60 protein-coding genes and 2 tRNA genes (1 of these 62 running past the window's edge) are annotated in these 54,515 nt (G+C 68.2%); 28 read left to right on the plus strand and 34 right to left on the minus strand.

Annotation, left to right across the window (positions count from 1 at the left end; genetic code table 11):
- The 9 genes from ASF45_RS36465 to ASF45_RS15485 all read left to right on the plus strand — a co-directional run.
- On the plus strand, positions 1-723 hold a 723-nt coding region (locus ASF45_RS36465), incomplete at its 5' end, for a calcium-binding protein (protein WP_162244006.1).
- A gap of 73 nt (positions 724-796) precedes the next feature.
- Positions 797-2,323, plus strand: coding sequence for a calcium-binding protein (locus tag ASF45_RS36945; protein ID WP_304440567.1), 1,527 nt, complete (start codon positions 797-799; stop codon positions 2,321-2,323).
- Positions 2,209-2,819, plus strand: a 611-nt coding sequence (locus ASF45_RS36950; protein WP_304440565.1) for a calcium-binding protein, incomplete at its 3' end; no start/stop codon positions are given. The genes ASF45_RS36945 and ASF45_RS36950, both read left to right, overlap by 115 nt.
- A gap of 49 nt (positions 2,820-2,868) precedes the next feature.
- Positions 2,869-4,377 carry a putative Ig domain-containing protein gene (locus tag ASF45_RS37105; RefSeq protein WP_369802140.1) on the plus strand — a complete coding sequence of 503 codons (1,509 nt, stop codon included), beginning with the start codon at positions 2,869-2,871 and terminating at the stop codon, positions 4,375-4,377.
- 62 nt (positions 4,378-4,439) lie between these two features.
- Positions 4,440-5,657: a glycosyltransferase gene (locus ASF45_RS15465; RefSeq protein ID WP_056664098.1), complete on the plus strand. Its 1,218-nt coding sequence runs from the start codon at positions 4,440-4,442 to the stop codon at positions 5,655-5,657.
- A 735-nt stretch (positions 5,658-6,392) separates the two neighbouring features.
- A complete protein-coding gene (locus tag ASF45_RS15470; protein WP_056664101.1) occupies positions 6,393-6,791 on the plus strand; it encodes a VOC family protein in 399 nt (132 codons plus the stop codon).
- A 14-nt stretch (positions 6,792-6,805) separates the two neighbouring features.
- On the plus strand, positions 6,806-7,081 hold the full coding sequence (locus tag ASF45_RS15475) for a DUF2164 domain-containing protein (RefSeq protein WP_056664104.1): 276 nt from the start codon (positions 6,806-6,808) through the stop codon (positions 7,079-7,081).
- 26 nt (positions 7,082-7,107) lie between these two features.
- Positions 7,108-7,518 (plus strand): VOC family protein, encoded by a 411-nt coding sequence (locus tag ASF45_RS15480; protein WP_056664108.1) that lies wholly within the window; start codon positions 7,108-7,110, stop codon positions 7,516-7,518.
- Between the two features lie 36 nt (positions 7,519-7,554).
- Positions 7,555-8,886, plus strand: a complete 1,332-nt coding sequence (locus tag ASF45_RS15485) for a sulfatase (protein WP_056664111.1) — start codon at positions 7,555-7,557, stop codon at positions 8,884-8,886.
- Between the two features lie 4 nt (positions 8,887-8,890).
- Here the strand turns inward: ASF45_RS15485 and ASF45_RS15490 are convergent, their stop codons facing one another.
- Genes ASF45_RS15490 through ASF45_RS15510 form a run of 5 tightly spaced genes read right to left on the minus strand, consistent with a single transcriptional unit; the run spans position 8,891 to position 12,953 of the window.
- Positions 8,891-9,262: a nuclear transport factor 2 family protein gene (locus tag ASF45_RS15490; protein ID WP_056664114.1), complete on the minus strand. Its 372-nt coding sequence runs from the start codon at positions 9,260-9,262 to the stop codon at positions 8,891-8,893.
- Complete coding sequence (locus ASF45_RS15495; RefSeq protein WP_056664118.1) at positions 9,259-10,107, minus strand: fumarylacetoacetate hydrolase family protein; 849 nt, start codon at positions 10,105-10,107, stop codon at positions 9,259-9,261. The genes ASF45_RS15490 and ASF45_RS15495 overlap by 4 nt, the downstream gene beginning before the upstream one ends.
- 34 nt (positions 10,108-10,141) lie before the next feature.
- Positions 10,142-10,894 carry an IclR family transcriptional regulator gene (locus ASF45_RS15500; RefSeq protein WP_235580929.1) on the minus strand — a complete coding sequence of 251 codons (753 nt, stop codon included), beginning with the start codon at positions 10,892-10,894 and terminating at the stop codon, positions 10,142-10,144.
- Between the two features lie 21 nt (positions 10,895-10,915).
- Entirely contained in the window at positions 10,916-12,409 is a 1,494-nt protein-coding gene (locus ASF45_RS15505; protein ID WP_056664125.1) for a bifunctional 3-(3-hydroxy-phenyl)propionate/3-hydroxycinnamic acid hydroxylase, read from the minus strand.
- Positions 12,402-12,953 (minus strand): VOC family protein, encoded by a 552-nt coding sequence (locus ASF45_RS15510; protein ID WP_056664128.1) that lies wholly within the window; start codon positions 12,951-12,953, stop codon positions 12,402-12,404. Before ASF45_RS15510 ends, ASF45_RS15505 begins: the two co-directional genes overlap by 8 nt.
- A gap of 145 nt (positions 12,954-13,098) precedes the next feature.
- Here ASF45_RS15510 and ASF45_RS15515 point away from each other — a divergent pair, with 145 nt between their 5' ends.
- On the plus strand, positions 13,099-14,085 hold the full coding sequence (locus ASF45_RS15515) for a tripartite tricarboxylate transporter substrate binding protein (RefSeq protein WP_056664484.1): 987 nt from the start codon (positions 13,099-13,101) through the stop codon (positions 14,083-14,085).
- Between the two features lie 20 nt (positions 14,086-14,105).
- Here ASF45_RS15515 and ASF45_RS15520 read toward each other — a convergent pair whose 3' ends face one another.
- Genes ASF45_RS15520 through ASF45_RS15540 form a run of 5 tightly spaced genes read right to left on the minus strand, consistent with a single transcriptional unit; the run spans position 14,106 to position 18,394 of the window.
- Entirely contained in the window at positions 14,106-14,921 is an 816-nt protein-coding gene (locus ASF45_RS15520) for an SDR family NAD(P)-dependent oxidoreductase (RefSeq protein ID WP_056664131.1), read from the minus strand.
- A gap of 47 nt (positions 14,922-14,968) precedes the next feature.
- Positions 14,969-15,787, minus strand: a complete 819-nt coding sequence (locus ASF45_RS15525) for an enoyl-CoA hydratase/isomerase family protein (RefSeq protein WP_056664134.1) — start codon at positions 15,785-15,787, stop codon at positions 14,969-14,971.
- Positions 15,788-15,801: 14 nt separating this feature from the next.
- Positions 15,802-16,956 (minus strand): thiolase family protein, encoded by a 1,155-nt coding sequence (locus tag ASF45_RS15530; protein WP_056664137.1) that lies wholly within the window; start codon positions 16,954-16,956, stop codon positions 15,802-15,804.
- Positions 16,953-17,384, minus strand: coding sequence for a Zn-ribbon domain-containing OB-fold protein (locus ASF45_RS15535; RefSeq protein ID WP_056664487.1), 432 nt, complete (start codon positions 17,382-17,384; stop codon positions 16,953-16,955). Before ASF45_RS15535 ends, ASF45_RS15530 begins: the two co-directional genes overlap by 4 nt.
- Before the next feature lie 20 nt (positions 17,385-17,404).
- The gene (locus ASF45_RS15540; protein WP_056664139.1) at positions 17,405-18,394 is read right to left on the minus strand and encodes a tripartite tricarboxylate transporter substrate binding protein; all 990 of its coding nucleotides are present in this window, start codon (positions 18,392-18,394) and stop codon (positions 17,405-17,407) included.
- A gap of 189 nt (positions 18,395-18,583) precedes the next feature.
- Here ASF45_RS15540 and ASF45_RS15545 point away from each other — a divergent pair, with 189 nt between their 5' ends.
- Genes ASF45_RS15545 through ASF45_RS15565 form a run of 5 tightly spaced genes read left to right on the plus strand, consistent with a single transcriptional unit; the run spans position 18,584 to position 24,830 of the window.
- A complete protein-coding gene (locus ASF45_RS15545; RefSeq protein ID WP_056664142.1) occupies positions 18,584-19,396 on the plus strand; it encodes an IclR family transcriptional regulator in 813 nt (270 codons plus the stop codon).
- Between the two features lie 34 nt (positions 19,397-19,430).
- Positions 19,431-20,576 (plus strand): acyl-CoA dehydrogenase family protein, encoded by a 1,146-nt coding sequence (locus ASF45_RS15550; protein ID WP_056664144.1) that lies wholly within the window; start codon positions 19,431-19,433, stop codon positions 20,574-20,576.
- A gap of 16 nt (positions 20,577-20,592) precedes the next feature.
- Positions 20,593-22,728 (plus strand): acetate--CoA ligase family protein, encoded by a 2,136-nt coding sequence (locus ASF45_RS15555; RefSeq protein WP_056664147.1) that lies wholly within the window; start codon positions 20,593-20,595, stop codon positions 22,726-22,728.
- Positions 22,725-23,828 (plus strand): CaiB/BaiF CoA-transferase family protein, encoded by a 1,104-nt coding sequence (locus ASF45_RS15560; RefSeq protein ID WP_056664150.1) that lies wholly within the window; start codon positions 22,725-22,727, stop codon positions 23,826-23,828. Before ASF45_RS15555 ends, ASF45_RS15560 begins: the two co-directional genes overlap by 4 nt.
- Before the next feature lie 33 nt (positions 23,829-23,861).
- Entirely contained in the window at positions 23,862-24,830 is a 969-nt protein-coding gene (locus ASF45_RS15565) for a nitronate monooxygenase family protein (protein ID WP_056664153.1), read from the plus strand.
- 13 nt (positions 24,831-24,843) lie between these two features.
- Here the strand turns inward: ASF45_RS15565 and ASF45_RS15570 are convergent, their stop codons facing one another.
- Complete coding sequence (locus tag ASF45_RS15570; protein WP_056664155.1) at positions 24,844-25,263, minus strand: hypothetical protein; 420 nt, start codon at positions 25,261-25,263, stop codon at positions 24,844-24,846.
- On the opposite strand from ASF45_RS15570, the gene ASF45_RS15575 reads away from it, so the two are divergent.
- A complete protein-coding gene (locus tag ASF45_RS15575) occupies positions 25,236-25,652 on the plus strand; it encodes an AMP-binding protein (protein ID WP_156473024.1) in 417 nt (138 codons plus the stop codon). The genes ASF45_RS15570 and ASF45_RS15575 overlap by 28 nt on opposite strands.
- Positions 25,653-25,939: 287 nt before the next feature.
- On the opposite strand, the gene ASF45_RS15580 is transcribed toward ASF45_RS15575, so the two are convergent.
- Positions 25,940-26,842 (minus strand): LysR family transcriptional regulator, encoded by a 903-nt coding sequence (locus ASF45_RS15580; RefSeq protein ID WP_056664165.1) that lies wholly within the window; start codon positions 26,840-26,842, stop codon positions 25,940-25,942.
- A 101-nt stretch (positions 26,843-26,943) separates the two neighbouring features.
- On the opposite strand from ASF45_RS15580, the gene ASF45_RS15585 reads away from it, so the two are divergent.
- The 4 genes from ASF45_RS15585 (at position 26,944) to ASF45_RS15600 (ending at position 30,728) form a co-directional block, all read left to right on the plus strand.
- On the plus strand, positions 26,944-27,879 hold the full coding sequence (locus tag ASF45_RS15585) for a hydroxymethylglutaryl-CoA lyase (protein ID WP_056664168.1): 936 nt from the start codon (positions 26,944-26,946) through the stop codon (positions 27,877-27,879).
- 18 nt (positions 27,880-27,897) lie between these two features.
- Complete coding sequence (locus ASF45_RS15590) at positions 27,898-29,049, plus strand: CaiB/BaiF CoA-transferase family protein (RefSeq protein WP_056664171.1); 1,152 nt, start codon at positions 27,898-27,900, stop codon at positions 29,047-29,049.
- A 24-nt stretch (positions 29,050-29,073) separates the two neighbouring features.
- Complete coding sequence (locus tag ASF45_RS15595; protein WP_056664174.1) at positions 29,074-30,048, plus strand: tripartite tricarboxylate transporter substrate binding protein; 975 nt, start codon at positions 29,074-29,076, stop codon at positions 30,046-30,048.
- A 146-nt stretch (positions 30,049-30,194) separates the two neighbouring features.
- Complete coding sequence (locus ASF45_RS15600) at positions 30,195-30,728, plus strand: hypothetical protein (RefSeq protein WP_056664177.1); 534 nt, start codon at positions 30,195-30,197, stop codon at positions 30,726-30,728.
- On the opposite strand, the gene ASF45_RS15605 is transcribed toward ASF45_RS15600, so the two are convergent.
- Positions 30,706-32,067, minus strand: coding sequence for a class II 3-deoxy-7-phosphoheptulonate synthase (locus ASF45_RS15605; RefSeq protein ID WP_056664181.1), 1,362 nt, complete (start codon positions 32,065-32,067; stop codon positions 30,706-30,708). The two genes, ASF45_RS15600 and ASF45_RS15605, sit on opposite strands and share 23 nt — an antisense overlap.
- 92 nt (positions 32,068-32,159) lie before the next feature.
- Here ASF45_RS15605 and ASF45_RS15610 point away from each other — a divergent pair, with 92 nt between their 5' ends.
- Together ASF45_RS15610 and hppD are read left to right on the plus strand one after the other, a co-directional pair.
- A complete protein-coding gene (locus ASF45_RS15610; RefSeq protein WP_056664184.1) occupies positions 32,160-32,855 on the plus strand; it encodes an SDR family NAD(P)-dependent oxidoreductase in 696 nt (231 codons plus the stop codon).
- A gap of 125 nt (positions 32,856-32,980) precedes the next feature.
- Positions 32,981-34,066, plus strand: a complete 1,086-nt coding sequence (hppD, locus tag ASF45_RS15615) for a 4-hydroxyphenylpyruvate dioxygenase (RefSeq protein ID WP_056664187.1) — start codon at positions 32,981-32,983, stop codon at positions 34,064-34,066.
- On the opposite strand, the gene ASF45_RS15620 is transcribed toward hppD, so the two are convergent.
- Positions 34,067-35,407 (minus strand): NAD(P)H-dependent oxidoreductase, encoded by a 1,341-nt coding sequence (locus ASF45_RS15620; RefSeq protein ID WP_056664190.1) that lies wholly within the window; start codon positions 35,405-35,407, stop codon positions 34,067-34,069. It abuts the gene before it with no gap.
- 123 nt (positions 35,408-35,530) lie between these two features.
- On the opposite strand from ASF45_RS15620, the gene ASF45_RS15625 reads away from it, so the two are divergent.
- A complete protein-coding gene (locus tag ASF45_RS15625; RefSeq protein WP_082551043.1) occupies positions 35,531-36,454 on the plus strand; it encodes a DMT family transporter in 924 nt (307 codons plus the stop codon).
- Between the two features lie 4 nt (positions 36,455-36,458).
- Here ASF45_RS15625 and ASF45_RS15630 read toward each other — a convergent pair whose 3' ends face one another.
- Complete coding sequence (locus ASF45_RS15630; RefSeq protein ID WP_056664196.1) at positions 36,459-37,097, minus strand: DUF6806 family protein; 639 nt, start codon at positions 37,095-37,097, stop codon at positions 36,459-36,461.
- Positions 37,098-37,450: 353 nt separating this feature from the next.
- Between ASF45_RS15630 and ASF45_RS15635 the strand changes: the two genes are divergently transcribed.
- Positions 37,451-37,696: a hypothetical protein gene (locus ASF45_RS15635; RefSeq protein WP_063887695.1), complete on the plus strand. Its 246-nt coding sequence runs from the start codon at positions 37,451-37,453 to the stop codon at positions 37,694-37,696.
- On the opposite strand, the gene ASF45_RS15640 is transcribed toward ASF45_RS15635, so the two are convergent.
- Positions 37,686-38,747, minus strand: coding sequence for a P1 family peptidase (locus tag ASF45_RS15640; RefSeq protein ID WP_056664200.1), 1,062 nt, complete (start codon positions 38,745-38,747; stop codon positions 37,686-37,688). The genes ASF45_RS15635 and ASF45_RS15640 overlap by 11 nt on opposite strands.
- 223 nt (positions 38,748-38,970) lie before the next feature.
- Between ASF45_RS15640 and ASF45_RS15645 the strand changes: the two genes are divergently transcribed.
- The gene (locus ASF45_RS15645; protein WP_162244008.1) at positions 38,971-41,364 is read left to right on the plus strand and encodes a glycerophosphodiester phosphodiesterase family protein; all 2,394 of its coding nucleotides are present in this window, start codon (positions 38,971-38,973) and stop codon (positions 41,362-41,364) included.
- Positions 41,365-41,367: 3 nt separating this feature from the next.
- Here ASF45_RS15645 and ASF45_RS15650 read toward each other — a convergent pair whose 3' ends face one another.
- Positions 41,368-42,426, minus strand: coding sequence for a patatin-like phospholipase family protein (locus ASF45_RS15650; RefSeq protein ID WP_056664204.1), 1,059 nt, complete (start codon positions 42,424-42,426; stop codon positions 41,368-41,370).
- Between the two features lie 287 nt (positions 42,427-42,713).
- Here ASF45_RS15650 and ASF45_RS15655 point away from each other — a divergent pair.
- A tRNA-Leu gene (locus ASF45_RS15655) sits at positions 42,714-42,794 on the plus strand.
- Positions 42,795-42,808: 14 nt separating this feature from the next.
- Here the strand turns inward: ASF45_RS15655 and ASF45_RS35325 are convergent.
- The 8 genes from ASF45_RS35325 to ASF45_RS15675 all read right to left on the minus strand — a co-directional run bounded on the left by ASF45_RS35325 (position 42,809) and on the right by ASF45_RS15675 (position 47,642).
- Positions 42,809-43,531 carry a phosphatidylserine/phosphatidylglycerophosphate/cardiolipin synthase family protein gene (locus ASF45_RS35325; RefSeq protein ID WP_156473025.1) on the minus strand — a complete coding sequence of 241 codons (723 nt, stop codon included), beginning with the start codon at positions 43,529-43,531 and terminating at the stop codon, positions 42,809-42,811.
- Positions 43,532-43,628: 97 nt separating this feature from the next.
- Positions 43,629-43,766 carry a hypothetical protein gene (locus ASF45_RS35330; protein WP_156473026.1) on the minus strand — a complete coding sequence of 46 codons (138 nt, stop codon included), beginning with the start codon at positions 43,764-43,766 and terminating at the stop codon, positions 43,629-43,631.
- Positions 43,767-44,123: 357 nt separating this feature from the next.
- Positions 44,124-45,029 (minus strand): hypothetical protein, encoded by a 906-nt coding sequence (locus tag ASF45_RS35335; protein WP_156473027.1) that lies wholly within the window; start codon positions 45,027-45,029, stop codon positions 44,124-44,126.
- Between the two features lie 467 nt (positions 45,030-45,496).
- Positions 45,497-45,751 carry a hypothetical protein gene (locus tag ASF45_RS15660; RefSeq protein ID WP_056664207.1) on the minus strand — a complete coding sequence of 85 codons (255 nt, stop codon included), beginning with the start codon at positions 45,749-45,751 and terminating at the stop codon, positions 45,497-45,499.
- A 149-nt stretch (positions 45,752-45,900) separates the two neighbouring features.
- Entirely contained in the window at positions 45,901-46,086 is a 186-nt protein-coding gene (locus ASF45_RS15665) for a hypothetical protein (protein WP_056664209.1), read from the minus strand.
- A 23-nt stretch (positions 46,087-46,109) separates the two neighbouring features.
- Positions 46,110-46,286, minus strand: coding sequence for a hypothetical protein (locus tag ASF45_RS35340; protein ID WP_156473028.1), 177 nt, complete (start codon positions 46,284-46,286; stop codon positions 46,110-46,112).
- A gap of 1 nt (position 46,287) precedes the next feature.
- Complete coding sequence (locus tag ASF45_RS15670; protein ID WP_056664213.1) at positions 46,288-46,677, minus strand: hypothetical protein; 390 nt, start codon at positions 46,675-46,677, stop codon at positions 46,288-46,290.
- A gap of 2 nt (positions 46,678-46,679) precedes the next feature.
- Positions 46,680-47,642: a hypothetical protein gene (locus tag ASF45_RS15675; RefSeq protein WP_056664217.1), complete on the minus strand. Its 963-nt coding sequence runs from the start codon at positions 47,640-47,642 to the stop codon at positions 46,680-46,682.
- A 183-nt stretch (positions 47,643-47,825) separates the two neighbouring features.
- On the opposite strand from ASF45_RS15675, the gene ASF45_RS35345 reads away from it, so the two are divergent.
- A complete protein-coding gene (locus ASF45_RS35345; RefSeq protein ID WP_156473029.1) occupies positions 47,826-48,113 on the plus strand; it encodes a hypothetical protein in 288 nt (95 codons plus the stop codon).
- 63 nt (positions 48,114-48,176) lie between these two features.
- Here the strand turns inward: ASF45_RS35345 and ASF45_RS35350 are convergent, their stop codons facing one another.
- The 9 genes from ASF45_RS35350 to phhA all read right to left on the minus strand — a co-directional run bounded on the left by ASF45_RS35350 (position 48,177) and on the right by phhA (position 53,897).
- Positions 48,177-48,410, minus strand: coding sequence for a hypothetical protein (locus ASF45_RS35350; RefSeq protein WP_156473030.1), 234 nt, complete (start codon positions 48,408-48,410; stop codon positions 48,177-48,179).
- The gene (locus tag ASF45_RS15680; protein WP_056664221.1) at positions 48,407-48,895 is read right to left on the minus strand and encodes a hypothetical protein; all 489 of its coding nucleotides are present in this window, start codon (positions 48,893-48,895) and stop codon (positions 48,407-48,409) included. The genes ASF45_RS35350 and ASF45_RS15680 overlap by 4 nt, the downstream gene beginning before the upstream one ends.
- 330 nt (positions 48,896-49,225) lie before the next feature.
- Positions 49,226-50,725 (minus strand): phage/plasmid primase, P4 family, encoded by a 1,500-nt coding sequence (locus ASF45_RS15685; protein WP_156473031.1) that lies wholly within the window; start codon positions 50,723-50,725, stop codon positions 49,226-49,228.
- On the minus strand, positions 50,712-51,002 hold the full coding sequence (locus ASF45_RS35355; protein ID WP_156473032.1) for a hypothetical protein: 291 nt from the start codon (positions 51,000-51,002) through the stop codon (positions 50,712-50,714). The genes ASF45_RS15685 and ASF45_RS35355 overlap by 14 nt, the downstream gene beginning before the upstream one ends.
- Positions 50,999-51,217, minus strand: a complete 219-nt coding sequence (locus ASF45_RS35360; RefSeq protein ID WP_156473033.1) for a hypothetical protein — start codon at positions 51,215-51,217, stop codon at positions 50,999-51,001. The genes ASF45_RS35355 and ASF45_RS35360 overlap by 4 nt, the downstream gene beginning before the upstream one ends.
- An 11-nt stretch (positions 51,218-51,228) precedes the next feature.
- Positions 51,229-51,450, minus strand: a complete 222-nt coding sequence (locus ASF45_RS15690; RefSeq protein ID WP_056664229.1) for a hypothetical protein — start codon at positions 51,448-51,450, stop codon at positions 51,229-51,231.
- Between the two features lie 133 nt (positions 51,451-51,583).
- Positions 51,584-52,699 (minus strand): site-specific integrase, encoded by a 1,116-nt coding sequence (locus ASF45_RS15695; protein WP_082551045.1) that lies wholly within the window; start codon positions 52,697-52,699, stop codon positions 51,584-51,586.
- Positions 52,700-52,909: 210 nt separating this feature from the next.
- Positions 52,910-52,983 (minus strand) — tRNA-Cys (locus ASF45_RS15700).
- A 14-nt stretch (positions 52,984-52,997) separates the two neighbouring features.
- On the minus strand, positions 52,998-53,897 hold the full coding sequence (gene phhA / locus ASF45_RS15705; protein ID WP_056664232.1) for a phenylalanine 4-monooxygenase: 900 nt from the start codon (positions 53,895-53,897) through the stop codon (positions 52,998-53,000).
- A gap of 173 nt (positions 53,898-54,070) precedes the next feature.
- Between phhA and ASF45_RS15710 the strand changes: the two genes are divergently transcribed.
- Positions 54,071-54,515, plus strand: the 5' portion of a protein-coding gene (locus ASF45_RS15710; RefSeq protein ID WP_056664235.1) for a glutathione S-transferase family protein. The gene runs 224 nt beyond the window's last position; 445 of the gene's 669 nt are visible here — the first part of the coding sequence; the start codon lies at positions 54,071-54,073; its stop codon lies beyond the right edge, outside the window.

Here is a 54,515-nt window from a genome sequence, read left to right on the forward strand (position 1 = left end):
GCGACCAACGGCTGGCAGATCGAGGAGATCCGCTTCACCGACGCGGCCTCCACCGTGTGGACGGTGGCCAACGTGAAGGCCATGGTGCTGACCGGCACCAACGAGAACGACGTGCTGCGAGGATATGCCACCAACGACACCCTCAGTGGCGGCGCGGGTAGCGACACGCTGTATGGGGCCGCGGGTGACGACACGTTGCTTGCAGGTGCGGAGAACGACATGCTCGTGGGCGATGCTGGCAACGACCTTCTGAAGGGCGAAGCTGGCGACGACACGCTGCAAGGCGGAGCGGGCGACGACACGCTGGACGGCGGCACGGGCAACGACATCTTGGCCGGTGGCGTTCACGAACCAGGTTGGTCGAACTTCAACGGTGTGGGCAACGACACGTACTTGTTCGGCCGGGGCGACGGGGTGGACATCATCCGCGACGCGGACACCACGGCGGGCAACGTCGACAAGCTCGTGTTCAAAGCAGGCGTGGCGGTCGGGCAACGACATCTTGGCCGGTGGCGTTCACGAACCAGGTTGGTCGAACTTCAACGGTGTGGGCAACGACACGTACTTGTTCGGCCGGGRCGACGGGGTGGACATCATCCGCGACGCGGACACCACGGCGGGCAACGTCGACAAGCTCGTGTTCAAAGCGGGCGTGGCGGTGGCCGACGTGCTGGCCAGCCGCGATGGCGACACCTTGGTGCTCAAGATCAAGGGCACCACTGACCAGGTGCGCATCGACAGCTACTTCGGCGTGGCGGTGGCCGACGTGCTGGCCAGCCGCGATGGCGACACCTTGGTGCTCAAGATCAAGGGCACCACTGACCAGGTGCGCATCGACAGCTACTTTGGCGATGACGCGACCAACGGCTGGCAGATCGAGGAGATCCGCTTCACCGACGCGGCCTCTACCGTGTGGACGGTGGCCAACGTGAAGGCCATGGTGCTGACCGGCACTAACGAGAACGATGTACTGCAAGGCTACGCGAGCAATGACACCCTCAGCGGTGGTGCTGGAAGCGATGCGTTGTACGGCCGCGCTGGAAACGACACGCTGCTCGGTGGTGCAGAGAACGACACGCTCGTTGGCGAGGCAGGCAACGACCTCTTGAATGGCGAGTCGGGCGATGACACGTTGCAAGGCGGTGCCGGTGATGACACGCTGGACGGGGGGGCGGGCAACGACATCTTGGCCGGTGGCGTTCACGAACCAGGTTGGTCGAACTTCAACGGTGTGGGCAACGACACGTACTTGTTCGGCCGGGGCGACGGGGTGGACATCATCCGCGACGCGGACACCACGGCGGGCAACGTCGACAAGCTCGTGTTCAAAGCGGGCGTGGCGGTGGCCGACGTGCTGGCCAGCCGCGATGGCGACACCYTGGTGCTCAAGATCAAGGGCACCACTGACCAGGTGCGCATCGACAGCTACTTCGTGCTGGCCAGCCGCGATGGCGACACCCTGGTGCTCAAGATCAGGAACACCAGCGACCAGGTGCGCATCGACAGCTACTTCGGCAACGACGCGACCAACGGCTGGCAGGTCGAGGAGATCCGCTTCACCGACGCGACCTCCACCGTGTGGACGGTGGCCAACGTCAAGGCCATGGTCCTGACCGGAGGGGCGGAGAGAGATGTTGTGCAGGGCTACGACTCAAATGACACGCTCAGCGGYGGTGCGGGCAGCGACTCGCTGTATGGGCATGCCGGCAATGACGCGTTGCTGGGCGGTGCGGACAACGACCTGCTTGCTGGAGAGGGCGGCAACGACAGCCTGCAAGGCGAGTCGGGCGACGACACGCTGTTTGGCGGCAGCGGTGATGACACTCTGGACGGCGGTGCTGGCAACGACCTGCTGGGCGGCGGTGGCTTCTCAGGAAACTACTGGGAATACGTGGAGAACACCGCTGGCAACGACACGTACCTGTTCGGCCGGGGTGACGGGCAGGACACGATCCGTGATGTTGACAGCACAGTGGGCAACGTCGACAAGCTCGTGTTCAAAGCGGGCGTGGCGGTGGCCGAYGTGCTGGCCAGCCGCGAWGGCGACACCCTGGTGCTCAAGATCAGGAACACCAGCGACCAGGTGCGCATCGACAGCTACTTCGGCAACGACGCGACCAACGGCTGGCGGGCGTGGCGGTGGCCGACGTGCTGGCCAGCCGCGAAGGCGACACCCTGGTGCTCAAGATCAGGAACACCAGCGACCAGGTGCGCATCGACAGCTACTTCGGCAACGACGCGACCAACGGCTGGCAGATCGAGGAGATCCGCTTTACCGACGCGACCTCCACCGTGTGGACGGTGGCTAACGTCAAGGCCATGATGCTGGCTGGAAGCGCCGACAATGATGTGGTGCTGGGCTACGCCACCAACGACACGCTCAGTGGTGGAGCAGGCCGCGATTCGCTGTATGGCCGTGATGGCAACGACACCCTGCTCGGCAGTGCCGAGAACGACCTTCTTGTCGGCGACGCCGGCGGCGACAGCCTGAAGGGAGAGGACGGTGATGACACGTTGTACGGTGGCGCAGGCGACGACACACTGGATGGCGGTGCTGGCAATGACCTGCTGGGCGGAGGCAACTTTTCTGCCAACATCTGGGACTACGTGGAGAACACTGCAGGCAACGATACCTACCTGTTCGGCCGGGGCGACGGGCAGGACACGATCCGTGATGTTGACAGCACAGTGGGCAACGTCGACAAGCTCGTGTTCAAAGCGGGCGTGGCGGTGGCCGACGTGCTGGCCAGCCGCGAAGGCGACACCCTGGTGCTCAAGATCAGGAACACCAGCGACCAGGTGCGCATCGACAGCTACTTNGGCGTGGCGGTGGCCGACGTGCTGGCCAGCCGCGAAGGCGACACCCTGGTGCTCAAGATCAGGAACACCAGCGACCAGGTGCGCATCGACAGCTACTTTGGAGCAAATGGCACAAACGGCTGGCAGATCGAAGAGATTCGCTTCGAGGACGCGCCGGGAGTTGTCTGGGACTACGCGCACACTTCGGCTGTAATCGCCAACAATGCTCCTACGCTGTCATCCCTACTCGCGGATCAGAGCGTCATTGCAGGTTCACCCTTCACGTGGTCGGTTCCGGCAAACTCGTTCACTGACGCAGATGCGAGTGACCAATTGACCTACGCGGCACGGCTGAAGAATGGCGACTCTCTGCCGTCCTGGTTGACCTTCAACGCTGCCACTCTCCAGTTTGTCGGAGCGCCCGGAGCCGCCGATGTAGGGCTGATGCAGATTCAGATCATCGCCACCGACCAGCTAGGAAGTTCCGTTAGCGACGTTTTCGCGCTGCACGTCCGACCGAGCCAAACCGCAGTTCTGCGCGGAACCAGCAGTGCGGACACGCTCACGGGCTCAAACGGAGACGAGGTGATTCTGGGCCTGGCCGGAAACGATGTGTTGAGCGGCGGCGCTGGCAACGACACGCTCGACGGCGGCATCGGCGCCGACGCCATGTCGGGCGGCTCGGGCGATGACGTGTACATCGTGGACAACACGTCCGACACGGTTGCTGAAAACGCAAGCGAGGGCATCGACACGGTAGAGTCCAGCGTGAGCTTCACGCTTGGAGCGAACGTCGAAAATCTCACCCTCACAGGGTCTGCCGCCATCAATGGCGCCGGCAACTCACTGGCCAACACATTGCTAGGCAACGACGCCGCGAACACCCTCAACGGAGGCACGGGTGCCGACACGATGTCGGGCGGGTTGGGAGACGACATCTACATCGTCGACAACGCCAGCGATTCGGTGATCGAAGGCGTGGACGGCGGCGTCGATCTGATCCGCTCGAGCGTCACGCGAACACTTGGTGCAAACATCGAGAACCTGACGTTGACGGGCAACACCGCCATCAGTGGAACCGGAAACGGACTCGCGAACGTGCTCACCGGGAATACCTCGGCCAACACGCTAACAGGGTACGGAGGAAACGACACGCTAATCGGAGGTAAGGGTTGGGACGTCCTCGTGGGCGGCGAAGGGCACGATGTTTATCTGCTTTCGCGCGGCGACAGCACCGATGCGATCGTCGAAACAGGAAGTTCGTCCACCAACCAAGACACCGCACGGTTCGGCGCAGACATTGCCGCCGATCAATTGTGGTTCCGGCAGGTCAACAACAACCTTGAAGTCAGTGTCATTGGGACCAGCGACAAGTTCAGCGTGGTCAACTGGTATGTGGGAACTCAGTACCGGGTGGAGCGCTTCGAGAGCGGCAACGATCTTGCGCTGACCAGCGGCCAAGTACAGAACCTGGTCAATGCAATGGCGTCGTTCGCACCGCCGGCTGCGGGACAAACCACGTTGCCTGCGGACTACGCTGCCACTTTGAACCCCGTCATCGCCGCCAACTGGCAGTGAGCGTGTGAGGACCGTCGGTGTCGTAGGGCACCGATGGTCCTTTTCTCGATCCGATATTCCCGATGAAGGTCCTGTTCGTTCACCAGAACTTTCCTGGCCAGTTCAAGCACTTGGCGCCACGCCTCGTTCAACTGGGGCATGAGGTCGTTGCACTTGGCGTCAACAAGTCGCCGCCGCTTGCCGGCGTGCGACACATTTACCACGCGCCGATTCCTCCGCCCGTCGGCGCCGACGGGCGCACGGCGTTGGACGACTACGCGGCCAAATTCGCGCGTGGCGAATCGGCAGCCAAGGCCATGCGCGATCTGTCTCGAAATGGCTTCCAGCCCGACGTCGTCTTCGCGCATCCGGGATGGGGTGAGTCCATCTTCGCTCGCGACGTGTTCCCGCGTGCCAGACACCTCATGTACGCGGAGTATTACTACGGCGGGCCAACCGGTGATGCTGTCTTTGACCCCGAGTTCGCTTCACCGGACGAGGAGTCGACGCGCATGCGAACGCGCCTCAAGAACATGCACCTCCTGCAGGCGATGGAGGCCAGCGATGGGGGCTTGTCACCGACAAAGTTTCAGCGTGACCAACATCCAGACTGGTTCCGAGATCGAATCTCCGTCATCCACGACGGAATCGATACAGACCGCTTTCGGCCCAATCCGGCTGCGGTGGTGGGCTTGCGGTCTGCGGGAGTCGAGTTGCGGTCCGGCGATGAGGTGGTCACGTTCGTCGCACGTGAGTTGGAGCCTTACCGCGGTTACCACACGTTCATGAGGTCGTTGCCGTCGTTGCTCGCTGCGCGTCCGAACGCTCGCGTGGTGATCGTCGGCGGGGATGGGGTCAGCTACGGAGCTGCGGCGCCTGCCGGAAAGACTTGGAAGCAGATCTTTTTGGATGAGGTGCGCGGCGCCATTGATCAAACGCGTGTCCATTTCGTGGGCCGCATACCGCACGAGGTTTTGACCCAGCTGATGCAAGTGTCGGCGGTGCATGTCTACCTCACCTATCCGTTCGTGCTCTCGTGGTCCCTGCTTGAAGCCATGAGCATCGGCTGTCTGGTGGTGGGTTCGCGCACGGCACCTCTTGAAGAGGTGATCCAGCACGGTCGCAACGGTTTGCTGGTGGACTTCTTCGATCCGAAGGCGCTCGCTGATACCGTGGCTGAGGCACTCGAAAACCGTAGTGGGCTGCATCATCTGCGTGCGTCGGCGCGCGAAAGTGTTGTGGCTGATTTCGACCTTAAGAGGAAGTGCTTGCCGACGCTCGTCGACTTTGTTGGGGCATGACCCTTGCGGTGACGTCAATCTTGGTTGCCAGAGTTCCTCAAACCTGGAGGATTTCGCGCCCTGTGCAGCACCAACCCTCACGAAATCGCTCAGATCCGCTGCCGTGCGACCGTTCGCAGGGTCGCGGAAGGGCCGCCGGTAAGCCCCCGAAGGCGAAAGACGTGCGCGGGAGAGGGCGGCCACGGAAGCACTATCCGACCAGCCTTGCAATTTCAGCTTGCGGCGCGAGTCTCGTGAGCCACTTAGGGGTCCGCCTTGCAAGTGCCATCCAATGAAATCAACGGGTTACGCGTTGCGGTCAGCATGGCGGCGTTGCCGTTCCCGAATGCGGAGGTTGGCTGGGATGTCGTTCACGTGGGGTGCGGCCGGGGCCTAGAATCTGGTTAACGTTGACGGTCGTTCTGCTTCACTTTGGGGCAGGAAGTGCCCCATTTGACAAGGACCACAAGTCCTGACCCGTTTTTCGTTGGGTCTGACAAATTCCGGCCAGTTCTGACAAACCCGTGCTCTCAGAGTTCGTGAATCATGAGTTTTGGGCAATCTTGTTCAGCGAAGACATGGCCGTCGATTGCGGGCGCTTCAAGATGGTCCACGCCCGGCTGGAGGGGCGGCCCAGCGGCGTGCGTGCTCCGCGCGCCGGCGCACAGGCCGGAGCAACGTAGCCGTCCCGCGCGGCTCAGGATTGCGCCGCCGATCGCCGTACCATCGCCACCCCCTCAACCTTCTCCGTTGCCCATGCTCAACCACGTGATGCTCGGTTCCAATGACATCGACCGCTCCAAGCGCTTCTACGACGCCGTGCTCGGGGTGCTGGGCGCCGGCGAGGCCATCCGCAATGTCGCGGCTTCGGGCCATGTGCGGCTGTTCTACCGCCATGACGGCAGCAGCTTCGGCCTGAGCCAACCCATCAACGGCGAGCAGGCCACTTGCGCCAACGGCGGCACCATCGGCTTCAAGTGCAGCTCGCCCGAACAGGTGAAGCAGTTCCATGATGTCGCCGTGGCGCATGGCGGCCGCTCCATCGAAGACCCGCCGGGCCTGCGCGAGAGCGGCATGGGCGCCATGCATCTGGCCTATGTGCGCGACCCGGACGGCAACAAGCTCTGCGCGGTGTACCGCGTCAAGCCGGCCTGAGGGCAGCCAGGTCCATGGCCATCGAACTGTCCAAGGATGTGCGCAAGGAGGCCATCGCCTCCATCGAGCGCTACTTCCGCGAGAACATGGACGAGCCCATCGGCAACATCGCGGCGGGCGGCCTGCTGGGCTTCTTCCTCGAGGAGATCGGCCCCGCCATCTACAACCAGGCCGTGGCCGACGTGCAGGAGCGGCTGCAGGCCCGCGTGGCCGAGCTGGACCTCGAAGTGCACGAGGACCCGTTCACCTACTGGCACAAGTACGATCGCCAAGCCAAGCCGCGCAGGTGAGCGCGGCGGGACAGCGGAGGGCGCCCATGCAACTGCTCGTGAACATCGACGTGGACGACCTGGCCCGCGCCACCGATTTCTACTGCACGGCCTTCGGACTGCACACCGGCCGGCGCTTCGGCGCGGACGGTGTGGAACTGCTGGGCGGCACGGCGCCGCTCTACCTGCTGGTCAAGCCGGCCGGCAGCCCGGCCTTCCCGGGCGCGGCGCAACGGCGCGACTACGCGCGGCACTGGACGCCCGTGCACTTCGACATCGTGGTCGACGATGTCGATGCCGCCGTGGCCCGCGCGGTGGCGGCCGGTGCCCGGCTCGAGCAGCCGGCCCGCAGTGCCAACTGGGGCCGCATCGCGCTGCTGGCCGATCCCTTCGGCAACGGCTTTTGCTTGCTGCAGTTCCTGGGCCGGGGCTACGACGAGATCGCCACGCCGTCCTGAGGGGACGGGCGACGCGCTTGGCGTAGAGTTCCGCGCATGCCAGATCCCCGCCCCAACCTGATCTTCATCCTCGCCGACGACCTGGGCTATGCCGACCTGGGCTGCACCGGCGCGCGCGATGCGGCCAACCGGCCCATCGACGTCTCGCCTCGGCTGGACCGCATGGCCGCCGAGGGCCTGCGCTTCACGCGCGGCTACGCCAACTCGGCGGTCTGCTCGCCCACGCGCTTCGCGTTGGTCACGGGCCGCTACCAGTACCGCCTGCGCGGCGCGGCCGAGGAGCCGCTGGCCGCGGCCCATGGCGACAAGGTGCTGGGCCTGCCGCCCGCGCATCCGACGCTGCCCTCGCTGTTGAGGGGGGCCGGCTATGCCACGGCCCTGGTCGGCAAGTGGCACCTGGGCTACCCGCCGCACTTCGGCCCGCGCCTGTCTGGCTACGAGGAGTTCTGGGGCTTCCACGCTGGCGGGGCCGACTACTTCTCGCACCTGGACCCGCGCGGCAACCACGACCTGTGGGAGAACGAGACCGAGATCCACCGCGAGGGCTACCTCACGGACCTGCTCAGCGCGCGTGCCGTCGATTACATCGAGCGCCAGAGCGCGGAGCAGCCCTTCCTGCTGAGCCTGCACTACAGCGCGCCGCACTGGCCCTGGCTCACGCGCGAGGACGCGGCCGAGTCCGCACGCATCGGCGCCGGCCTCAAGCACCTGGACGGCGGCAGTCTGGCCACCTACCAGAAGATGGTCACGCAGATGGACGAGGGCATCGGTGCCGTGCTGGATGCGCTGGCGCGGCGCGGCCTGGCGGACAACACGCTGGTGGTGTTCACGAGCGACAACGGCGGCGAGCGCTTCTCCAACAACTGGCCCTTCGTGGGCGGCAAGATGGACCTGCTCGAAGGCGGCCTGCGCGTGCCGTTGCTGGCGCGCTGGCCCGCGCGCATCGCGGCCGGCGGCGTGAGCGAGCGGCCTAACATGACCATGGACTGGACCGCCACCTTCCTCGATGCGGCGGGCGTGGCGCCGCATCCGGACTACCCGCTGGACGGCCAGAGCCTGCTGCCGCACTTCGCCGACCCGGCCGCGCCGGCGCCCGAACGCGACCTGTTCTGGCGCATGAAGCACCGCGGCCAGCGCGCGCTGCTGCGCGGCGACTGGAAGTACCTGCGCCAGGATGGCAACGAGTTCCTGTTCGACGTGGTGGCCGACCCGCGCGAGCGCGCCAACCAGGCAGGGCGTCAGCCCGAGCGCCTGGCCGAATTGCTTGCGGCCTGGGAGGCGCTGGACGCACAGATGCCGCCGATCCCGGACGAGGCCCGCGTGTCGCTGGTGTTCGGCCCCAAAGACCTGCCGCAGGCGACGTTCTGAGCGGTCAGTGCGGCGGCAGCGCGGTGCCCTGGAAGGCCGCCAGCTGCCACGTCCCCATGCGCTGCAACCACACGGCGAGGTAGCGGGCCGCGATGCTGCGCGGCTGGCCATCGCGCAGCACCTCGGCGTGCATCTCGCCGCCGACGATGCCGGCGTCCGCCGTGCACTGCGCCGCCAGCAGCGTGAAGGCCAGCTGCCGGTAGGCGATCTGTCCGCCCGCCAGCTTGGCCAGCAGGCTGTCGCGCCCATCGCAGATGCCCGTGGAATGCGTGTAGCGCAGGTCCGGCGCCAGCAGCGCCTGTAGCGCGGCGATGTCGCCGGCCAGCATCGCCGCGCGGCGCCGTTCTTCCAGCGCAAGGACCGCCGCTTCGCTCATTCGTCGCGGATGCCGTTGCGCAGCACGCCGATGGCGTCCACCTCGATCTCCACCACGTCGCCGGGCCGCATGAACACCGGCGGTGTGCGCTTGTTGCCCACGCCGCCCGGCGTGCCGGTGACGATCACGTCGCCCGGCTCCAGCGGGATGAAGGCCGAGATGTAAGCGATCTGGCGCGGGATGCTGTGGATCATCATGTCGGTGGTGGCGCGCTGCATCTCCTGGCCGTTCAGCCGCGTCACCAGCGTCATCTGCTGGTCGGGCGCGATCTCGTCGGCCGTCACCAGCCAGGGGCCGAAGCCGCCCGTGCGCCAGAAGTTCTTGCCCGGCGCCCATTGCGAGGTGTGGAGCTGCCAGTCGCGCACGCTGCCGTCGTTGTAGCAGCTGTAGCCGGCGATGTGCCGCCAGGCATCGGCCTCGGCGATGTGGCGCCCGCCCTGGCCGATCACGATGGCGATCTCGCCCTCGTAGTCCAGCCGCTCCGACACGCGCGGGCGCACGATGTCCTCGCCATGGGCCAGCTGCGAATCGGCCACGCGCAGGAAGATCACGGGCTTGTCGGTCACCTGCTTGCCGGTCTCGCGCACATGCTCGCCATAGTTCAGGCCAATGCAGAAGATCTTGCCGGGGTTGGGCACCACGGGCAGCAGCTTCACCTCGCTGAGCGGCAGCGCGGCCTTGGCGCTGGCCAGCGCCGCGCGCGCCTCGTCGACGAGCCCGGCGGCGATCAGCGCCTTGAGGTCGGGTGCGCGCGTACCGAACACGGCGCGCAGGTCGACCACGCGGTCGCCGACGACGGCGCCGTAGCTGTCCTGGCCGTTGGTCTGGTAGCTGATGAGTTTCACGGGAGTTCCTTATCAAGGGGAGGGGAGGGAGGTTTCAGCCCAACCGACCTCCGATGCGCGTGGCGGCGTCGGTGACCAGTCGGACCAGCTTGTCAAGGTCGACGATCGCCAGGCGCGAGGACGCGAACACCAGCGAGATGGCGGCCCAGGCACCGCCATCGGGTTTGGGGATGGGCGCCGCCACGGCCACCAGCTGCGGCTCCAGCTCGCCGCGCGAGACGTAGTGGCCGGCCTTGCGGATGGCCGCGAAGTAGCGCCTGAAGTCGCTCCAGTCCGCTGGCAGGCCGGCACGCACGGCTTCGGCATGGTGCGACTCGAACACCTTCTTGAGCGCCACCGGCCCGAAGCTGGCCAGCAGCACCTTGGGCGCCGCGCCCAGGAACAGCGGCCGCGGCCGGCCGCGCCCATAGGCCAGCGCGGCGGGCGCGCCGCCCATCTCGCGGTGCGTGTCCAGCACCTGGGTGCCGAACAGCCCCGTCACCACGCAGTCGAAGCCGGTGGCGGCCACGAGTTCGCGCAGTATGGGCAGGCCCGTCTTGAGCACCGGGTCGGCGCCGCGGATGTAGTGGTCCAAGAGGATGATGCGCGGCCCCAGCGCGTACTGCGAGTCCTCCACGCGCTGCAGCAGCCCGGCCTGCAGCAGCAGGCGCACGTAGCGGTAGCTGGTGGGCAGGGAGACCTCCAGCAGCGTGGCGATGTCCTCCGCCGTGCGTGTGAGGTGGATGTCGTCGAACAGGTCGAGCACGCCCAGCATGCGCTCCAGGCTGGACGAAGAGGATTCCGACAAGGCAGGTTCCCGTTGAATGGTTCATGGCGCGGCGGGAAGGTATTGCGAGATGCGATCCAGTTCAGGGCCCGTGCGCGCGACGCCGACGATATACCGGTCGGGACGCAGGATCACGGCCTGGGCGCCGTGGGCGTCCAGCCAGGCGTCGATGCCGGGCTCGGGCTGGTCGATGACGATGGCGCCGCTGCGGTGCCAGCGCTCGGCCGTGGCCGGCGCCGCGGCCTGCAGCGCTTCGCGCCGGCCGATCACGGCGCTGCGCCGGCCCAGCAGCTCGTCGAGCAGGCGGCCGTCGCGCAGCCGCGGCTGCGGGAAGGGCCGGCCGGCGACGGCCTCGGCCTGCGGATCGAAGGCACCCGCGCCCAGCAGCTGCGGTGGCAGCTCGAAGACCTCGGGCCGGCCGGCGGCGAAGCGTGCATCGCGCGCGGCGGCCTCGGCGGCGTCGGTGGTCTGGATGATGCCGCCCAGGCGCACGGCCAGTTCGATCAGCGCGCGCACATGCGGCTTGCGCTCGGACTCGTAGGTGTCCAGCAGCGCGTCGGGCGCGCGGCCGGCCAGCACGGCGTCCAGCTTCCAGGCCAGGTTGGCCGCGTCGCGGATGCCGGCGCACATGCCCTGGCCCAGGAAGGGCGGGGTCTGGTGGCAGGCGTCGCCGGCCAGGAACAGCCGTCCGCTGCGCCAGCCCTCGGCGATCACGGAGTGGAAGGTGTAGATGGCCGCGCGCTCCAGCCGCGCCTGCTCGGGGCGGACCCAGGGCGCGACCAGGCGCCACAGCGTCTCGGGCTGCACCAGCGCGGCGCGGTCGTCGTCGGGCAGCACCATGATCTCCCAGCGCCGGCGCGCGCCCACCACGTTGCAGTAGGTCATGGGGCGGCGCGGGTCGCAGTGCTGCACCGTGTGGTCGGGCAGGTCCACGGGCTGCTGCAGGATGATGTCGAACACCAGCCAGGGCTGGCGCAGGCCGAGGTCGATGAGCGGGCTGCCCATGTGCTGGCGCACGGGCGAGCGTGTGCCGTCGCAGCCGACCAGGTAGCGGGCGCGCAGGCTTTCGGTGCCGCCGGCATGGCGCACCTTCAGCGCGACGCCGTCGTCCTGCGTGGCGATGCCCACGAGTTCATGGCCCAGGCGCACGTCCACCTGCGGATAGCGGGCCAGGCCTGCGCGCAGCACGGCCTCCAGCTCGGGCTGGTGGAAGTAGTAGTTGTTGGCGCCGCCGTGCGGCCCCAGTGCCGCCGTGCCGCCGCGGACCAGCAGGGTCTGCCCGGCGCCGTTGACGAAGTGCATGCCCTGGGTGCCGGGCCGCGCGATGGCCAGTGCCTGCTCGCGCAGGCCGACCGCCTGCAGCACGCGCAGCACCTCGCCGTCGAAGTGGATGGCGCGCGGCAGCGGGAAGACACCGGTCTCCTTCTCGAGCACCAGCACCGAGCGGCCGGCGGCGCCGAGCAGGTTGGCCAGCATGGCACCCGTGGGCCCCAGGCCCACGATGGCCACGTCGTAGAGCGGCGCCGGTTCAGCCACGCTGGTCTTCCTGCATGCGGCGCGCCACCTCGGCCTGCCATTGCGCGCGCGGCATGAACCTGGGGTAGCGGCGCGCGATGGCCTCGGCCTGGGCCAGGATCTCGGCGTCGGGCCGGGCCAGGTCGATGGCCTCGCGCAGCGGCTGGTCGCAGTACCAGGGCGTGTCCATGAACAGCTCGAGCCGGTTGCCTTCCGGGTCGCGGCAGTAGAGCGAGACCGCGTTGCCGTGCGTGACGGGGTGCATGTCGCTGGCGCCCCCGGCCAGCAGCCGGTCGTGGAAGCCGCGCAGCGCCGCCAGGTCGGGCACGCGGAACGAGATCTGGTTGACCACGTTGAACGCCATGTCGGCCGGCCGGCCCGTGGCCAGCACCAGTTGGTGGTGCTCGTTCGGGTCGCGGCTCAGGAACACCAGTTGCACGGCGCCCAGGTCGCCCGCGTCCGTCTGCGTGAAGCGCAGGGCCCCCTTGTAGAAGCGCGCCATGCGCCCGAGGTCGGTCACGTACAGGCCGATGTGGCTGAACTGAAGCTGTGAAGGTGTACCCATCGAATTGTCTCCTCCCGATAAAGGGTGTGCTTGATGATCGTTTCGATGAATAAATAGTATTTGAATTATCTTATTTTGACAATACATTGGTTTTTTGTAAGATCCACGCCGTGCAATGGGCACGGATTCGCAATCGGAGACAAAGATGGCTTTTTTCAAAGGGCTGGCGAGGAGCGGGGCGGGGATGGCGCTGGCGGTGCTGGCCGCCATGCCGCAGGGCGCGGCAGCGCAGGCCGACTACCCGGCCAAGGCGGTGCGCATCATTGCGCCCTTCCCTGCGGGCAGCGGGCCCGACGCCAATGCGCGCGAACTGGCGGCCGGGCTCACGGCCGTGCTGGGCCAGAGCTTCTTCGTCGAGAACCGGCCGGGGGCCTCGAACATCATCGGCACCGAGGCTGCGGCCCGTGCGCCGGCCGACGGCTACACGCTGTACATCGGCACCACGAGTTCGCTCTCGGTGGTGCCGCACCTGTACAGCAAGCTGCCCTTCAACGCCGCGCGCGACTTCGCGCCCATCAGCCTGTTGGGCGTGCTCAACACCGGCCTGATCGCCACGCCGGGCCTGGCAGCGAAGGACGCACGCGAGCTCGTGGCCCAGCTCAAGGCCCAGCCCGAGTCCGTTGCGGTGGCCACGCAGGGGCCGGGCAGCTACTCGCACCTGTCAGCCGTGTGGTTCAACAACGCGGCCGGCGTGCGCAGCAACCTCGTGCCCTACAACAGCAACAGCCCCTACACCGACCTGCTCGCGGGACAGGTGCAGCTCATGTACGACGGGCTGCCGGCCGCGGCCGGCCCCATCCGCGCCGGCAAGCTCAGGCTGCTGGGCATCACGGGCCAGGCCCGCCATCCGAGCTTTCCGGATGTGCCCACCTTCGCCGAGCAGGGCCTGCCCGACTTCACGCCCATCGCCTGGCAGGGCGTGCTGGCGCCGGCCGGCACGCCGCCGGCCATCCTGGCCCAACTCAGCGCCGCCATGGGCAAGATCTGCCAGTCGCCCGATCTGCAGAAGAAGTGGCGCGACTACGGCGGTGAGCTGCGCTGCAACACGCCGGCCGAGTTCGCGGCCTTCATCGAGGTCGACCGCGCGATGTGGGGCCGGGTGGTGCGCGCGGCCGGCGTCAAGCTGGACTGAGTGCGTGCAGGCCTGCCGCCTCAGACCATCGCGAAGCCGCCCGACGCACCGATGGTCTGGCCCGTGATGAACAGCGCCCGGTCCGACGCCAGGAAGGCCACGATGCCGGCGACATCGGTGGGCCTGGCCAGGCGGCCCACGCCCTTGGAGATCGGGTAGACATTGACCATCTTGGCCAGCAGCTCGTTGTTCTGCACGGTGGCATCCACGTGCAGGGGGCCGTCCTTGATGCCCTCGTGCGAGACCGCGCCCAGCGCGACGGAGTTCACGGTGATGGCGTGGCGGCCGTGCTCGCGCGCCAGCGCCTTGCCGAAGCCGGCGATGGCGGCCTTGGCGCCGGAGTAGACGGCCATGTTCGCCTCGCCGATGCGGCCGGCCTCCGAGATGATGTTGACGATGCGGCCGCCCTTGCGCTCGGCCATGCCGCGCAGTACGGCGTGGCAGCAGTGCATGGTGCCGTAGACGTTCAGGTCCACGATCTTGGCCCAGTCGGCGACGGGCATGTCCACGAAGGCCGGCGTGCGCCCCCCTTTCTCGCGGCGCTCGGGGATGATGCCGGCGTTGTTGACGAGGATCTGCACGGGCGCGCCGAAGTGCTGCGTGGCGGCCTGCACCATGGCGTCCACCTGCGCTGCCTGGGTGATGTCGGCCGGCGCGGCGAGCGCCTGGCCGCCCTGCGCGCGGATCTCGCTGGCCACGGCCTCGGCGCGCTCGGCGAACAGGTCGTTGACGACCACGCGCGCGCCCTCGCGCGCCAGTTCGATGCAGATCTGCCGGCCCACGCCCTGGCCGCCGCCCGTCACCAGTGCAACCTGCGAATTCAGTCCGAGTTCCATGTGTCCTGTCCTTGAAGTGGTGTGAAGAATCGAGGTGCATGGGCCGCTCAGCGGCCCGTGAAGACGGGCTTGCGCTTCTCGACGAAGGCGCGCATGCCTTCCTTGCGGTCGTCGGTGTCCACCAGCATGGCGGCGGCGTAGCGCTCGTACTCCAGGCCGCTGTCCAGGTCGGTCTGCATGCCGCGGTTGACGGCGCGCTTGGCAAAGCGCACGGCCAGCGGCGGCATCTCGGCGATGCGCTGTGCCACGTCCAGCGCCGCCGCGTGCAGCTGGTCGGCCGGCAGCACCTGCGTGACCAGGCCGTACTGCAGGGCCTGGGCCGCATCGATCTGCTCGGCCGTGAACATCAGGGCCTTGGCGCGCGCCTCGCCGATCAGGCGTGGCAGGCGCTGGGTGCCGCCGGCGGCCGGGATCACGCCCAGCCGCACCTCGGGCAGGCCCAGCCGCGCGTGCGCGGCGGCCAGCCGCATGTCGCAGCACAGCGCCAGCTCCAGGCCGCCGCCCAGCGCCACGCCGTTGATCGCCGCGACGACCGGCTTCTCGAACTCCTCGATGGCACGGAACAGGTCGTGCGTGGACTTCTGGGCGACGAAGAAATCCGTCGCGCAGATCTGGTGGTCGGCGCGCTCCTTGATGTCGGCGCCGGCGCAGAAGGCGCGCTCGCCCGCGCCCGTGAGCAGCACGGCGCGCACGCGGTCGTCCGCGCGTGCCAGCTCGAAGAAGGCCCGGGTGAGGTCGGGCTTCATCGTGCCGCCCAGCGTGTTCATGCGCTCGGGCCGGTTCAGCGTGACGATGGCGACATGGCCCTGCACTTCGTAGCGCAGCGTGGGCAGTTCGACCCGGTCGGGAAAGGGGGTGTCGTTCATGCGTGTGGTCTCCGTCAGGCGCCAGGCGCCGAAAGCACATGGGCGATGGCCACGGCCCCCAGGCCGATCATGTGGGCCATGCCCCACTGGGCGCCGGCGTGCTGGCGGCCGCTGGCCTCGCCGCGCAGCTGGCGCGTGATCTCGGCGATCTGGCCGATGCCGGTGGGCCCCAGCGGATGGCCCATGCCGATCAGGCCGCCGGAGGCGTTGATCGCGCAGCGCCCGCCGATGCGCGAGTCGCCGCGCTCCAGGTAGGCCGCGCCTTCGCCGGGCTGGCACACGCCGATGGCCTCGCTGTAGAGCAGCTCCTCGACCGAGAACGCGTCGTGCAGTTCCAGCAGGTCCAGCCGCGCGGCCGGGATGGCCGCCTGCTCCAGCGCCGCGCGGGCGCTGGCGCCCACCAGGTCGATGGCCGATGCGCCGTAGCTGTGCTCGGCGGTCTCGCTGCAGGCGCTGGAGGCGCGCACCCGCACGCAGCGCGCCGGGTCCAGCCCCAGGCGCCGCAGCGCACGGCCGGACACCACGATGACGGCCGCCGCGCCCTCGCCGCGCGGGCAGCACTGCTGCACCGTCAGGTCGCCGGCCACGGGCGGCGAGCCCAGCACCTGCTCCAGCGTGCGCGGCTTGCGGAACTGCGCGAACGGGTTCAGTGCGGCGTTGCCATGGTTCTTCACGGCCACGCGCGCCATCGAGGCGGCGTCCGCGCCGCGCTCGCGCAGGTAGGTGCGGGCCATCATCGCGAACTTCACGGCCGGCACGTTGGCGGTCTCGCTCAGGCGCGGCAGGCCTTCCCTGTCCGACGCGCGCCGGCCGTCGCCGTGCTTGTCGACGCCGATGGCCAGCGCCACGTCGCTGATGCCGTGCGACACCTCCATGCAGGCCTGGCGGAACGCGAAGGAGCCCGAGGCCGAGGCGTTCTCCACCTGGGTCACGGCCAGGCCCGTGGCGCCCAGGTGGCGCAGCATCACGCGGCCGGCCGCCATGCCGATGGCGGCCGTGCCCACGTAGGCGGACTGCACCTGCGGCCAGGCCAGGCCGGCGTCGGCCAGCGCTGCGCGCACGGCCGTCAGGCCCAGGTGGGTGTAGGGCGTGTCGCTGGGGAACTGGTAGGGGTGCAGGCCGATGCCTGCGACGTACACGCCGTCGTTGCCGGCTATCCACTGGCTCATGCTGCAGCTCCTGCGTCGGCCGGCACGAACCGGCAGGTGAACACTTCGCCCGCCGGCAGCGGCACGCCGACGGCCTGCAAGTCCATGCCCACGCGCAGGGCCGACTCGTCCGGCACGGCGATGACGCCTTCCTCGATCACGCCCTCGGCGATGCGGATGTCGGCCGCGATGCGCGGCGTGTCCATGCCGGGCAGCAGCGGCACGTGCAGCGTGACGAACTCCAGCAGCGTGCCGCCGCCGGCGTGTGCCACCGGCTGCACGTCCTGCAGCGATGCGCCGCAGTGCGCGCAGCCCGGCACCATGGCCGGAAAGCTGAGCTTGCCGCAGGCGGGGCAGGGGGCGTAGAAGAACTCCAGCGAGCGGCCGTCAGCGGCGAGCCGGTAGAGCTGGGGGTGCTGCGGCGTGTAGCCGCGCAGGTCAATTGTCATCTTGGTGTCCACGGAAAAAGTCAATCGAGCTTGGCGCCGGAGCGCTCCACCACCTCGCGCCAGCGGACCACTTCGCTCTTGACGAAAGTCCCCAGCTTGGCGCTGTCCATGCCGCGCAGCGGCGTGCCGCCGTTCTTCTCGGTGGCGGCCAGCACCTCGGGGTCGACGATGGCCTCGCCGACGGCCTTGGACAGGCGCTGCACGATGGCCTGGGGTGTCTTGGCGGCCACGAAGACCGCGCCCCAGCTTGCCGACTGGGCAGCGGGGTAGCCGAGCTCGGCCATGGTGCTCAGCTGGGGGGCCGAAGCCAGCCTGGTGTTGCTGGTCACCGCCAGCGCCTTGAGCTTGCCGGACTGCACGAAGGGCATGACCACGGCGGCGTAGTCGAAGGCCATGTCCAGGTTGCCGGCGATCAGGTCGGTCAGCACGGGGCTGCTGCCTTTGTAGGGCACGTGGGTCATCCGGATGCCGGCGCTGCTCTGGAACAGCTCGGCCGTGAGGTGGGTGCCCGTGCCCTGGCCGGCGGAGCCGAAGTTGATCTTGCCGGGGTTGGCCTTGGCGTAGGTCACCAGCTCGGCCACCGTGTTGAACGGGCGGGCGGGGTTCACCACCAGGATCAGCGGCGACTCCGACATGCCGTGCACGGGCGCGAAGTCCTTGACCGGGTCGTAGCGCACGTTCTTGTACAGCGCCAGGTTGGCCGCGTGCGTGCCCTGCGTGCCGTAGACCAGCGTGTAGCCATCGGCCGGCTGGCGCAGGCCGTAGTCCACGCCGATGGAGCCGCCCGCGCCGGGCCGGTTGTCCACGACGACCTGCTGGCCCAGCTTCTCGCCCAGCTTTTGCGCCAGCAGGCGCGAGGTGCTGTCGGTGATGCCACCAGGGGGAAAGGGCACCACGAAGGTCAGCGGCCGGTTGGGCCAGCCGGCCGTGTCGTCGGCAGCGCCGGCGGTGCCTGCAGTGAGGGCTGCTGCGGCCAGTACGGCCGCCAGGGCGCGCGGGGGAATCGGCATGGTCGTGTCTCCTGTTTCGGCCGCGGGCTGCGACCGTTTTTCTACGATGTATCGAAGAATACTTCAAAATCTCGTACACTGACAACATGCAGAATGATCCGGTTCAGAGAAAAATGGCGGACTTTCCTGGGCAAGATGCCTGAAGTCGAGCGATAAGATCGAAGACTTCTACGAAATACCGGAGAGATCATGCCCACCCTCGTTCCCGCCGCAGCCCGCACCATGACCCTGCTGGAGGTGTTCGCCCGCGAGAAGCGCGAGCTGTCCAATTCGGACCTGGCGCGCCTCATGGACCTGCCCGAGAGCAGCTGCTCCGACCTGCTGCACACGCTGCACGACATGGGCTACCTGCTGCGCACGGCGCGCAGCCGGCGCTTCTATCCCACCGCGCGGCTGCTCGCGATCGCCACCGAGATCTCCGCCAGCGACCCCGTGTACGCCGTGGGCTCCGAGGCCTGCGAGCTGCTGCGCGACAAGACCGGCGAGACCGGGCTGTGCGGCCGCCTGGAGGGCGGGGTGGTCAAGGTGCTGGCCTTCATGGAAGGCCACCACCCGCTGCGCTACATGCAGCACGTGGGCGACAAGCTGGCGCTGCACGTGTCCGCGCTCGGCAAGGCCATCCTGTCGCTGGGCACGCCCGAGGAAGCGGCGCGCCAGCTGCGGCAAAAGCCCCTGCGCACGCTGGCCTCCGGCACGGTCACCGACCTGGCTGCCCTCGAAGCCCAGGTGGCCCAGGCCCGCGCGCAGGGCTGGATCTGGGTCGAGAACGAGGGCAGCGAGGGCCTGACGGCGGTCGCGGTCGCCGGCATGGTGGGCGACGAGCCGCTCGGCATCTCCATCGCCGGCCCGACCGACCGCATGCGCGCGCAGCGCGAGCGCTGCCTGCAGGCCCTGCTGGAGGTGCAGGCCCTGGTCTTTCGCCAACGCAACCCATCCGATGCCCCCGTGCCCGCCCGCCCCAGTGCGGCGCGGCGCGGCGGCAGGTCATCCGCCCCCACCTGAGGGGGCTCTTCCTTCCCCAACCAGGAGACAAGCCATGTTCACCGAAACCGCCGAGCAAGCCCTGCTGCGCGACAGCATCCGCCGCTTCATGAAGAGCGAGGTCGCGCCCATCGTGGCGCGCCACGACCAGGAACGCAGCTTTCCGTTCGAGCTGCTCAAGCCGCTGTCGGAGTTCGGTTACCTGGGCGGGCGCCTGCCGGAGGAAGAGGGCGGCATGGGCATGGACCAGCTCACCTGGGCCATGCTGATGGAGGAGGCCGGCTACGCCTGGCTGTCGCTGCGCACCATGCTCAACATCACCAACGCCGCCATCCACAAGCTGGCCGCCGAAGCCACGCCGGAGCAGAAGAAGCGCTTCCTCGCACCGCTGCTGGCCAACGAGCGCAAGTGCTTCAGCGCCATCAGCGAACCGGGCACGGGCTCCAACATCGCCCAGGTGCAGACGCGCGCCGACCTGCAGGGCGACCACTACGTGCTGAACGGCCGCAAGCTGTGGATCACCAACGGTGCCTTCGGCGACTTCGGCATCGTCGTGGCGCGCACCTTCAGCCCCAACTGCCAGGGCCAGCTCTCCACCTTCCTGGTCGAGCGCGACGTGTCGCCCTTCGAGGTGCGGCGCGTGGACACCATGGTCCTGCGCAGCACGGGCACGGCCGAGCTCGGCTTCGACAACGTCAAGGTGCCGCGCGAGAACCTGCTGGGCGAGGAGGGCGCCGCGCTCAAGAAGATGCTGATCGGCCTGGACGGCGCGCGCGTCAACATCGCAATGGGCGCCGTGGGTGCGGCGCAGTCCGCACTGGACCTGTCGATCGACTACGCCCGCACGCGCACGCAGTTCGGCAAGCCGATCGGCAGCTTCCAGCTGGTGCAAAAGCTCATCGTCGACATGACGATCCGCGTGGAGGCGGCGCGCGCGCTGGGCCTGCGCGCCGCGGCCGCGCTGGATTCGGGCAAGGATGCGCGCACCGCCGCGTCCATCGCCAAGCTCTACGCCACCGAGGCCGCGCACGAGGTGGCCAGCATGGCGCTGCAGGTGCACGGCGGGCTGGGCTACGCGACCGACTACCCGATCGAGCGCATCTTCCGCGACACGCGTGGCGGCACCATCCCCGAGGGCACGACCGAGGTGCAGACGCTGATCGTCGGCCGCGAGATCCTCGGCATCTCCGCCATCGCCTGAGCCGGAGGCCGCACGCATGAGCACGCACTCCTCCCCGCAGGCCGACCTTTCGCGCCTCATCAACCCCCGCTCCATCGCCCTGGTGGGCGCATCGGACCGGCCCCAGAGCATCGGCGGCCGCACGCTGTCCAACCTGCTCGACCACTCGAGCGTCAACGGCGAGCTGTACCTCGTCAACCCGACCAAGACCGAACTGCGCGGCCGGCGCTGCTGGCCCAGCGTGGCCGCGCTGCCCGAGACGCCGGACGTGGCCGTCATCGCCGTACCCGCCAGCGGCGTGCTGGAGGTGATGGAGGAATGCGCCGCGCGCCGCGTGCCCTTCGCCATCATCCTGACCTCGGGCTTCGGCGAGGCCGGCCCCGAGGGCGAGCGCGCCCAGGCCCGGCTCAAGGAGATCGCCGACGGCGCGGGCATGCGCATCTACGGCCCCAACTGCCCGGGGCTGACCAACGTGAACCAGCGGCTGGGCATGACCTTCTCGCCCTCGTACCCGCACGACCTCGTGAAGGGCCCGATCGGCCTGGCCACGCAGGGCGGCGGCCTGGGCCGCAACGTCATGCAGGCGATGGAGCGCGGCATCGGCATCGGGCTGTGGGCCTCCACCGGCAACGAGGTCGACCTGCAGGTGGCGGACTTCATCCAGTACATGGCCACCGCGCCGGACATCTTGGTCATCGTCACGCTGCTCGAAGGCATCAAGGACGGCCCGCGCTTCCTGGCCGCGCTGCAGGCCGCGGCACGCAACGGCAAGCCGGTGGTGGCGCTCAAGGTCGGCAAGTCCGAGTACGGCCAGCGCGCGGCGCAGTCGCACACCGCCTCGCTGACGGGTTCGGCCGAGGTCAACAGCGCGGTGTTCCGCCAGTACGGCGTGATCGAGGTCGACGACATCGACGAGCTGGTCGACACCGCCTGGCTGCTGGCCCGCGGCCTGCCCGGCGAACGCGACGCCATCGGCATCTACTGCTCCTCGGGCGGCACGGCCGCGCTGACGGCCGACGCGGTGGGCACGGCCGGCCTGGTGCTGGCGGAGTTCGCGCCCGAGACCATCGAGGCGCTGCGCACGCGGCTGCCGGACTACGCCGCCATCGGCAACCCGGTGGATACCACGGCCGCCATCCTCAGCGACGCCAGCATGATCGAGCAGACGCTGGGCGCCGTGGCCGCCGACCCGCACCTGGGCTGCGTGATCGCGCCGATCGCGCTGGACTACGGCGAGACCACGATCCGCATGGCCGAGACCCTGATCGCCGCGCAGAAGCAGAGCCCCAGCCTGATCGTGCCGATCTGGATGAGCGACCGGCTCGGCGAGGGCTACCGCATGCTGGTGGCCGGCGGCTTCGCACCGCCGCGCTCGGTCGGCAAGGGCATCGCCGCCGTGCGCCGCTGGGCCGCGTGGGGCCGCTGGCGCCGCAGCGCCGCAGCCGCCGCCGCGCTGGAGCGCCCGCTGCCGCCACCCGTGCCGGCCGAGGCGCCGGCCGCGCTGCGCAGCGTGTCCGAACGCGATGCCAAGGCCCGGCTGGGCCGCGCCGGCATCGCGCTGCTGCCCGCGGCCGTGGCTCGCACGCGAGCCGAGGCGCGGCAGCTGGCCGATGGCATGGGCTACCCGGTGGTGGCCAAGATTGCCAGCCCCGACATCCTGCACAAGTCGGACATCGGCGGCGTGCAGGTGGGCCTGGCCGACGGCCCGCGCGTGGAGGCCGCCTGGGACGACATCATGGCCTCGGCCACCTGGCACCAACCCGATGCGCGCATCGAGGGCCTGCTGGTGGAGAAGATGGCGCCGCGCGGCGGCACCGAGCTGATGGTCGGCGTGACCCGCGACCCAGTGTTCGGCCATGTGATGACCTTCGGCCTGGGCGGCATCTACGTGGAAATCCTGCGCGACGTGACGCGCCGCCTGCTGCCCATCGGTCCCGCCGACGCGGCGGCCATGGTCCGCGAGATGCGCTGCTTTCCGCTGCTGGCCGGCGCGCGCGGGCGGCCGGCGGCCGACGTGGCGGCGCTGGAGCGGCTGCTCGTGGCCGTCTCCGACTTCGTCACCACGAACGCCTCGACCATCGAGGAGATGGACCTGAACCCGGTCTGGATCGGTGCCGAAGGCGAGGGCGTGCTGCCGCTGGACGCAGTGATCGTGGAACGGAGCGCGGCATGAAGGGCGCGGCTCCCCTGTCCGGCGTCACCGTCGTCGACTTCAGCGAACTGCTGCCCGGGCCGTTCTTCACGCAGAGCCTGGCCGAGATGGGTGCGCGCGTGGTCAAGGTCGAGCGCCCGCCGGGCGGCGACAACGCGCGCCGCATGGGCCCGGGCGCCTTCGAGGCCGTCAACCGCGGCAAGCAGAGCCTGCTGGCCGACCTCAAGGACGAAGCGCAGCGCGCCGAGATCCGCGCGCTGGTGGCGCAGGCCGACGTGGTGGTGGAGTCCTACCGGCCCGGCGTCATGGCCCGCCTGGGGCTGGACTACGACAGCCTGCGCGAGAGCTGCCCGCGCCTGGTCTATGTCTCGCTGAGCGGCTACGGGCAGGACGGCCCCTGGGCCAAGCTGCCGGGCCACGACATCAACTACCTGGCCGCGGCCGGCGCGCTGGCCATCTCGGGCGAGCCCGGCGGGCCGCCCGCGCACAACTTCGCGCTGCCGGTGGCCGACCTGTGCGGGGCGATGTACGCGCTGTCGGCCACGCTCGCGGCGCTGATGCAGCGCCAGCACACCGGACGTGGCCAGCACCTGGACGTGGCGCTGGCCGACTGCGTGCTGCACTGGATGAACCCGCGTCTGGGCGCCTATGGCGCGGATGGCACCACGGACCTGCAGGCGCAGCGCGCCGCCACGCTCGCCAAGCCGGCCTATGGCAGCTTCACCTGCCGCGACGGCCGCGCGCTGTCGGTGGCCGCGCTGGAAGACCACTTCTGGGCGCGCCTGTGCGAGGCGCTGGACATGGGGCCCTTCGCCGACCCGGCCTACCGCACGCTGGGCGCGCGCAAGAAGGAGGCGCAGGCGATCAATGCGCGCATCGCCGCGCAGCTGGCGGGCCGCGATGCGGCGCAGGCGTTCGAGGAACTGGCCCGGCACGACCTGCCGGTGGCGCCGGTGGTGGCGCCGGGCGACCTGGCCGGCCTGGCGCAGTTCGCGCAGCGCGGGCGCCTGGCCGGCACGGCGCCGCTCTCGCTGGCGCGCTTTCCGGTGCCGCTGGACGGCGTCGACGCCGCGGCGCTCGGCCCCGCCCCCGTGCTCGACGATGCCCGCCGCGCACGCTGACGGCGGCATGTCCATCCCCACTGGAAATCCGACATGAGCCCTGACCTGTCCTTCCTCGACCGCCTGGCCCTGCCGGTGATCGCCGCGCCCATGCTGCGCATCTCGGGCATCGAGCTGGTGTCCGCGGCCTGCGCGGCCGGCGTCATCGGCGCGTTCCCTACCGCCAATTGCGACACGCTGGACGAGTTCGATGCCTGGATGGCGCGGCTGGACGCCGAGGCCGCGGCCGCGCCGGACCGCACCGCGCCGTATTGCCCCAACCTCATCATGCGGCGCGACCCGGCCCGGGTGATGGCCGAGGTCGAGCTGATCGCCCGCCACCGCGCCCGGCTGGTCATCACCAGCGTGGGCTCGCCGGCGGCGGTGGTGCCGCGGCTGCACGCGGGCGGCTGCCTGGTGTTCGCCGACGTGGCCTCGCTGCACCACGCGGTGCGCGCTGTCGAATCCGGCGTGGACGGCCTGGTGCTGCTCACGGCCGGCGCCGGCGGGCACACCGGCTGGGCCAATCCCTTCGCCTTCGTGCGGGCCGTGCGCAAGGTGTTCGACGGCCCCATCGTGCTGGCCGGCGGCCTGGCCGATGGCGTGGCGCTGCGCGCCGCGCAGGCGCTGGGCTGCACGCTGGGCATCATGGGCACGCGTTTCATCGCCACGCGCGAGAGCCTGGCCAGCGACGAGTACCGTCAGATGCTGCTGGACAGCTCGATCGACGACGTGCTGCTCACGCGCGGCTTCACCGGCCTGCCGGCCAGCTTCTTGGCGCCATCGGCGCGGCGGCTGGGCATCGACCCGGCGACGCTGGACGAGGGCATCTCGGTGGAGGAGGCGCGGCGCCGCTACGGCGGCGGCGCCAACGCCGCATCGAACCAGCGCTGGACCGACATCTGGAGCGCGGGCCATTCGGTCTCGGGCGTGCACGCGGTGCCCACGGTGGCCGCGCTGGTGGACGAACTGCGCCGCGAATACCAGGGCAGCGAGCGCGTGGAAGAAGAAGCCGTGGCGTAGCGGGTGGACCAGCTCAGGCTGGCGGCGGGCGCAGGATGGACGAGGCGACGATGCGCCGCGTCACGTCCAGCGCACCGGCCACGTCGGCATCGGCACGCACGCGCCGCTGCAGCCCGTGCACCAGCATCAGCCCGCGCACGCAGCACAAGATGAAATCCGCCGTGGCCTGCAGGTCGCCGTGCACGAAGCTGGCGCCGCGCGCCTCTTCGTCGCGCAGGCAGGCGCGGATGAAGTCCAGCGAGTAGGCGTTGATGCGGTCGATCTCCAGCGCAAAGGCGTGGCGTTCGAACAGCGCCGAGGCCAGCACCGCCGTGGACAGGTCGACATGGCGCGTCGGCGTGGCGAACTCCTGCGCGAAGGTGCCGAGGAAGGCCAGCAGGGCCTGCAGGCCGCTGGCTTCGCATCGTGCGCACGGTCTGCATCGACCGGCCATCGGCGCACGGCGTGTTCCTGGACAACTGGTGCGCCAACAGCCGCCGGCCCTACATCTCCGTGATGGAAGACCCGCTGGCCGCCGCGCAGATCCAGCCCACGGGCGGGACCACCGACGACACGCGCAGCCTGGACCTGCACGGCTGGCGCCACACGGGCGACGTGGGCGTGAAGAACGAGCGGGGCTTCATCACCATCGTCGACCGCATCAAGGACATCATCGTGACCGGCGGCTTCAACGGCTTCCCGGCACCGATCGAGAAGGTGATCCTGGAACACGAGGCCGTGCAGGAATGCGCGGTCGTCGACGTGCCGGACGCCAAGTGGGGCGAGGCGGTCAAGGCCTTGGTGGAGCCAAGCCGGGCCGCCGGCTCGGCGCGGACGAGGTGATCGCGCTGTGCCGGGACAGGCTCGGTGGCGTGCATGCGCCCAAGAGCGTGGAGTTCTGGCCCGAGCTGCCGCGTGGTGCGGTGGGCAAGACGCTGCGGCGGCAGGTGCGCGAGCGCTTTTTTAAGGACAGCTGGCGCGCGGTGTGACGCGGACGCCCGGCCGTCCATTGGCGCACTCCAGCTGGCGACCGTGCCCGGCAGCACGAAGGCGCGGGCCACGCCGATGGCGCCCGTCGTCGTGTGCGTGGCATGGCAGCGATGGGCCAGCGGGCCGAGCTGTCCCGGGCGTCAGCCCGCCGCCCGAGCGTGCAGGTGCGCGAGCAGCAGCGCTGCCGAGGGCGACAGCAGCGCCTCGTCGCGAAAGCAGATCGCGAAGTGTCGCGTGGCCCAGGCGTCGGTCAGTTCCACCATGCGCACGCCCCCGTCCAAGGCCGACAGCTGCACCACCTCGCGCGGTACCACCGCGATGCCCAGGCCGGCGCGCACGCAGCGCAGGCTGGCCTCGAAGGTGGAGACCACGGTGCGGTAGTGCAGCGGCCGCCCCGCGATGGCGGCCGCGCGCGCCAGCATGCCGTAGACCGCGGTGGAGGCGGGCAGGCCCACATGCTCGTGCGCCAGGCTGTCGGCGAAGCTGCTGCGCGCCTGCCGCGCCACGGGGTGGTCGGGGTGGGCCACCAGCACCAGCCGGTCGCTGCGGTAGCGGCGCACCCGCAGGCCTTCCATGTCGGCCGCGTCCCAGCAGATGCCCAGCGGCGCCAGGCCTTCGCGCACGGCGCCCACGATCGCGCTGGAGACCTGCTCCTCCAGGTCCACGCGGATTTCGGCATGGGCCGCATCGTTGAGAAAGCTCGCGATGTCGTCGGGCAGCTGCTCGGCGATGGACGACATCGAGGCCAGCACGCGCACCTGGCCCTTGATGCCGTGCCGGTAGGCCGCCATGTCGCGCGCCACGCGGTCGGCGCTGGCCAGCATGGCGCGCGCATGCTCCAGCAGGATCTCGCCGGCCGCCGTAGGCACCACGCCGCGGCGGCCGCGTTCGAGCAGTGGCGCGTTGACGGTCTGTTCCAGCTGCGCCAGCCGCTTGCTGATGGCCGAGGCGCCGATGTGCTGCTGCTCGCCCGCGCGTGCGATGTTGCGCAGCGTGCAGGTGGCGACGAACAGGCGCAGCGTGGTGAGGTCGAGGTCATGCATGGAGACTTTCCAAAACGGCATGTCAGGCGCGAAAGAATAGCGCTTCTTGAACTTGCTTGGCATGTCTAAAGTGCGGACCAACCCCACTCGGAGACAAGCCCGTGACCCAACCCCGCCGCGCCGTGGTGCGCGAAGTCGGCCTGCGCGACGGCCTGCAGAGCGTCCAGACCGTGCTGCCCACGGAACGCAAGAAGGAATGGATCCGCGACGCGCACGCGGCCGGCCAGCGCGAGATCGAGGTCGGCTCCTTCGTGCCGGCGCGGCTGCTGCCGCAGTTGGCCGACACGGCCGAATTGGTGGCGTATGCGAAGACGCTGCCCGGCCTCGTGGTCTCGGTGCTGGTGCCCAACCTGCGTGGCGCCGAGAGCGCCATCGCGGCCGGGGCCGACGTGATGCTGGTGCCGCTGTCGGCCAGCCACGCGCACAGCCTGGCCAATCTGCGCAAGACGCCCGACGCCGTGGTGGCGGAGGTGGCGAAGATGCGCGCCGCGCGCGATGCCGCGGGCTCCAGGACACTGATCGAGGGCGGCATCGGCACGGCCTTCGGCTGCACGCTGCAGGGCCACGTGGCACCGGCCGAGGTGCTGCGCTGCATGCAGGCGCTGCTGGATGCCGGCGCCGACCGCGTCAGCATCGCCGACACCGTGGGCTACGCCAACCCCGGCGCCGTGGCCACGCTGTTCGGCCAGGCCCGCGCCATCGCCGGCGAGCGCCTGTGCTGCGGCCACTTCCACGACACGCGCGGCCTGGCGCTGGCCAATGTCTACGCCGCGCTGCAGACCGGCGTGGACCGCTTCGACGCCACGCTGGCCGGCATTGGCGGCTGTCCGCATGCGCCCGGCGCCAGCGGCAATGCCGCCAGCGAGGACCTGGCCTTCATGCTGGAGGACATGGGCATCGCCACCGGCATCGACCTGCACAGGCTGCTCGCGCTGCGCCACCAGGTCGCGGCCTGGCTGGAGGGCGAGGTGCTGCACGGCACGCTGTGGCGCGCCGGCCTGCCCAAGACCTTCGGCGACACCCGCAGCGCCGCCTGACACCCACGGAGCCACCACATGGAACACACAGCGCAACTGCCCCTGGCGGGCATCCGCGTGCTCGAATTCACCCACATGGTCATGGGGCCGACCTGCGGCATGGTCCTCGCGGACCTGGGCGCCGAGGTCATCAAGGTGGAGCCGCCCGGTGGCGACAAGACGCGCAAGCTGCCGGGCCTGGGCATCGGTTTCTTCCGCAGCTTCAACCGCAACAAGAAGAGCATCGTGCTGGACATCACGAGCGAGGAGGGCCGCGCCACGGCCACCGAACTCGCGGGCCAGTGCGACGTGGTGCTGGAGAACTTCCGCCCCGGCCTCATGGCGCAGCTGGGCCTGGACTACGCCACGCTGTCTGCGCGCTTTCCCCAGCTCATCTACGTCACGCACAAGGGCTTCCTGCCCGGCCCCTACGAGAACCGTCTCGCGCTCGACGAAGTGGTGCAGATGATGGGCGGCCTGTCGTACATGACCGGGCCGGTGGGCCGGCCGCTGCGCGCGGGCACCTCGGTCAACGACATCATGGGTGGCATGTTCGGCGCCATCGGCGTGCTGGCCGCGCTGCGCGAGCGCGAGCGCACGGGCCGGGGCCAGGAGGTGCAGAGCGCACTGTTCGAGAACTGCGTGTTCCTCTCGTCGCAGCACATGCAGCAGTACCTCATGACGGGCGAGCCGCCGCCGCCCATGCCGTCGCGCGTGTCGGCCTGGAGCGTGTACGACGTGTTCACGCTGGCGGGCGGCGCGCAGCTGTTCATCGGCGCCGTCAGCGACAAGCAGTTCGCCACGCTGTGCCATGTGCTGGGCCGCGCGGACCTGCTGCAGCACCCGGGCTTTCACGACAACGCCGCGCGCGTGGCCGTGCGGCCGCAGCTGCTGACGGTGCTGGGCGAGATCCTGGTGCACCACCGCGTGGAGGAACTCGCGCCACGGCTGGAGGCCGCCGGCATCCCCTACGCGCCCATCGTGCGGCCCGAGCAGCTTTGCGAAGACCCGCACCTCAAGGCCAGCGGCGGTCTGGTGCCCATGGCCACCGACGACGGCGGCACCACCGAGGTGGTGCTGCTGCCGCTGACCCTGGGCGGGCGCCGCCCCGGCGTGCGCATGCCGCTGGCCAGGGTGGGCGAGCACACCGACGAGATCCTGGGCCGTCTGCAGCCCGTGGCCGCACACTGACGAACAAGCACCGGAGACAAGACGATGAACACCCCGACCCAGACCCCGATCCGCCGACGCGGCCTGCTGGCCGCCTGCGCCGCGCTGGCCTTGCCGGCCTTTGCCCAGAGCGATAAGCCCGTGCGGCTGATCCTGCCCATCAGCGCCGGTTCCGGCGTGGACGTGATCGCGCGCGCGTCCTCGGTCGCGGTCGGCAAGGCGCTGGGCCAGCCGCTCGTAGTGGAGAACCTGCCGGGCGCGGGCGGCATCACGGGCGCGTCCGCAGTGGCCAAGGCGGCGCCCGACGGGCTGACGTTGGGCCTGTTCTCCAACAACCACGTGATCAACCCGGCGGTTTACAAGAAGATGCCCTTCGACGCGATCGCCGACTTCACGCCCGTCACCGTGCTCGGCGCCACGCCGCTGGTGCTGGTGGCCGGCAAGGGCGTGGCGGCCAGCAACGTCAGGGAGCTCGTGGCCCTGGTCAGGACGCGGCCGGACGACTTCAACTACGCCTCGTCCGGCAACGGCACCATCATCCACCTGGCCGGCGAGATGTTCCTGGAGCAGGCCGGCATCCGGGTGCGGCACATCCCCTACAAGGGCACGGGGCCGATGGTCAACGACCTGCTGGGCGGGCAGGTGCAGTTCGGCGTGGTGGCGCTGCCGGCGATCCAGGCCCACATCAAGAGCGGTGCAGTGAAGGCCATCGGCCTGTGCGGCGCGCAGCGCTCGCCGGCCGCACCCGAGATCCCGACCATCGCCGAGCAGGGCTTGCCGGACTACGACGTGGCCGGCTGGTTCGCCGTCGTCGGCCCCGCGAAGCTGCCGGCGGCCGAGGTGCGGCGCGTCCACGATGCGTTCGTCAAGGGCTTCGAGAGCCCGGAGGTCGTCGAGGCCATGGCCCGCCAGGGCAACGTGGTCAAGCCGACTTCGCCTGAGGAGGCCGCGAAGTTCTTCCGCAGCGAGGCCGCGCGCTACGCGGCACTGGCGAAGAAGGCCAACGTGTCGCTGGACTGAAGGGGCGGTGATGCCACGCACGAGCCCCGCGCGTTCCCACTTCGTCGCATGCGCCAACGTGCCCGATCAATATTTCCGTCCAGTCCCTGCCGTGCGGACGCTTGCCATTTGCGTGCGTTCTCGTCAGGTCTGCGATCCCGTATTCGATGCGTCTGGCGCTGGTGCTCGTGCTGGGCGGGTGCGCCATCAGCCAGCCCGTGCAGCCGCCTGTGCAAGGTGGCATCTTCGTTCCCGAGACCGACCCTGCCGCGCAAGGCGCTGCGTCTGCGGCGGCGCGCAGCGGTTGCGCGCCGGACGGGTGTTATGTCGGTGGGCTTGGCGAGGCGATCTGCGATGTCGATCAGCGGCGGCTGCAGTTGCTTGCCATGGCGGCAGGGCTCACCAACACCAAGGCCAGCTACAACGCCTGGTGGTGGCCGCTGGGAGCGGTGGCGCTGTACGAAAAGCTGCGCGGCGCGCCCAGCAGCAGTCTGCTGCCCCCGGCGGCATTGGCGACGGGCGTCTTCGGCTACATCAACTCCGGCCATCCCAGGCAGGCCGACCGGTACCTCGGTGTTCAGACGGGCAGGCTTGCGTTGGTACTGCGCGGCAGCGCCCCAGCCTCGCGACGCGGCGGTGGCGAAGAATGCCAGCGTGACGATGGACGGATCGAACCGATCAGCCCGCCCGCGCCGCCTTGAGCACGTCGGCGATCTGGAAGGCCAGCTCCAGGCTCTGCGAGCCGTTCAACCGCGGATCGCAGGCGCTGCGGTAGCGACTGGCCAGGCCTTCGTCGCTGAGCGCCTGGGCGCCGCCGCGACACTCGGTCACGTCCTGGCCTGTCATCTCGAAGTGCAGGCCGCCGGCATAGGTGCCTTCCTGCGCGTGTGCGGCGAAGAAGCCGCGCATCTCCGCAAGGATGCGTGCGAAGTCGCGCGTCTTGTAGCCGTTGGAGGCCGTCACGGTGTTGCCGTGCATGGGGTCGCAGCACCACACCGGGGTGCGGCCGGCGCGGCGCACGGCGCGCAGCAGCGCCGGCAGGCGTTCGGCCACCTTGTCGCTGCCCATGCGGGAGATCAGCATCGTGCGGCCGGGCTGGTGGTCGGGATCCAGCCGGTCGAGCAGGCGCAGCACGTCGTCGGCCGCGGCGTTGGGGCCGAGCTTGACGCCGACCGGGTTGTCCACGCCGCGCAGGTACTCGATGTGCGCACCCTCGAGCTGGCGCGTGCGCTCGCCCAGCCACAGCATGTGGGCCGAGCCGCCGTACCAGCGGCCGCTGCGCGCATCGTGCCGCGTGAGGGCTTGTTCGTAGTGCAGGTGCAGCGCCTCGTGCGAGGTGTAGAACTCCACCGCGTGCAGCTGCGGCGTGCGCGCCGCGTCGAAACCGCAGGCCTCCATGAAGGCCAGCGATTCGGTGATGCGGTCGGCCAGTTCGGCGAAGCGCTCGCCCTGCGGGCTGGTGCGCACGAAGTCGGCCGTCCAGCGGTGCACCTCGTGCAGGTCGGCAAAGCCGCCCTGGGCCAGCGCGCGCAGCTGGTTCAGCGTGGTGGTGGAATGGGCGTAGGCCGTCAGCAGCCGAGCCGGGTCGGGCGCGCGCGCGGCGGCGCTGAAGGCGCTGCCGTTGACGATGTCACCGCGGTACGAGGGCAGGGTGGTGCCGTCCACGGTCTCGGTGTCCGAGGAGCGTGGCTTGGCGAACTGCCCGGCGATGCGGCCCAGCTTGACCACCGGGCAGGCCGCGGCATAGGTGAGCACCACGGCCATCTGCAGGATCACGCGGAAGGTGGACTCCACGGCGTCCTGGCCGAATTCGTCGAAGCTCTCGGCGCAGTCGCCGCCCTGCAGCAGGAAGGCCTCGCCGCGCGCCACCGCGGCCAGCCGCGTGCGCAGTTGCGCGATCTCGCCCGGAAAGATCAGCGCGGGCAACGTGGCCAGGCGCTGCTCGGCGGCGCGCAGGGCGCCGTCGTCGGCATAGGCCGGCAGTTGCAGGGCCGGGCGCGCGCGCCAGGAGGAAGGGGTCCAGTTGCCGAGGTCTTGCATGGTGCGAGCTTATGCGTTTTGCTGGCGACAGCGCCGGGGCGAGCGACACTGCGGACCCACGCGGCCTGCGCCGCACGACCAGGAGCATTGCCATGACGAACACCGCCCGCACCATCCTCATCACCGGCGCCGCCGGCCACCTGGGTCGCGCCGTGGCCGCCCGCGCGCACGCGCAGGGCGCGCGGCTGCTGTTGCTGGACCGCGATGCCGGCGCGCTGCAGCGCGCGTATGGCGACGCCGAGGGCCAGGTGGCGGCCGACCTGCTGGACCGTGCGGCGCTGGCCGCTGCGCTGGCGCCGCAGATGGAGCGGGCAGGCCGGGTGGACACGCTGCTGCACATCGCCGGCGGTTTCCGCATGGGCGAGGCTGTGCACGAGACCTCGGCCGGCAACTGGGACTTCCTGATGGACCTGAACGCGCGCAGCTTCGTCAACGTGGCGGCGGTGCTGGTGCCGCATCTGCTGGCGCACGGCGGTGGCCGCATCGTCACCGTGGGCGCGGGCGCTGCACTCAAGGGCGGCGCGCAGATGGGGGCCTATGCCGCGTCCAAGAGCGCGCTGATCCGGCTCACCGAATCCATGTCGGCCGAACTCAAGGGGCAGGGCGTGAACGTCAACTGCGTGCTGCCCTCCATCATCGACACGCCGGACAACCGCGCCGCCATGCCCGGCGCCGACGCGGCGCAATGGGTGCACCCCGACGCGCTGGCCGACGTGATGCTGTTCCTGGCCTCGGACGCCGCGCGGGCCGTGCACGGCGCGGCGGTACCCGTCAGCGGGCTGGTCTGAAGGCAGTGGCCGCGCGATTCCTGCAGCCGGCGGCGTGGTATCTGGAAAGAACGCAGGAATCGTGCGTGAGATTCGCCTAGCATTGATGATTCTGGAGCCAACCCCCACTTCACCGGAGAAAAGACATGGCCGACCTGTTTGACAACCCCATGGGCCTGTGCGGCTTCGAGTTCGTGGAATTCGCCTCGCCCACGCCCGGCGTGCTGGAGCCGCTGTTCGAGAAGATGGGCTTCACGCTGGTGGCGCGCCACCGCTCCAAGAACGTGCTGCTGTACCGGCAGAACGAGATCAACTTCATCGTCAACAACGAGCCGCGCAGCGAGGCCGGCTACTTCGCGGCCGAGCACGGTCCCTCGGCCTGCGGCCTGGCCTTCCGTGTGAAGGATTCGCACAAGGCCTACAACCGCGCGCTGGAGCTGGGTGCCCAGCCAATCGAGATCGGCACCGGCCCCATGGAACTGCGCCTGCCGGCCATCAAGGGCATCGGCGGCGCGCCGCTGTACCTGATCGACCGCTTCGAGGACGGCAAGAGCATCTACGACATCGACTTCGAGTTCCTGCCCGGCGTGGACCGCCGGCCCAAGGGCCATGGTTTCCAGGTGGTGGACCATCTGACGCATAACGTCTACCGCGGCCGCATGGCGCACTGGGCAGATTTTTACAACAGGCTGTTCAACTTCCAGGAAATCCGCTACTTCGACATCAAGGGCGAGTACACGGGCCTGACCAGCAAGGCCATGACCGCGCCCGACGGCCTGATCCGCATCCCGCTCAACGAGGAAGCCAAGAAGGGCGGCGGGCAGATCGAGGAGTTCCTGATGCAGTTCAACGGCGAGGGCATCCAGCACATCGCCTTGCTGACGGACAACCTGCTGGAGGCCATCGACAGCCTGCAGCTGGCCGGCATCCCGGTGCTGACGGCGCCCAACGAGGTCTACTACCAGAACCTGGAGACCCGCCTGCCTGGCCATGGCGAGCCGGTGCCCGAGTTGCAGGCGCGCGGCATCCTCTTGGACGGCACGACCGAGGGCGGCCGGCCGCGCCTGTTGCTGCAGATCTTCTCCGAGCCGCTGCTGGGCCCGGTGTTCTTCGAGTTCATCCAGCGCAAGGGCGACTACCGCGAAGGCTTCGGCGAAGGCAACTTCAAGGCGCTGTTCGAGTCGCTGGAGCGCGATCAGATCAACCGCGGCGTGCTCGAAACCGAAGGCTGATCAGCGGGCGAAGAGGGCCTCCAGCTCGCGCCGCAACCGGAAGGCCGGCGTGGTCTGGTCCAGCACCACGTCGTCCCAGCCGAGGCTCTGGCCCTGCTTCACGGGGCGCACCAGCTTCACGTCGTGCGCCAGGCCCAGCGGCAACCCGCCGAAGGCCAGCGAGCGCTGCACGGGCAGCAGCTTGCCCCAGACGGTGTAGCCGCCTTCGCCGTCCAGCGTCTCGCCCACGGCGAGGTCGCGCTTGGCGGTGGCCACCACGTCGGCGTTCCACGCCACGGCCGCGCCCGTGGGCTCCTTGCGCAGCGCCACGCTGGCGACGGACATGCCCACCTCCAGCCCGATCAGGTGCCAGCGCTTGTACAGCGTGAAGTAGCGGCCGCTGTCGTCGGTCTGGGCGTTGTACTCCTCGAAGCAGTTGCGGATGTACTCGGTCTCGCCCTCGACCGTGACCCACACGCCCATGCGGATGTCGTAGGGGATGGGCGTGCCGTCGGTCTGCAACGAGGACACCACCTCGACCATGCCCTTGTGCTCCAGCACGCCGCCTTCGCTGCGCGGGCGCGTGACGTTGGGGATCTGGTCCACGGCCGCGGGCGGGTAGAGCAGGCCGTCGGAGGGCACGGCCAGGCCGGTGGCATTGGCCACGGCCGCGCTTTCGATGGAGGGCTTGGAGCCGTCCAGGAAGCTGTTGAACATCTTGGGGTTGAGGCCGCCGCGCTGCGCCTGCTCGGGCGTGAGGCCGTAGTGGCCCCAGACCGTCTCGGGCGTGGACGCGCTGAAGTGCGGCAGCCACTTGTGGCCGCGCCCGGCCGCCACCACCGGAAAGCCGCAGCTGCGCGCCCAGTCCACCAGGTCGCAGATCAGCGCGGGCTGGTCGCCGAAGGCCAGCGAATAGACCACGCCCGCCTCCTGCGCGCGGCGCGCCAGCAGCGGGCCGCAGAAGGCGTCGGCCTCCACCGTCACGTTGACCACGTGCTTGCCGTGCGCGAAAACATCCAGGCAGTGCGCAACGGCCGCCACGGGGTGGCCGGTGCACTCGACCACCACGTCGATCTGCGGGTGCCGCGTGACGGCCTGCCAGTCCTCGGTGATCCAGGTTGTGCCTTCGCGCAGCGCTTCCTCGGCCGAGCGGGCGGCACTGCGGCTGGCGTCCCAGCCTACGCGGGCGAGGTTGGTGCGGGCGGCCGCGGGCGAGAGGTCGGCAATCGCCACCAGGTGCACGCCCGGCGTGCGCGGCACCTGGGCCAGGTACATGGAGCCGAACTTGCCGGCGCCGATCAGGCCGATGCGGATGGGGCGGCCCTCGGCCGCGCGCTGCTGCAGTTGACGGTGCAGGCTCATGGGTCTTGTCTCCTGTCGTAGGTGTTGGGTCTGCGACCATAGCGCACACCCCCTGGCGGTACAGTGGCAGCCCTACAACCAGGAGACGAACCGGCAGCGCCGCAAGACGCGCCGGTGCCTTGCATGTCCAGCATTCCCTTGCCGCCTGCCGCCGTTCCCGTTCCCGTTCCCGTGCTGGACCAGGCCCGGCGCGCTGCACCGTGGATGGCGGGCTGGCTGTCGCTGATGCTGGTCGTCGCCGTGGCGGGCCGCCAGGCCACGCGCGAGATGGACGTGTTCCAGATCATGGAGATGCGCTCGCTGATGGGCCTGGTGTTGCTTTATCCACTGGTGCGCATGGCCGGCGGGTGGTCGGCGCTGCGCACGCACCAGCTACCGCGCCACGTGGGCCGCAACATCGTGCACTACGCCGCGCAGTACGGCTGGTTCCTTGCGCTGACACTGATCCCGCTCGGACAGGTGGTGGCCATCGAGTTCACGATGCCGATCTGGACCGTCCTGCTGGCTGCGCTGTTCCTGGGCGAGCGGCTGCACCGCTGGAAGTTGGCCGCCGTCGTGCTCGGCGCCATCGGCGTGGCCATGATCGCGCGCCCGGCCGGCGGCGCCGGCATCGGTGCCGGGCAGGCCATCGCGCTGGTGGCGGCGCTGGGCTTCGCGGTGTCGGTGATCCTCGTGAAGTCGATGGCCCGCACCGAGCAGGCCGTGACCATCATGTTCTGGATGCTGGCGGTGCAATCGGTGCTGGGCCTGCTGCCCGCGTTGGCCGTGTGGCGCTGGCCCACGGCCGCCGGATGGGGCTGGGTCACGCTGGTGGCCATCGCGGGCACCTACGCGCACTACTGCATGGCCAGCGCCATGCGCCATGCCGATGCGACCGTGGTGGTGCCGATGGACTTCCTGCGCGTGCCGCTCTCGGCCCTGGCCGGCTGGCTGGTCTATGCCGAGCGCATCGACCTGTGGATGGCACTGGGCACGGCGCTGATCCTGGTGGGCAACCTGCTCAACCTGGGGCGCGCGCCGACGCCCACCGGCACCGGGCGCTCCTGACCGGTCAATGCAGGTGGCGCGGGCGGCGGCCGCCGCCGCCGCCGTGGCTGCCGCCGCCGGAGCCGGGGCCGCGCGAGGGCTTGCCCAGGTCCAGCGAGTTCGTCAGGGCGTCGAAGCGCTGCGTGAACAGCTTGTCGATTTCGGCCACCACGCCCGACAGCTCGCTTGCGTCGAAGTGGCGCTCCATGGTGTGGATCACGTCCTGCACCAGCAGGTCGCGCTGCACCTGCATGATGGCGGCCGGGTTGGGGCCGACGAACAGCATGACGAAGTCGTCGCGCGACTCCTCGTCCTCGGGGGGCTCCTCGTCGTCCTCGTCGAATTCGGCGTCGTAGAAGCTGACCTCGATGGCCGCGCCGCGCTCGGACAGCTCGTTCAGGCTCATGCACATCTCGTCCAGCGCCTGCTTGAAGTCCTCGTCGCCGGGCACGGTCCAGCACATGTCGAGCAGGTGGTCGGCGGTCTCGAAGCGGATGCCGGGCTCTTCCTCGTAGGCGCTGGCCGCGGCGGCCGCCAGCGAGCGTGCACCGGCGTATTTCCACAGGGGTTTGAGCGCCTCCTGGATCTGCTCGTAGTTCACGTCCGCGCGCAGCGGCACCTGGCCGTGGACGTGGATCTCGAAGGGGGCGTTGTAGCGTGACATAGGGGGATGGTAGCGGGTGCGTGGGGCCATGCCAACGCGGTGTGCGGCGGGGCCCGCAAGCGGGGTCGGGCAGCGCGGACGCACTGTGGCGCGCGCTGATTTCGCCGGCGCCAGGCCGTGTGGGGGCCCGGCGTGGGGAATCCGGCGGACGTTGGCAAGGCGGGTATTTTGCAACATGCCGGACGGGCCAGGCTTGGCACCGCATGCCGGCACATATACTGTAATTAAATACAGCTACCCATTGCGCGATGGATCCCGTCCAGCTCTGCTTGGATCTTCAACCCCCGGCGCCTCCAGCACCACCTCCGCCACCGCCACCGCCGTATGCCGCGGTGCTGCGCGAGGATGCGGGCATGACGGAGCAGCAACGCGCTGCGGCGGAGTGTCGCTTCCGGGCGGTCCTGGAAGATCGGCTGGGTTCGCCCGAACAGGTGGCGGCCCTGGTGCGCCAGCTCGTGCAGGCGGAGCGCGATGGCGAAGCGCCGGCGCCAGACCTGGTCCGCCGCTGGGAGCGTGCCAATGCCGCTGCGCGCTACACCGGCCTGCAGAGCCTGGCCGACGTGACGGACGCCTGGTTCGAGGTGTCCGTCACGTCCTGAGGTCGGCGGCGCTCGGGTAGCCCTCGATGCCGTTGGCGGCCCGGACGGCGCGCACCACCGCGCGCGCCATGGCCTCGGCGGCGAGCATGCCCAGCAGGTTGGGGTTGCCTGTCTTGCCGGACTTTCCCGTGCCCAGCGCGAAGAGGGTGTCGCCGTCGTTCATGGTGTGGACGGGATTGATGCTGCGCGCCAGGCCGTCGTGCGCCATCTGGGCGATCTTCTGCGCCTGGGCCTTGGTCAGCACGGCGTCGGTGGCGACGAGGCCGATGGTGGTGTTGGTGCCGGCCAGCAGGCGCTGCGGCACCTCGCCGGCCGCGATGGCGCGGCGTGCGTCCAGCAGGCGGCGGCCGTCCTCGGTGCGCGCGCCGGCGATGGGCTGCGCCGTGTCGGGGTCGATCACGTCGCCCACGGCATTGGCCACGACGATGGCGCCGACCGTGAGGCCGGCCACCTTGAGCGAGGCCATGCCGAGGCCGCCCTTCATGGCGCGCCTGGCGCCGAACAGCTTGCCGACCGTGGCGCCCGCGCCGGCGCCGACGTTGCCTTCGGCCGGCCGCTGCGTGCTGGCGGCTTCGCAGGCGCGGTAGCCGGCCTGGGCGTCTGGACGGATGCGGCCGTCGCCGACACCGAGGTCGAAAATGATGGCCGCGGGCACGATGGGCACGTGCGTGACGCCCACGTCGAAGCCGATCTTGCGCTCCTCCAGGTAGCGCATGACCCCCGTGGCCGCGTCGAGCCCGAACGCGCTGCCGCCGGACAACATGACCGCGTGCACCTTCTCGACGAGGTTGGTCGGTTGCAGCAGATCGGTCTCGCGCGTGCCCGGTGCCGAGCCGCGCACATCGACGCCGCCGACCGCGCCTTCCTCGGTGATGACGACCGTGCAGCCCGTGGGCCGGCGGCTGTCGGTGAAGTGGCCGACCCGCAGGCCGGGCACGTCGGTGATGCTGCCGGCGTCGTCCTGCCAGGCGGCGCGCGGCTGCGCGAATGCGCCGCGCCCGGGCAGGGCGGTGAGGGCGCTGGCGCCGGCGATGAAGAGTCGTCGATCCATGGTGCTTTCTTGGGGGGATGGGTCGGGGTGCCGCCGGGCGGCGTGGCCGCTAGTGTCCACAAGTTCTGCGCTGCGCATGTCGCCTTGAAGGCATCGCGCGCGTGATACGCCATGCCGGCGCGGCCTCACATTCCCGCATGCCGCGTGCTGGAAGACATGCGGATGTCATCCGCGCTTCCTAGAGTCCGGCCCTTTTTCACGAGGGAGATCTCAGAGGATGGCGATGGACAAAATGAAGTGGGTCGGCGTTCTGGCCCTGGCGACGGCACTGGCCGCATGCGGCGGTGGCGACGACGACCAGGCCGCCCCTTCACCCGGGCCTGGGACCGACCCCACCGTGCCCGCACCCACACCGACGCCGCAGCCAGAGGTTCAGCCCCAGGTCCTGCTCGAGCAGAGCTTCGCCGGACTCAGCGCGCTGCCCGCGGGCTGGAGCCTGCCGGTCAACAACCGCGGCACGGTCTCGGTGGCCGACGGTGAGCTGGTCATCGACGGCCGGGCCCACAGTTCGCTGATGACGGCGGTGATGCTGCCGGCGCGCTTCGAGGCCTTGTCGAACTACCGCATCGACGTGGTGTTCACCTTCGCCCAGCCCAACAACAGCAGCCGCTGGGGCAGCGTGATGTACCGGACCGGACCGGCGAACGCCGCCATCCCGCACGAGCCCTACTACCAGTTCGCGATCCGCCAGGCCGCCACGGCGGCCAACGGCACCGAGTTCGCCCTGCGCCGCAACAACGGCTGGAACGTGCAGGGCACCAAGGCGTTCAGCGAGAACATCGACCCGGACAAGACCTACACGGCCACTGTGGTGGTGCACGGCAGGCGCGTGCGCCAGTACCTCAACAACGTGCTCACACACGACATGACGCTGGACGAGGCCATGGCCGCGGGCGGCATCGGCTTGCAGACCACGGGCCTGGTGATGCGCGTGCGCAGCGTGAAGGTGACCGAGCAGCTCCAGCCGCTGCCCGAGATCGGCAAACTCGTCGCGGTGCAGGATACGGGCACGCGCGCCGCCATGGCGCCCACGCTGGTGCAGGCCATGGCCGCCAACACCGACCTGGCGGCCAGCGGCGCCAGCAATGCGCTCTACACGGTCGACGCGAGCCTGAACCTGCACGCCGCGAACGGCGAGGGTCTGGGTACGCTGGCCCAGTACCTCGCCAGCGCAGGCCGCGCGACGATCCCGGTGCTGCGCATCGCCGACGCGGCGACCGTGGGCGCGCTGGCCGCCGCGCAGGACCGGCTAGACCTGGGCGACGTGACGCTGCTGTCCACCGACGTGGAATTGCTTGCCAGCGCGCGCCGCGCACTGCCGGCCGTCCGCACCGCGGTCGACTTCTCGCAACGCACCGCCCTGGGCAACACGTCGCAGGACATCCTGGACGTGGTCGGTGCGACAAACCGGGCCAAGGCCAAGATCGCCGTGCTGCCTGCAGCCATGACCCACCGGGCCACGGTCGCGCACCTGCAGCGCCTGTTGATCACGGTCTGGGCGCAGGCCGACGCGGCGACGCCGGCCGAGGCCGCCACCGTGCTGACCACCGGCGTCAACGGCGTGCTGGCCGCCGACACCCGCGCCTTCGCCCAGGTACTGCGCGCGCTGCCAGCCGGCACGCTGCTGCGCAAGCCGCTGGTGACCGGCCACCGCGGCATGCCCTCCACCGAGGACGAGAACACGATGGAGGGCGCAAGGGCCGCGGCAGCGGCCGGCGCCGATGCCATCGAGAACGACATCTACCGGACCACCGACGGCCACCTGGTCGTGATGCACGACGCGACGGTGGACCGCACGACCAACGGCAGCGGCAGCATCGAGACCATGACGCTGGCCCAGGTGCAGGCCCTGCAGACCAAGACGCGCGGCCGCCAGGTGCCGACGCTGCGCGCCTTCTTCCAGGAGTTCAAGGGCCGCCCCATCACGCATTTCGTGGAGCTCAAGAGCGCCAACGCCGACATCGTGCCCCTGCTGCAGCAGGAACTCGATGCGCTGGGCGTGCGCGACCAGGTGGTGGCGATCTCCTTCGATGGCAACCAGCTCACGCGCATGGGCGCGACGCTGCCCGAGGTGACGGTGGGCTACCTGAACAGCGCGGCCGGCGGCAGCGACCCGCTCGGGGACCTGCGCAACATCCTGGGCGTCACGCAGCAGTATTCGGCGACCTTCAACCCGTCCTACGCCAACCTGAGCGCGGCGGCGATGGAGGCGGGCAAGCACCGCGGCATCACCTTCTGGCCCTGGACGATCAACGACCAGGCCGCCTTCTACCGGTTCTACAGCCAGGGCACGCATGGCTTGACCACGGACTACGCGTGGTGGGCGCAGGACTTCCCGGTCGCGATCGCCAGCGCCGCGACCGCCAGCGCGTCCGTGGGCCAGGCCTTCGGCATGGCCGTCACGCTGACCACGCAGGCCGGCGCGTCCCTCGCCGCCACGAGCAACGTGGCGGCCGTCATCGATGGCACCGCACCGCACACCACCACGGCTGACGGCACGCTGAGCTTCACGGGGCCCGGCACTGCCGTGGTCATGCCGGGCTACCGCCACGCCATGGGCGACGGCACCTACCGCTACGTGGTCGTGGCCCCGCCCGTCAACGTGACGGTGCAGTGAGGCTCACGGCGCGGGGCAGCCGCCCTCCAGCCCCGCCATGCCGGCCAGCTTCTGCAGGCGCGAGCGTTGCTCCAGGCAGGCCTGGTGCTGGGCCTCGGCCGCCTGGCGCTGGGCCAGCCGGGTGGCCTCCTCGCGTGCCGCCTGCAACTGCGCGACGCGTGCGCGGATCAGCGGCATGGCGGCCAGCGCCGCCTTCTCGCCCTCCAGGATGGCACTGGCGCGCTGGGTGAAGTCGGCCGCGCCGATGTCCAGCACCTGCGGGCGCACCACGACGTCGGCACGCGCCAGCTCGGCCTGACCCGCTTTCTGTCCCATGATGGCGATGGACTGGCCCAGCGTGCCCAGCATGCCGGCGGGCGCTTGACCGCGCGCCTTGTTGGAAATGTCCACCGCGACCACGAGGTCGGCGCCGAGCTGGCGCGCCGCGTCGACCGGCACGGGGCTGACCACGCCGCCGTCGACGTAGTGGAACTTGCCGATGGTGACGGGCTGGAACACGCCCGGCACGCTGCTGGAGGCCCGCACCGCCTGGCCCGTGTTGCCGCGCGAGAACACCGTGCGCTCGCCGTCCTCCAGGCGCGTGGCCACGGCCGCGAAAGGCTTGGCCAGCCGGTCCAGCGGCAGGCGGCGCACCTGCTCGTTCACGTAGTCCTCCAGCTTCTGGCCCAGCAGCAGACCGCCGGAGGACAGCTGCAGGTCGCGGATCTTCGCCTCGTCGAGCGCGACCGCCTTTTCCTGCAGCTCGAACGCGTTCATGCCGCTGGCGTACAGGGCGCCCACCACGCTGCCGGCGCTGGTGCCGGCCACGACGGCGGGCGCCAGGCCGTTGGCCTCGAGCATCTTGATGACACCGATGTGCGCGAAGCCCTTGGCGGCGCCGCCGCCGAGCGCGATGCCGATCCTGAGCGTGGGCTGCGCGGCAGACGGTTGCGCGGCCGGCGGGGCGGTGGTGCTGGCGGGCGGCGACGTGCCGCAGGCGGCCAGCGCGGCCGCCAGCAGCAGTGCGAGCGGGCGAGCGCAGGTCGTCAGGAACGAGGAAGTGCGCAGGGCGGTGGAGCGCATGCCGGAAATGGGTGTGGGGAGGTGGCGTCCGTCCGATGCGTTCAGGCGGTCGGTCCGCAAGAGGTGTGGTGCCCCGAACCGGGATCGAACCGGTACGCCCCCTCGCGGGTAAGCGGCGGATTTTAAGTCAAGGGCTATCACACCGTCGGACAACGATGCGCGACATAACGCATTGATTTCATTGGGGTTGGATGCGTCCGCGCGCTGCCGGTGCTGCTTCGTTGTGATAGGTTGCGGTGCCGGTTACGCACGCTTTACGCACGGCGCCGGTACACTCGCAGCGCGTCGCCGGGGTGGTGAAATGGTAGACACAGGGCACTTAAAATGCCCCGGCTTCGGCCGTGCGGGTTCGATTCCCGCCCCCGGCATTTGGCGTCGGTAGTCACAGCGGCTGTGCTGATGACCATATCGACTCGTAAGCCTGAATTTTCATCGCAGACAGTTCAGGGTCTGATCGTTCTATCGATGTGTGCGACTTCTGTGCCATGCCATTGAACGATTGGCCGGCAGACCATGCCTCGGTCGCGTCGATCAGTATTAGGCGGTCGTGCAAAACGGCTTGCGGCGCCACTCGAACTTCAAGAGGCCGACCAGCTCCGAACTGCTGCACCCAGTTTGTGGCCGCTGAACGAAGTGTGGCTTTCCGTGCCTCTCTATCGGCTCCCAGTATTCGGACGGTCACGCCAGCCGGCGCTGTCACAGCAAACTCAGTGATGATGTGGAAATCGGCGTAGGCATCCACCATCAGCACGTCGCGTTTTGTTCGCTCGAGCACCTTGGCAACGGCTGCAAACGCGTTGAGAGAATCACCTGCTTCAATGAAGGCCCCCTGCTGCTCAACCGGCGCCTTCAGTTCGGCGCGAGCAAGCACACGGGCGATCACGATTCTGATATTGCGCGCGTATGTATGCCGGGCATGTAGGCTATCCAAGAGCTTCACAGCTGCGCCAATTTCAATGGCATCACGTGCGTTGCCTGATACTTCAACTAGCGCAGTTGCCCGCGCGAGCCACTCATCCACTTCATGCGTGATGGGACCATTGTCGAGGTCTGGCATCGAAGCAACCAGCCTACGCATCTGGAGATAGAAAGTCTCAGGGTTCATGGCCCAAGCCTAGCATTCAGAAAATGAAAAGCCGCGCAAGGCGGCCTCGCAAAATTGGACAGGCTCGATGCCCGTCACCGCCGTACATCTGTGAACGCTACTTCACACCATGGCGGTGCTCTAGCTCCCGCGCCACTTCGTCCGTCAGCCTGCGCGCATCTTGCCCCGGCTGCTGCACGATGGTGATGCCGCCCACGTTGGCGGCGGCGGTGTTGTTCGTGATGGCCCCGCACATGGTCGCCTCGGTCGTAAAAACACCAGCGATGCAATTCCGTATTTTGAGATGGGAGGGCCGACAGTGACACGATGCCGGCGGTTGCTTGTGGCGGTGTGCCGGACAGATGCTGCATACTTGGCGCGGGCGCCTCCAACGCCCAGGCGGTCCGGAAAACCGCTGAAGGTGATAGCGCCGAAACGCGAAGTGGCAAGGTTGCTCGCTACCCGTGCGTTTGAGCCGAAGCCGGGTGCCCATCCTAGGCAAGCGCCAGGCCGCGTGCCTTCGGGCTATTGCAGTCATCCTCTCCATGATGCTGTGACCTGCGGAGCAGGCCGGGTGAAGCCGGCCTGCTCTCCGCTGATGTTGCCGCCAAGCTCAGCGTTGAACATCTTCTCCAGGTGATCGCAGACTAGTAGCCGGCGCGGCGCGTAAAGAGTCCATTGCTGAGTTGTTTCTACGAACTGCATCAGAGATTCGGCGTGAGGCAATTTCCGTCCAGCGGTGTTGTTTGAATCGGATACGGGTGACTACTCGGTGCCACTCTTCCTGCTCGAACCGCCCACCGACAGCCGAAATGACACTGGAAGGAACTGCATCAAGTGCATCAAGTCCAAAGTTGACGTAGCAGTACCGTCCATATTTGTACTCTGCAATTTCTGCAACACGTCGGCAGGCCTTCCCTATCTGATCTTTGTCAGCACTTGTGGCCACCATGTTTGTCAGAAATGCCTGAACAATGGCTATTGCCCACCTAGCTTGCATGGGGCCATTTCCCTCCCGCTTCGATGGGATCACTTCCAAATTTGCAAACCGACTTTCCAAGCACAGCAATGGATGCATGACCATGATGGTCGCTCCACCTGAAAGTTCGACTTTTACCGCCAACTTTCTTACATCCTCAGATGAGGGGCCGACAATTGCCCTCATGAAGTCCATCAATAAAATTCGATTCTGAGGACGCCGGATGAACGCAAGGGCCGAGCTAAGGGTCGGGTCGGCATCGTTCGCAAGCTGTAGTTCGACGGTATCTGGTCCGCCTAATCGGTCGCACAGCCACTTCGCGTCACGTTTGCCGCCAAGCCAGTCGGCGTCCTCGGTCAGCGGCTGGCCGTCTCCTGTAGGAGCGGCAACATCGAGAAGCACCCCCCAGACCTCTATGGCTTGCCCGCCTACCAATACTAGGCGAGCGGGGTCTTGGGTCAGCTTGGAGCTAACGAACTGGAAGTCTTCAGCGTTGAAAGCAGCAAGGCCGTACTTGCTGATGAGCGGCCTCAGCCGCATAGACTAGGATGACGCAACTACAGGCTAGGCCAGCAAATCGCCTTAGCTACGGCGTCGCGCGGCAAAAAGCCAAACGCCGCACGCGCGTCTTCCACTGGCTGCATCCTGCTCGAAGGCGAAGCGCGACGAGCGGCATGCTTCATCGCAACCAGCTTCGACTTGTCATGCCTGTGCGCAGGCAGCGAACTGGCGACGGGTCGGTCGAATAATTTGATGGACATGCCGGAAGCGGAGGTAGAACCCAATGGGTAAGGATTGTCGCTCACCTGATGACACTGGTCACCACTTCTTGCATAAAAACCCCAAAATAGTCGCTGGCCGTCCGGCACGCGCTACGAACGTCCGCTACAACGTTCCCAGGGGATGAGAAATCCCCCTGGGCTTGTGGGTGTTCTTCGTGGCACGGTAGGCGGGACAGGCTATGCTCGCAAATCATATCGCTCGCAACCGAGCATAGCCTGTCCCGCCTACCGTGCCACCATGTACGGTGTTTTTTCCAGGCTTACCACGGCGCGGAACGAGGCAGCTTCAAGCCGCTGGGCTCGCTGCAAGCTCACAGCGGTGTCCGCCAAGGCATTGGATATGCGTCGCACCTCATGCGCGGCTTGTACGGCATCGGGATGCAGCAGGTCTGAGCCACGCACACGGCTGCGGATGTCCAACAGCGTGCCGATGTGCTTTTCAAGGTCGGCGCGAAGCTCGGCGATGTGGTCAGTTTTCATACAGTCGAAAAGAACGGGGCGTTTTCGGCCTGCCCCGTCATGGCACTACCTGGTTGAATCGACGCCAAGCCGTCGCCACATTTGCCAAACAGCGGAAGTGGGCCGCCGTCCAGGGCCGTAGAGCCCCCTGGCCGGCTCTTCGAAAGTGACTAGCTTCTGACGATCACGGCCCGGCCGCGCTCTTGCATCGCGAGTGCGTCGATCAAGGGAACGCCCTCGACAACATCGCCAGCCTTGCGGCACTGGCCCAGCACCATCAGGCCGACGTTTTGCGCCACGGTTTCGGTGATTCGGATGGTGGCTTTTGCGGTCGGGTCAATCAGTTGTGCGGACATGGTTTCCTTTCGGTGGTTTGAAATTAGTTAAGGGGTTCGCGCAGGCCGCGCATCAGAGCAGTGGTTGCGACCTTGGACAGCGATACGCGGATGCCGCGCTGTTCCAGCGCGTGGCGGGCAGCTTCGATCTGCCGGCGCTGGTCGCTCGAAAGCACCAGGGTCAGCTTCTCCGCGCGCGGCTTGGTCTGTGTGATGTGCATGTCAGCCCCAGGGGTCGCGGTTTTGCCAATCGTTGACCCAGTTGGTCCGGCTGCGGCTCTGTGCCTTCCGGCGCGCGCGCAGCACCTGTCGCAGCAACCTGACGCCCACTTCGGTCTGGCTTGGCGTCAACGCAGGGAACGCGGCCTGCAGTTCCTTCGCGGGCTCGGCCGAGCCGTCGAACCAGGTGCGGCCTGCAACCGTGATGAGGACGCGCGGATCGTCCTCGGGGTCGCTGTGGCGCTCGGTGGCCCGGGCATGCTCGATGGCGCGTGCCGCGAAAGCCGGCAGGTCCGTATCGGCCTGGATGAGTTCTGCAACCTGCTCGGGCTCGGGCTGGACATCGCGCCGGAAGAATCGCCGGCTCAACTCGATCAGCACATTGGCGTTCACGATCAGGCCCCCAGCCAGAACGCGCCAGCGTCGGGGACCAGCGGCTGTGCGTTGACGTACACCACGATTTCGAGCGCCCCCTGAATGTTGGTGCGCTTGCTCACAACCCGAATCTCGTCCTCGACCGCCACGCCTGCGCGCGGGAATGCGCCGATGATGGTCTGCGTGATTTCGCTGGTCAGTTCGCCAACGATGCCACCAGCGCGCAGCATGCCATCGGCCTCGACTGCGGCGCCCGTGGCGCTGGTGCCAACCAGGGCGCGCAGTTGATCGAAGCCGACGTTCTTCGCGGCTGCCTTCGCGAGTGTGAAGGACGTGAGCGACGCAGCCGCCAGGGCTTTCAGCAGCACTTCGTCGGCGATGCGCGCAATGCCCAGCGCGATGGAGCGGGACAGTTCGAACGCCTGCAAGTCGGCATCACGCTCGCGGAAATCAGCGCGCGAAATCTTGAAGTGCAGCGCGTGCGAGGCCGCTTCGGGTAAATCGATATCCGTGCGAAAGATGCTTTCCGGCGTCAGCGGGGCATCCGCGCCATCAGCCACCACCGTGGCTTTCGGCGCGTCGATTACGGTGAAAACGTTTTTGTTCTTGGAGTAGCCGATGGCATCGCCCGCGCCGTTGCCACTGGTGTACGGCTGGCGCTCATCTGTCACCGGCACTAGCACTGCGCCAGCGCGGCATACGCGGCTGGCTGCCATGATCCGACCCCGCAGGGTGTCAATCTCACCGGCTGGGCGCATCGTGGCGGAGCGGTCGTACGCATGGCCGTTCACAGCCGCCGCCGCGCCGTCCGACATGCGCATGATGAGGATGTCAGCCGGCGCCATGGCAGTCGCCGGATTGGCCGCCTGATGGGGCGCGAAGCCCACGGCGCGGGTGGCGCGCTCCAGGCTGACAGCGAGAGGATGGCGCTGCGGCTGCAGGTCTCGGGCCAGGGCGTCGATGTTGTTGAAGGGCGAGGGCATGTAAGGGGCTCCGAAGTTCTGAACTGATGGAGCCAGTCTCCGCCTTTGATCCCTCGCGGTCCTCTTGAGGTTTGGCCACGCCGCTACCGCTTTCGATCCGCCGGATGTGCGGGTCGGGCCGGCTATCGGCCTGGCCAGCGCGTGTCATGATTGCCCACATCCTCACCTCTCAAATTCAACAGCATGAAAAGTCTGGCTATTGCCCTGGCCCTGCTCGCAGGAGCATCAAGCGCTTTCGCAAGCCCCGGCAAGTCGGGTTGCGAATGGCGAGGCAAGCTGGTTGAGGCAATCGCCAAAAGTCGAGATCTGGGGGCTCCTCGCGAGACCCTAGTCGCCGAGACGGTGAAGCAGTTGAAGGGCCGCGTCCCGGTTTCGAATGTGCGGACATGGGTTGACGTGGCATACGACCACCGCGACTTCACCCCAAGCCAGCTGCGGCAGGTCACCGAACTCAGCTGCCTTCGCGAGTAGCGCTCGGCCAACACCACCAGGCCAGACCAGCCCGGCGAAGGGATAGAAATCAGATGCAGGCGGTCATGGGGCGGCCCCTAGGTCATCGGCGCGTTGCTGGGTATCGTCGGCCAAGTCGGTTTCGCCTGCAAAGCGCAAGGCTGCCACGGCCAGCCTCAGTGCCTGAACACGCTTAGCGTCGGTGCGGTGGCGGCGCACGGCCATGCCAGCGTTGCCGAGCAGTACGCCAGCAGCGCAACGCGCCCAGGACACGGCGGTTTCCTCGGGCGTCAAGGGGGACAGGTCGCGTCGCGTCATGCCTCCACCTCGGCTTCGTCGGCGGCGTCCAGCTGCAGCGGCTGTTCTGCGGCGGACTGCAAGGCCAGAGTGATTTCCGCGCGCAGCTTCTGTTTAAACACACGCTCGTCCGTCTCGGCGACCAGTTGAAGCGCAGCCCGTTGCACGACGTTGAGCATGTTGATCCGGATGACGGCATTGCGGGCAGTGGTCACTCGCTGGAAATCATCAATGCTGGCCACCTGGCCGCGCGCCTTGGCCAGTTCCAGTTCGCGCATGTCAGCTTGCGCACGGACAGCGCGGGTTCGTTCTCGCTGTAGCTCCGACCCGCTGCCGGCCGCCAAGTCAATCAGCTGGCGCATCGACGGGCCAAGCGCCAGGCGACCGGGGGCGACGCGCTCCAGGTCGCCCGCCTCGATCAACTGTCTGATGCGGCGTGCGGACACACCAGCGAGGGCGGCCAGGGCCGATTCGGTCACGATCGTTTCATGGGTGATGGTGGTCATGTTGGAAGTCTGGAAGTCGAAAAAGTTGGGTTCGGACGGGTGCGATTACGAGGGTGCCTGCCCCCGCATGCCTCCACCCATCTCGGAAGGACCCATGGCCGCATAGGGGGGAGGGGCACGCCCGTGCCGCGTGCCACCAGCCCCATGGCGCCACGATCACGGCTAGGTCACGGCCAGGGGTGCGGGCCATGAGTGCATTGCCTCCACGGCCTTTTGTGCGGAGCGCGCGCAGCGGATGGAAGGGTTGGAAGGCGGCTTCCATTTGGGACGTATACACATGCGCGCGCATACGTGCCAAATGGGGAGTGACTTCCAACCCTTCCAAGGTCATCAGCGGGTGTCCCATACGATGCGTTTAAACACTTCGTCCTTCAGCTGGATTCCGCTGTAGCGGACGCCGTTGGACATGCGCTTTGTGACGCCACGGAGGGTTGTAACGCGACCGCCCCACGCGGTTTGGCTGGAGGGGTGTTCCCCGCGCGCCTTCTTCCAGGCAGTGAAGCTCGCGTACAGGTGGCTGGCCTTCGCTTCGCCGCTCATGTCGCAGCACTCAGCGGCCCATTGGCCCAGGTCGTCGTGGTCGCGCATGTAGTCCTGCGATGCGTCGCTGACGACCTGGGGAACCGCCAAGCCGCTGGCGTGCCATTTCTTCGCACCTTCCACAGCCCATGCCAGGATGGCGGGTGCTTCGGCCTTCAGTTTTTCCAGGATGTGCGGGTCACGGTTAGCCCCGCGAAAACTGGCGTTGAACGGGACCAGCAGCATGCGTCGCGCAATGGCGGGATCGCCGCCACGTAGTCGGGGCCTGAAGTTGCCGACGATGACGTGCTTCTGCGTCATGTCGAATTCAAAGAAGTCGCCCCGCATGAAACGCGCCGTCAGCGTTGCATCGCCGGTCAGTTCTTTGATGAGGGATTCATTGAAGAAACTGTTTTCGTCAAGCTCCGACGACACAGCCAGCCGCTTGCCGCGCAGCTGTGCAAGCTCGGTCGGATGCCGTTCGCCCTTGGACTGCATCAGCGCGCTGGCGGGCAATTTGATTGCGTAGGTTCCGGCCAGCCACTGAACAAAGTCAATGAACACCGATTTGCCATTTCCGCCGAGGCCGTACAGGAAGTGCACTACTTGTTCGCGGCGGTCGCCGGTCAGCCAGTAGCCGATGGACCGCTGCATGAATTCCACCAGGGCCGTATCGCCGCAGAACACCTGCGCCATGAAACGGTGCCAGGTAGGGCATGCCTCAGCGCCATCAGGCGCAACCCTGGTGGCCTGCGTGACGTACTCGATGCCGCGCGAGCGTTGCAGGCCGGTGCGAAGGTCCACCATGCCAGTGGGCGTGTTCAGCGCCAGGCGGTCGCTGTCCCACACACCTGGTGGCACCACCATGTGCGCGTCGCTCTGCGCCAAGATCAGCACGGCATTCACTGTTCGCGCCGAGGTCAGGGCTCGCGCGACGGCATCGTTCTTCATGGCCGCTTCCGCTGCAGCGATGCGGCACACACGGCGCGACACGTCGTAGCGCCGAAGGTCGTTATCCCGATCCCACGTCACGCCGTCGTCAACCATCCAGCCCATTCCGTGACTCCAGCGGAAATTCGCCGCCAGCTTCACGAAGTCGAGGGCCAGGGCGTCGTCGCTATGTTCTGGTGGCAGCAGCGGCGGCATCTGGTCCACGACCGCGACAGCGCCTGCAGTTGCTGGCGGACTAACGTCCACCACAACCGGCGTCGGCTTCTGCGGAGCCTTGATGGCCGGCTTCGGCCGGGCCTTCGGCTTGGGCACTGGCGTGGCCAGTTGATCGTCATCCAAGAATTCATCAATTGGAATCACGCTTACCCTCCACGGCCTGCGGGGCGTACCAGCCGATGGATTGGAGGGTGTCGGTCACCACGTCACGCGCATCGCCAGGCTGGCGGCGGAACATGTTCCAAACCACATCGCACGCGCCCTGCAGGCCGTGTGCCGAAAGTTTTCGTTGTACTTGGCGTAGCACTCCGTCAACGATCTGTGCGTGCCGCATGGCCTCCAGGCGCTGGAGTTCCGCGTCGTTCGCTTTCAGCCACCGATTGAAACTCGCGGGGGTCAGCAGTTTTGCTGGCTTGGTCATCGCGCACCCCCTGCATTGCGGCGGTTCGCTCGCTCCAGCGCGGACACGGTGTGTCGCATGCCTGTGTGAATCGAGCGCGTCAGGTCCAGCAGTTCGCCGCTGCGGTCTTGATACACCACGCTTACGCGGCCATAATCACCGGTAACGAAAGTGCTCTGCTGGTTGCGGAGATTTTCCAGAAGGCCGCCGGCTCCTACCCCGGTGGCCTTCGTCATTTGGGGCATCCTCATGCGACCGCCTGTTCTTGCGCCTTGGCCAGCCATTGCTGATACCGGGTGTCCGAAATAAGGAGCCGCTTGCCGATGCGCACACAGGCCGCGCCCAGCCCGTTTTCATCGCGGTTGCGCAGCTGATAGCGCAGCATGTGCTGCGACAGAATGCGCGGATAGCGTTCGGCGTAATCTGCGACGCTGTACAGGTCGTTGAGGTCGATGGTTTGGGTGGTCATCTAAGCCCTTTCGTTGTGTCGATGGGCTCGATTCTTCGGTTTCGTTGTCCTGCCGTCCTCTTGAGGTTTGTCCAGGCCATCGCAAACAAAAAAAACCCGGCTATTGGCCGGGTTGGTCGGATGTTTATACGGCCTAGGTGCCGCCCAGCGCTCGCTCTGCCAGCGAAACCGCGTCGTCCGTGTCAAGGTGCGTGTAGCGTCCAAGCATGGCCAGCGTCTTGTGACCCGTTACCGCCTGCACGCGCGCGATGTTCTTTTCCTTGCGCACCAGCTTGGTGGTGGCTGTGTGCCGCGTCGAATGCAGGACCACATGGTCCAGAACGTCTTCGCGGTCCTGCCAGAGCCCCGCGCGCTGGCGCACGGCGCGCCACAACGAATCGATGTTCTTCGGTTGGGTCGGCCGCTTCGGATCGAAGAACACGAATTCGCTGTTGAGGGCGCGCACCTTGCTGGCTTCCAGAAGGGCGGCCTTCACGTCGCTGACCAGGGGGAGGGCGCGCGCCTTGCCGTTTTTCGTCTTGGGCAGAATTGCTACAGAGCGGTCCAGGTCGATGCCGTCCCAGCGCAGCCCTAACACTTCGGACTTTCTCGCCGCAGTGGTTAAGCACAGGCGCAGGTACAGGCGCATGGGCGCCCATTTGCTGGCGTCGCACGCCGAGTACAGGGCTTCTTCTTCGGCCGGCGTCAGGATGCGGCGGCGGCCTTCGGACTCGGCCTCTTTGCTGACCGCGCCGCCCTTCATTGGGTGCACGTTGATGATGTCGCGTTGCATCGCGAAGTTGAACACGCTCGACAGCGTTGCAAGGTAGCGATTTACCGTCGCAGGTGTCACGGCCTTCCCCAAGTCCTTAACGCCGCCAAGCGTGGACTTCGTGGCCGGCTTGACCATCAGTTTCGCCTTGCACGTATTGATGGTGCCGCGATCAATCGCGCCGGTCTTCATGGCGCCAAGTTCGGCGCGCCAGAAATCGATGTGCGAAGGTAGCCAGAACTTTGTTCCCTTGGCTGGTGGCGCCAGGACGAAAGCGTCCAGCAGGTTGGCGAAGGTCGGTCCGGTAGCGCCCGCAATGGCCTTCAGGCCGCTGTCGTTTTCGTTCTCGCGCAGCCAGTCCTTCGCTTCGGTTTTTGTGCCAAAGACCTTGGACTTTGAAACCTCTTTGCCGTTGACGCTGCGGCGGATGTAAACGCGATAGGTCTTGACCGTCTTACCGCTGGCGGTGACCTTCAAGCGCTCGGTGATGCTGCCCATGTGTGTGCTCCAGTTCCGGATTTCCGCGAACTACGCACATTTACGCACGACAGCCCGGAAACCCGCGTGGAATCTTGCTCGCACACTGATTTTAAGTCCGCTGTGTCTGCCAGTTTCACCATCGGGGCAGCATGCCTGCCGATACGAAACAGCCCCTGGAGCGCTGGGCTGCAGGGGCTGCCGATCTTCATGAAATCATCACGAAGAATCTGGAGGCGCGACCCGGAGTCGAACCGGGCTAGACGGATTTGCAATCCGTTGCATAACCGCTTTGCTATCGCGCCAAAAGCCCATGATTCTATACCAAGTTTTTGGCGTTCTTGGCCGCGTGGTACGTCCCGGTGCCACGCACGAGCACGCGGTCGCTGGCCAGCACGGTGCCGGGCACGTGCTCGGCCTGGCCCTGGGTGCGCGCGTACAGCGGCGCGAAGTCGATGCGGGCCAGTTCCAGCAGCTGATCGAGGTCGTCGATCACGAAGTAGCTCTCCTGGAAATCGTCGATGCGGTAGCGCGTGCGCATCACGCGCTCGAGGTCGAAGGCGATGCGGTTGGGCGAGGGATCGTCGAGCGCGAACACGGTTTCCGTGTACGAGGAGGCGATGCCCGCGCCATAGATGCGCAGCCCGTCGGCCTGCTGCACGAGGCCGAATTCCACCGTGTACCAGTAGACCCGCGCCAGCTTGTCCAGCACGCCCAGCTGCTGCGCGCGCAGGCCGCCCACGCCGTAGGCCTGGATGTAGTCGGCGATCGCCGGGTTCATGAGCATGGGCACATGGCCGAACACGTCGTGGAACACGTCGGGCTCTTCCAGGTAGTCCAGCTCGTGCGCCTGGCGGATGAAGTGGCCAGCTGGAAAGCGCCGGTTCGCGAGGTGCTCGAAGAACACCTCGTCTGGCACCAGGCCCGGCACGGCCACGACCTGCCAGCCGGTGCGGGCGTGCAGGATCTCGGAGAGGCGTTCGAAGTCGGGAATCTGCTCGGGGCCGATGGGCAGATCGCGCATGCCCTGCACGAAGGCATCGCAGGCGCGGCCCGGCAGCAGCCGGCTCTGGCGTTCGAACAGCGTCTTCCAGACGGCATGCTCCGCGGCCGTGTACTGCGACCAGCCCTGGTCGATCGTCCAGTCCGCGCGTGCAGGCCGGCCGGTGTCGCCGGCGGCCAGCCCGTGCCTGGCCTTGGTCTCTTGCTGTGCTTGCATGTGCTCTCCCGGTCGGCCGATGCGGCTTGTCCAGGCCATTGCACTGCGCCACGCGCCACCGCGCAAGAGGACGGCCACCCTAACGCGCGCACAACGCCGATATCCTGCGCGCGACAGCGCGGGCAGCGCAATGACGCAAGAATCCTGCGACGCCCACGCTATCCTTCGCAGCCATGCCCACCCTCTACCACTGCGTGAGCGCACGCTCGTTCCGTCCGCTGTGGACGCTGGAAGAACTGCAGGTGCCCTACGCGCTCAAGATGCTCCCGTTTCCGCCGCGCGCGCTGCAGCGCAGCTACCTGGACATCAACGTGCTGGGCACCGTGCCCTTCCTCGAGGATGGCGACCAGACCATGACCGAGTCGGCCGCCATGTGCCAGTACCTCGCGGAAACGCAGGACCCGGACAACCGCCTGGGCCTGTGGGTGGGGCGCGGCGAGCGCGACCACGCCCACTACCTGAACTGGCTGCACCACGGCGAGGCCACGCTGACCTTCCCGCAGACGCTGGTGCTGCGCTACGGCCGTTTCGAGCCGCCCGAGCGGCGCCAGCCCCAGGTGGCGGAGGACTACGGCCGCTGGTTCCTGGCGCGGCTGCGCGCGATCGCGGCGCGGCTGG

It is taken from the genome of Pseudorhodoferax sp. Leaf265 (assembly GCF_001422365.1).
Classification (GTDB): domain Bacteria; phylum Pseudomonadota; class Gammaproteobacteria; order Burkholderiales; family Burkholderiaceae_C; genus Pseudorhodoferax.

Coding starts and splice junctions, on each gene's coding strand:
- ASF45_RS15690 (WP_056664229.1), bottom strand. CDS start 51,450: ATGACCACCCAAACCATCGACCTCAACGACCTGTACAGCGTCGCAGAT.
- ASF45_RS15620 (WP_056664190.1), bottom strand. CDS start 35,407: ATGAGCCTGCACCGTCAACTGCAGCAGCGCGCGGCCGAGGGCCGCCCC.
- ASF45_RS15630 (WP_056664196.1), bottom strand. CDS start 37,097: ATGTCACGCTACAACGCCCCCTTCGAGATCCACGTCCACGGCCAGGTG.
- ASF45_RS35330 (WP_156473026.1), bottom strand. CDS start 43,766: ATGTGCGGGGCCATCACGAACAACACCGCCGCCGCCAACGTGGGCGGC.
- ASF45_RS15555 (WP_056664147.1), top strand. CDS start 20,593: ATGAGCACGCACTCCTCCCCGCAGGCCGACCTTTCGCGCCTCATCAAC.
- ASF45_RS35325 (WP_156473025.1), bottom strand. CDS start 43,531: ATGAACCCTGAGACTTTCTATCTCCAGATGCGTAGGCTGGTTGCTTCG.
- ASF45_RS15470 (WP_056664101.1), top strand. CDS start 6,393: ATGCTCAACCACGTGATGCTCGGTTCCAATGACATCGACCGCTCCAAG.
- ASF45_RS15565 (WP_056664153.1), top strand. CDS start 23,862: ATGAGCCCTGACCTGTCCTTCCTCGACCGCCTGGCCCTGCCGGTGATC.
- ASF45_RS15695 (WP_082551045.1), bottom strand. CDS start 52,699: ATGGGCAGCATCACCGAGCGCTTGAAGGTCACCGCCAGCGGTAAGACG.
- ASF45_RS15625 (WP_082551043.1), top strand. CDS start 35,531: ATGTCCAGCATTCCCTTGCCGCCTGCCGCCGTTCCCGTTCCCGTTCCC.
- ASF45_RS15490 (WP_056664114.1), bottom strand. CDS start 9,262: ATGAGCGAAGCGGCGGTCCTTGCGCTGGAAGAACGGCGCCGCGCGGCG.
- ASF45_RS15530 (WP_056664137.1), bottom strand. CDS start 16,956: ATGAGCCAGTGGATAGCCGGCAACGACGGCGTGTACGTCGCAGGCATC.
- ASF45_RS15660 (WP_056664207.1), bottom strand. CDS start 45,751: ATGAAAACTGACCACATCGCCGAGCTTCGCGCCGACCTTGAAAAGCAC.
- ASF45_RS15550 (WP_056664144.1), top strand. CDS start 19,431: ATGTTCACCGAAACCGCCGAGCAAGCCCTGCTGCGCGACAGCATCCGC.
- ASF45_RS15545 (WP_056664142.1), top strand. CDS start 18,584: ATGCCCACCCTCGTTCCCGCCGCAGCCCGCACCATGACCCTGCTGGAG.
- ASF45_RS15525 (WP_056664134.1), bottom strand. CDS start 15,787: ATGAACGACACCCCCTTTCCCGACCGGGTCGAACTGCCCACGCTGCGC.
- hppD (WP_056664187.1), top strand. CDS start 32,981: ATGGCCGACCTGTTTGACAACCCCATGGGCCTGTGCGGCTTCGAGTTC.
- ASF45_RS15540 (WP_056664139.1), bottom strand. CDS start 18,394: ATGCCGATTCCCCCGCGCGCCCTGGCGGCCGTACTGGCCGCAGCAGCC.
- ASF45_RS15600 (WP_056664177.1), top strand. CDS start 30,195: ATGCGTCTGGCGCTGGTGCTCGTGCTGGGCGGGTGCGCCATCAGCCAG.
- ASF45_RS15560 (WP_056664150.1), top strand. CDS start 22,725: ATGAAGGGCGCGGCTCCCCTGTCCGGCGTCACCGTCGTCGACTTCAGC.
- ASF45_RS35345 (WP_156473029.1), top strand. CDS start 47,826: ATGAAAAGTCTGGCTATTGCCCTGGCCCTGCTCGCAGGAGCATCAAGC.
- ASF45_RS35355 (WP_156473032.1), bottom strand. CDS start 51,002: ATGACCAAGCCAGCAAAACTGCTGACCCCCGCGAGTTTCAATCGGTGG.
- ASF45_RS15570 (WP_056664155.1), bottom strand. CDS start 25,263: ATGGCCGGTCGATGCAGACCGTGCGCACGATGCGAAGCCAGCGGCCTG.
- ASF45_RS15680 (WP_056664221.1), bottom strand. CDS start 48,895: ATGACCACCATCACCCATGAAACGATCGTGACCGAATCGGCCCTGGCC.
- ASF45_RS15510 (WP_056664128.1), bottom strand. CDS start 12,953: ATGGGTACACCTTCACAGCTTCAGTTCAGCCACATCGGCCTGTACGTG.
- ASF45_RS15645 (WP_162244008.1), top strand. CDS start 38,971: ATGGACAAAATGAAGTGGGTCGGCGTTCTGGCCCTGGCGACGGCACTG.
- ASF45_RS15595 (WP_056664174.1), top strand. CDS start 29,074: ATGAACACCCCGACCCAGACCCCGATCCGCCGACGCGGCCTGCTGGCC.
- ASF45_RS35335 (WP_156473027.1), bottom strand. CDS start 45,029: ATGCGGCTGAGGCCGCTCATCAGCAAGTACGGCCTTGCTGCTTTCAAC.
- ASF45_RS15605 (WP_056664181.1), bottom strand. CDS start 32,067: ATGCAAGACCTCGGCAACTGGACCCCTTCCTCCTGGCGCGCGCGCCCG.
- ASF45_RS15610 (WP_056664184.1), top strand. CDS start 32,160: ATGACGAACACCGCCCGCACCATCCTCATCACCGGCGCCGCCGGCCAC.
- ASF45_RS15520 (WP_056664131.1), bottom strand. CDS start 14,921: ATGGAACTCGGACTGAATTCGCAGGTTGCACTGGTGACGGGCGGCGGC.
- ASF45_RS15480 (WP_056664108.1), top strand. CDS start 7,108: ATGCAACTGCTCGTGAACATCGACGTGGACGACCTGGCCCGCGCCACC.
- ASF45_RS15515 (WP_056664484.1), top strand. CDS start 13,099: ATGGCTTTTTTCAAAGGGCTGGCGAGGAGCGGGGCGGGGATGGCGCTG.
- ASF45_RS15635 (WP_063887695.1), top strand. CDS start 37,451: ATGACGGAGCAGCAACGCGCTGCGGCGGAGTGTCGCTTCCGGGCGGTC.
- ASF45_RS15675 (WP_056664217.1), bottom strand. CDS start 47,642: ATGCCCTCGCCCTTCAACAACATCGACGCCCTGGCCCGAGACCTGCAG.
- ASF45_RS15465 (WP_056664098.1), top strand. CDS start 4,440: ATGAAGGTCCTGTTCGTTCACCAGAACTTTCCTGGCCAGTTCAAGCAC.
- ASF45_RS15590 (WP_056664171.1), top strand. CDS start 27,898: ATGGAACACACAGCGCAACTGCCCCTGGCGGGCATCCGCGTGCTCGAA.
- phhA (WP_056664232.1), bottom strand. CDS start 53,897: ATGCAAGCACAGCAAGAGACCAAGGCCAGGCACGGGCTGGCCGCCGGC.
- ASF45_RS15580 (WP_056664165.1), bottom strand. CDS start 26,842: ATGCATGACCTCGACCTCACCACGCTGCGCCTGTTCGTCGCCACCTGC.
- ASF45_RS15650 (WP_056664204.1), bottom strand. CDS start 42,426: ATGCGCTCCACCGCCCTGCGCACTTCCTCGTTCCTGACGACCTGCGCT.
- ASF45_RS35360 (WP_156473033.1), bottom strand. CDS start 51,217: ATGACGAAGGCCACCGGGGTAGGAGCCGGCGGCCTTCTGGAAAATCTC.
- ASF45_RS15665 (WP_056664209.1), bottom strand. CDS start 46,086: ATGTCCGCACAACTGATTGACCCGACCGCAAAAGCCACCATCCGAATC.
- ASF45_RS15640 (WP_056664200.1), bottom strand. CDS start 38,747: ATGGATCGACGACTCTTCATCGCCGGCGCCAGCGCCCTCACCGCCCTG.
- ASF45_RS15475 (WP_056664104.1), top strand. CDS start 6,806: ATGGCCATCGAACTGTCCAAGGATGTGCGCAAGGAGGCCATCGCCTCC.
- ASF45_RS35340 (WP_156473028.1), bottom strand. CDS start 46,286: ATGCACATCACACAGACCAAGCCGCGCGCGGAGAAGCTGACCCTGGTG.
- ASF45_RS15485 (WP_056664111.1), top strand. CDS start 7,555: ATGCCAGATCCCCGCCCCAACCTGATCTTCATCCTCGCCGACGACCTG.
- ASF45_RS35350 (WP_156473030.1), bottom strand. CDS start 48,410: ATGACGCGACGCGACCTGTCCCCCTTGACGCCCGAGGAAACCGCCGTG.
- ASF45_RS15535 (WP_056664487.1), bottom strand. CDS start 17,384: ATGACAATTGACCTGCGCGGCTACACGCCGCAGCACCCCCAGCTCTAC.